The organism is Planosporangium thailandense (genome assembly GCF_011947195.1).
Lineage (GTDB): Bacteria > Actinomycetota > Actinomycetes > Mycobacteriales > Micromonosporaceae > Planosporangium > Planosporangium thailandense.
In genome coordinates this window covers 1-57,671 of record NZ_JAATVY010000018.1, presented here as the reverse complement: position 1 = coordinate 57,671, position 57,671 = coordinate 1, and the positions used below count along the sequence as shown (strand labels likewise).

The following is a 57,671-nucleotide window of genomic DNA, read 5'->3' as shown; positions in this document are numbered from 1 at the left end:
CGCTGGACCGGCTACAACGCGCTCATCTACCTGGCCGGCATGCAGGCGATCCCGTTCGAGCTGTACGAGTCGGCCGCGCTCGACGGCGCGAGCCGGTGGAGACAGTTCCGGACGATCACCGTACCCATGCTGCGCCCGACGATCCTGTTCACCGTCATCGTGTCGACGATCGGCTCGCTGCAACTGTTCGGCGAGCCACTGCTGTTCAACACCAGTCAGACGCCGACAACCGGAGGCTCCCAACACCAGTTCCAGACGCTCGCCCTCTACACCTACGACCAGTTCTGGCAGAAGTTCAAGTACGGGTACGGCGCCGCGATCTCGTGGGCGATGTTCGGCATCATCGCCCTGTTCGTCGCGGTCAACCTGGTCGCCGCCCGCCGGATGCGAGGGGTTGACGCATCATGACGGTGTTGATGACGCCCCGGCGCCGTGGCCGCAACAGCCAGCTGTCCGCCGGCTGGGGAACCTACGCCGTGCTCGGCGTGGTCCTGCTGTTGTCGATGTTTCCGCTGTACTGGACGCTCGTCGCCGCGTCCCACGACACCGGCGACATCAGCCGGACGCCGCCCGTGCTGGTCCCCGGCAGCCGGCTGCTGGACAATCTGCGGGCGGTGTTCACCCGCACCGACATGCGGCTCGCCCTGACCAACTCGCTCGTCGTGTCCACCCTGGTGACGATCTCGGTCGTGTTCACCTCGACGCTCGCCGGGTTCGCCTTCGCGAAGCTGCGTTTCCGCGGCAAGGGTGCCCTGCTCGGCGTCGTCGTGGCCACGATGATGGTGCCGCCGCAGCTGGGCATCATCCCGCTGTACATCATGATGGCCAACTGGCTGCACTGGGCCGGGCACCTCCAGGCGCTCGTCGCGCCGGCGGCGGTCAGCGCCTTCGGCGTGTTCTTCATGCGCCAGTACCTGGCCACCGCCCTGCCGACCGAACTGCTGGAGGCCGGCCGGCTCGACGGCTGCTCCACCTGGCGGCTGTACTGGCACGTCGTGCTGCCGGTCGCCCGGCCGGCAGCCGCCGTACTGGGCATGCTGACCTTCATGGCCACCTGGAACGACTTCTTCTGGCCGCTGGTGGCGATGACCCAGCAGAATCCCACGGTTCAGGTGGCGTTGTCGGCGCTCCAGGGTGGGTACGTTCGGGATTATTCGCTGGTGCTCTGCGGGGCTCTCGTCTCGACGCTGCCGATCCTGGTGGTCTTCGCGCTGATGGGCCGGCAGATCCTTGGAGGAATCATGCAGGGGGCGGTGAAAGGGTGACTTCCTCGTTGAAGACGGAGGCGGCCACCGAGGGCAGGCTGCGGTTCCCACCGGAGTTCATGTGGGGAGCGGCGACCGCGGCGTACCAGATCGAGGGCGCCGCGACCGAGGGCGGGCGTACCCCGTCCATCTGGGACACCTTCTCGGCCACCCCCGGCAAGGTGCTGCACGGCGACACCGGCGCGGTGGCCGCCGACCACTACCACCGCGTCGTCGAGGACGTGGCGATCATGCGGGAGCTGGGGCTCTCCGCGTACCGGTTCTCGGTGAGCTGGCCGCGGGTACGGCCGGCCGGCAGCGGTCCGGTCAACCCCACCGGCATGGCGTTCTACGAACGGCTCGTCGACGACCTGCTCGCCTCGCAGATCCGGCCGGTGCTCACGCTGTACCACTGGGACCTGCCGCAGGAACTCGAGGACGCCGGTGGCTGGACCAACCGGGACACCGCGTACCGGTTCGCCGAGTACGCGAGCCTGGTCGCCGACCGGCTCGGTGACCGGGTCGGCGTGTGGGCCACGCTCAACGAGCCGTGGTGCTCGGCGATGCTGGGGCACGGCTCGGGCGAGCACGCCCCCGGCCGTACCGATCCGGTCGCGGCCCTGACCGCGACGCACCACCTGCTGCTGGCGCACGGTCTCGGCGTACAGGCCCTGCGCGCCTCGCGCCTCGCCGCCGACGCCCAGGTCGGGTTCGTGATCAATCCGACCACGGTACGGCCGGCCAGCGCCGCGGCCGACGACGTCGACGCCGCCCGGCGCATCGACGGCCTGATGAACCGGATCTGGCTCGACCCGGTGCTGCGCGGGCAGTACCCGGCGGACGTGCAGGCCGACACCTCCCACCTGACCGGCTGGGACTTCGTGCGCGACGGTGACCTCGACACCATCGCCAGGCCGATCGACCTGCTGGGCGTCAACTACTACCAGCCGATGCTCGTCGGCGCCGGCGAGCCGCCCGGGCCGGTGCCGGTCGGTTCGCCGGACGCGGTCCCCGCGCCGTCGGCCTGGCCGGGCAGCGAGCACGTCCGGTTCCTCCAGCCGCCGGGCCCGCTCACCGACATGGGCTGGTCGGTCGACCCCACCGGGCTGCGCGAGCTGCTCAGCCGGATCCACCGCGACTACGGCGACGTGCCGCTGGTCATCACCGAGAACGGCGCGGCCTACCCGGACGAGCCGAACCCGGCCGGGCAGGTGCACGACCCGGAGCGGGTGGAGTACCTGCGCGGGCACCTGGCCGCGGCGCACGAGGCGCTGCGCGAAGGCGTGGACCTGCGGGGGTACTTCGTCTGGTCGCTGCTGGACAACTTCGAGTGGGCGTGGGGCTACTCGAAGCGGTTCGGTATCGTGCACGTCGACTACGCCACGCAGCGGCGCACCCTCAAGGACAGCGCGCGCTGGTACCGCGACGTGATCGCGGGTGGTGGGGTACCCGTGGGCTGAGCGCTTCGCGGATCTTGGGGATTTTGACACCGTATTCGATGTCAAACTCCCCAAGATTTCGTGAGCGGACCGGGCACTAGCCTGTCGGCATGACGAAGGTCGCCGGGATCGACTCCTCCACCCAGTCGACGAAGATCGTGGTCTGCGACGCCGAGACGGGCACGGTGCTCGCCGAGGCCAGCGCCGCGCATCCGGACGGCACCGAGGTCCACCCGTCCGCCTGGTGGTCCGCGCTCGAAGCGGCGTCCGCCGGCGGCCTGCTCGACGGCGTCACGGCGATCGGCGTCGGCGCCCAGCAGCACGGGCTCGTCGCCGTGGACGAGACCGGCGAGGTCGTCCGGCCGGCCCTGCTGTGGAACGACACCCGGTCGGCCGTGGCCGCCGAGGATCTCGTCCGCGACCTCGGCGGGCCGGCCGCCTGGGCGGACGCCGTCGGCTCGGTGCCGGTCGCGAGCTTCACCGTCACCAAGCTGCGCTGGCTCGCCGAGCACGAACCGCACCACGCGCAGCGGGTCAGCGACGTCATGCTGCCCCACGACTGGCTGACCTGGCAGTTGCTCGGTCGTGAAGGGTCACCCGTGACCGACCGGGGCGACGCCTCCGGCACCGGCTACTGGTCGCCGGCCACCGGCGAGTACCGCTCGGACATCGTGGAACGTGCGTTCGGCCGGGGGCCCCGGCTGCCCCGGGTGCTCCCGCCCTGGGAGGCGGCCGGCGAGACCCGCTCCGGGGTGCTCGTGTCGGCCGGTACCGGCGACAACATGGCCGCGGCGCTCGGCCTCGACGCCCGGGCCGGGGATGTGGTGGTATCGCTGGGTACGAGCGGCACGGTGTTCGCCGTGCACTCGCATCCCGTCGCCGACCCGTCCGGCACCGTCGCCGGGTTCGCCGACGCCACCGGCCGGTACCTGCCGCTCGTGTGCACGCTCAACGCCGCCCGCGTGCTCGGCGCCGCGGCGCGGCTGCTCGGCACCGACCTGGCCGGCCTCGACCGGCTCGCCCTCGACGCGCCGCCCGGCGCCGAGGGCCTGGTGCTGCTGCCGTACCTGGAGGGGGAGCGCACCCCCAACCTGCCCGACGCCACCGGTACCCTCGCCGGGCTGCGCCGCACCAACATGACGCCGGAGAACCTCGCGCGCGCCGCCGTCGAGGGCATGCTCTGTGGGCTGGCCGACGGGCTGGCCGCGCTCCAGGACCTCGGGGTGCGGGCGCGGCGCATCCTGCTCATCGGCGGCGCCGCGCGCTCGCGGGCGGTACGTGCGATCGCCCCGACCGTGCTGGGCGCGCCGGTCGTCGTACCCGAGCCCGGCGAGTACGTCGCGCTGGGCGCGGCCAGGCAGGCGGCCTGGGCCCTCGCCGGGGCCGCCGAGCCCCCGCACTGGGACGCCTCCCGGGAGGGTACCGAGGTCGGGGAGAGCGGTGATGCGGAGGCGGGGGAGCGGATCCGTGGGGCGTACGCCGCCGCGAGGGTCGCGATGTACGGCCGCTGATCGAAGCTCCATGCCCGGAGACGGCGGCGGAAGGCGCCTCTCCCGAGCTGAAGCCGGCACCGGAGGCATCTGGTCTTCAATCGCCTCGGTGCTTGGTGCGGCAGTCCAATCTCGAAATCGCTTAGCTGAGGGGGAGTCGGGCGAGAACCGTCCACTCGTACATATACCGGTCGCGGTGCATCTCGATCAGGTCGATATGGCTGATTCGGACACGCGCAGGCTCAAGTTTGGCGGCTTGGAGCGCCTCGACGTACGGCGCTGCCGGGCCGTCGGCGGTGAGGTAGGCGACGCTGACGTGCGGCCGGAACCGGTCCGCGTTCTCGGGGACCTGGTCCTCACCGAAAACCCTGCCGATCGCACCGCGGACGGCGGCGCGCAGGTGACGGACCGGCGCGGCCGGCTCGGCGGGCATGACGATGGCCTCGTCGGTGACGATGACCTCGCCGAATTCGACCTCGAACTCCGGAACGTCTGCGAGGATGTCGCGTGCTTCGTCGACGATCGCCGTAACAGTCGCATCGCTGACCTGGTCTGTGAAGCCGATGCCCTGCATGGTCAGGTGTAGCCACTGGTCGGGGATCAGCGTTAGCGCTGGCATGGCGGCCAGGCCGACCCGGTAGTTGTCGGCGAGCCGGTACAGGTCGGGTTGTTCTTCGAAGGTGACGTGGAAGGCGTAGAAGCGGCGACCGATGCGCCAGCCGGGCCGCCACCACCAGTGGTCACGTACCCGGCTGGCGTGTTGTCCGGGTGCCAGGTCGACGAGTGACATTGTCGGTTCCTCCAAGTCAGACCTCGGACGGTGCTGCGGGCTCCGTTGCGGTCGACTCGACCTCGTAGTCGTCGATGACCATGATCCGGTCGGCCGGCCACACTGATTCTGAGACTTCGAGGATGCTGCCGTCCTCGGCGCGAGCCGCGTGGATGACATGCATAACCGGTGCGCCTGTCGGGAGTTCGAGGGCGGCGGCCTCTTCGGCCGTCGGTAGGCGTGCGACCCAGTGATCGCGTGCGGTGGTGTATCGCTTGCCGCTCAGCTCCTCGATGCACAGGAACAGGCCCTTGGGCACGACGGTCGGCTCTTCGAGGAACGTGCCACCAGCGATCTCCAGCGGGATGTAGCTTGCGCCGATCTCCTCGGGCCGGCCGGTTTCCTTGCTGTAAAGGTGACGGCGTCGGACGACCACCTCGGTGCCGGATTCAAGATCCATGACTGCGGCGATCTCCGCCGGAAGGGACGCCCTTCCGGCGAACACGATCTCGTGTCGAAGGTGCGAGGTGAGGAGCTGATGGTCTTTGCGGGCGCGGCCGTAACGATCGCGTGACCTGCGCTGCAACCGCCGGCTTTCGCGGACGAACGTACCGACCCCGTGCCGCGACTCGATCAGGCCCTCGGCTCGCAGTACCGCCATGGCGCTCCGCAACGTAATTGGGCTGACCCGGAAGCGCTCGGCGAGGGCAGTCTCGGCAGGGAGACGGTTGTCGGGCTTGAACTTGCCGTCGCCGATGTCACGGCGGAGTTGCGCCGCGATCTGCAGGTACTTGGGTGCCTTGGCACCGAGGTCGTCACTCATGGCCTGTCCCATCCTGGGCGCTGTCCTATGAAGGACTACTCGTGTTGAACACCGTACCGGTATTCGATGGCGTCATCTGAAACTCAAGTCCTATAGAGGACTTGAGGACCTAGATGGCATCGACATACGGTCCTGTACAGGTCGCAAGGAGCTACCGCTGGAGACCGGGGAGCGGGTGTCGTCGGCGCATCGCGGGTGACGGTCCACGGCGGTAGGGGTACCGATCGCTGGTGCAGCTATGGCATCAGTGCCATTCGAGCTCGTGTCGTAATCGCAACATCGTTGCAGAGCGTCGCCGCAGTGGAGATAGAGCGTCGCCACTGTGGTGACCGAGTCGATCGCGGGGATCAAGGGCTGAGGCGAAACATGGGTTATGGCTTGATCGCAGGGATCATCGCCGCGTTAGCGGTTGGCTTTCTTGCCGGGCTCGTCACGTACCGCCAGTCACGTTGCTGGTGCGTCATATGCGGCGCGACACTCCGGTGCCCCGCCGGATGCGGCCAGGGCAGGAGCCTCCCATGACGACACTGCACGTACCGCTACGTCCGAGCTGGGCTTGTGCCGTTTGTTACCAGTCCTGGCCGTGCCTCAGCCGGCGGCGTCAATTGATTGCCGAGTACGACCGCGCCCCGGCCTCCCTGTCACTGCTCATGTCGTCCTACGTCGTCGAGGCAGCCGACGACCTGCACGACGCGCCGGCCGGGACGCTGCATAACCGATTTCTCGGCTGGCTGTCCCGTCCATCGGAAAGGTGCGAGCGATGACGATGCCGTGCGCCGTTGACCGCCGTGACACCTCGTCGCTCACACCGGCGCAGTTGAGTGCGGCAGCGAGATGAGTTAGTGGGTACAAATCGGTCGGTGTGGAGTCGCAGGGACCATTGCCCGCTTGGCCTGCACCGACACCGGCGCGGCTGGCGCCTTCTCGCGGTCGCGGTTCGGGTCTATGGTCGGCGGATGAGCTGGATTCGGACGCCGCCCGACGATGGTGCCACCGGAGAAGTGGCGGCTGTTTACGACCGCGACCGGGAAACTCTCGGCTACGTCGCCAACTACACGCGGGTCTTCGCCAACCGACCGGCGGTGCTGGAGGCGTGGCGCGCCCTCAATGGCGCAATCAAGGCGTCGATGGATCCGCGCCGTTACGAGTTGGCCACCGTCGCAGCGGCACTCCGGCTGCGGTCGAGCTACTGCTCACTCGCCCACGGCAAGGTGCTCGCCGAGCAGTTCGACGGTCCGGCAGCCGTCTCGACCATCGTCACCGCACCCGCTGCGGCCACATTGGCACCGGTTGATCGGGCGGTCATGGCGCTGGCGGACAAGGTGGCCGCCGGAGCGGCCCACATGACCGAGAACGACCTTGCCGAACTCCGCGACCTCGGTGTGGACGACGGGGACATCCTCGACGTCATCCTCGCCGCAGCGGCCCGCTGCTTCTTCAGCAGCGTGCTCGACGCGGTGGGCGCCGAGCCCGACGCCGCCTTCCACTCCCTGGACCCAACGATCCGCGATGCGCTCACGGTCGGTCGCCCCATAGCCCAAACCTGAACGGCGACCCGCCACTCCCAGAATGCCGCCGATCCGCACGTTCATCGGCATGTATACCCACCACCGCACCGTGCTGCCGTGCTCAGACGCAGCTGTGCGCGGCCCGGCAAGTGGCGGGGGCGCTGGAGCCTTACACGTCGCGGGGACAGCAGGTCTCCGCGACGTGTAGGGCGGCCGTTGCGGGGCTCCCGGCCCTGGCGTCACACGGATCCGGACGCGGTCGACGTTTCGGGCGCCGGCTGGTCCCGTACCACGGACCTGTCCGACATCTCCGCGCGAGGAGAGTCGAACTCACCGGTTACCTGGGGCTGGTCGACCCAGAGGGCGCGCAACTGACCCTGCATGAACGCCGTCAGCCGAGCCCGGTACTCGCGGTCGAACCGCTCCAGAGCCTCGATCTGCTGCTGCAGGGCCTCGCGCCTGAAGGCCAGGCTGCCCACGACGTCGTCGTAGCGCCGCTGGGCCTGCTGCTTCAGCTCCAGCGCGTACTCCTCCGCCTTGGCCGCTATCGTCGCCGCCTGCGCCCGTGCCTTCGCCACGATGGTGTCGGAGTCCCGCTGCGACTCCTCCACGCGCGCCCGGGCCTCCCGCGCCGTTTGCTCGGCGGCCTCGCGCGCCGCGCCGAGCACCTTGTCCGCCTCATGCCGCAATTTGTCAGCGTGCACCTCGGCGTCGTGGACGATCTGCTCGGCGGCCGCCAGCGCATCCGCGCGGATGTTGTCCGCGCGCCGCTGCGCGTTCTGGACATACTCGTCAGCCGTGCGCTGCGCCATGGCCAGCACTTGAACGGCCTGGTTCGGGTGGCCGGGCTCCAGCGCGACCCGTGGAGGCTCCAGGACGGTGATGTCCGGAGTCACCCTTCCGTTGAACATCGCTGTGACACCATCCTTGATCCGGTTGTCTGTCACGGATCGCCTCCGTAAGTTCGGGCACGTACGCGCGGCTTCCCGCCGACGGGACGTCGTTCCCGAGCGAGCAGACGTTGGGCGTTTCCGTTGTCAGCCCTGCGCCACGGAGGGGATACGGCCCAGGATTGGCCGCACGTTACCAAGCTGAGCACGGCAAACGCGGGATTGAGTGCGGTGTGTCGGTGGCAAGGCGATCACCGATCGTCCCGTGTGGTCGTCCCCGCCCGTGACCATCACGCGGGGTGCCCCGTTGTCGCGTGGCCCTCCATTCGCCCACACGGGAGAACCGGGCGCTAACCGGGCGCGAGGCGTGCCCGATCGGGCATGCGGTTCATGTCGTGTTGCCCGCATTGTGGCGATTCGAGCCCTCACCGCGGACTGTCCGAACGGGCAAAAGCAGGCGAGGATGATCTCCCTGTGAGCCCACTCACATCGTCGTACAGATGTTAGACATTTGGTCACCGATCAACGCCGGATGACGGCGCGGCGCCGGAGGGAGGTGCGGGGTGAACACGGAGGAGCGACAGCACCGGATCCTGAGCCAGGCCCGCCGGGACGGCGCCGTCGACGTGGCCAAGCTCGCCGCCGACCTGGCGGTGGCGCCGGAGACCATCCGGCGTGATCTGCGCGTGCTGGAAAAGCACGGGCTGGTCCGGCGCACCCACGGCGGCGCGTACCCGGTGGAGACCGCCAGGTTCGAGACGACCCTCGCCATGCGGACCACGCGTCAGGTACCCGAGAAGCGGCGGATCGCCGCGGCAGCCGCCGAACTGCTCGGGGACGCCGAGACGGTCTTCATCGACGAGGGGTTCACGCCGCAGTTGATCGCCGAGGCGCTGCCGACCGACCGGCAGTTGACGGTGGTCACGGCGTCGCTGAGCACGGCAGCGACGCTGTCGACCTCGACCTCCAACACCGTGCTCCTCCTCGGCGGGCGGGTACGCGGCCGCACCCTCGCCACCGTTGATCACTGGGCCACCAGGATGTTGGCCGGCTTCGTCATCGACCTGGCGTACGTCGGCGCCAACGGAATCTCCCGGGAACACGGACTGACCACCCCCGACCCGGCGGTGGCGGACGTGAAGTCGCAGGTCGTCCGGGTCGCCCGCCGCCGGGTGTTCGCCGGCGTCCACACCAAGTTCGGGGTGAGCACCTTCTGCCGGTTCGCGGAGGTCACCGACTTCGACACGATCGTGACCGACTCCGCGCTGCCCGCTCTGGAGGCGCACCGCTATTCGCTTCTCGGACCCAACGTGATCCGGGTATGACCGCGCCCGGCTGACCGGGCGACACCACCAGTCCGCTCATCGTTCACACCCACCACCGTTCCAACACCCCCACGTGGAGGTCTGCTGTGCGAAAAATGGGGAGAAGAAGGCGCTCCGCGCCCGCCTTAGCGTTCCTGGCCGGCGCGGCCACGGTCGCCCTCGCGCTCAGTGGCTGCTCGGGCGCCGGCGATACCGGTTCGGGCAGCGGTAGCGACAAGACCATCACAGCGCTGATGGTCGGCAACCCGCAGATGGAAGACATCGCCAAGCTCACGGCCGACAACTTCACCAAGCAGACCGGCATCACGGTGAAGTTCACGATCCTGCCCGAGAACGAACTGCGCGACAAGGTGACCCAGGACGTCGCCACCCAGGGCGGGCAGTACGACGTGGCGACGATCGGCGCGTACGAGGTGCCGATCTGGGCCAAGAACGGCTGGCTGCACGAGCTGTCCAGCTACGCCGACTCCGACAGCGGTTACGACAAGGGCGACCTGCTCGATCCGATGGTGAAGTCACTGTCGGGCGAGGACGGCAAGATGTACGCCGCTCCGTTCTACGGCGAGTCGTCGTTCCTCATGTACAACAAGGACATCTTCGCCGCGAAGGGCCTGACGATGCCGGAGCGGCCCACCTGGCAGCAGGTGGCGGACCTGGCCGCCAAGGCCGAGGACAAGACGGCCGGCGTCGCGGGCATCTGCCTGCGCGGCCTGCCCGGCTGGGGCGAGATGTTCGCCCCGCTCACCACGGTGGTCAACACCTTCGGTGGCACCTGGTTCGACAAGGACTGGACCCCGAAGGTCAACGCGCCGGAGTTCACCGACGCGGTGAAGTTCTACGTCGACCTGATCCGCCAGCACGGGGAGTCCGGCGCATCGCAGGCCGGGTTCACCGAGTGCCTCAACACCTTCGGCCAGGGCAAGGCCGCGATGTGGTACGACGCCACCTCGGCCGCCGGTACCCTCGAGGACCCCAACGCGAGCAAGGTCGCCGGCAAGGTCGGCTACGTGTACGCCCCGGTCGTGAAGACCAAGTCCTCGGGCTGGCTGTGGGCGTGGGCCTGGGCGATGCCCAAGACCACCAAGAAGGCCGACGCCGCCTGGAAGTTCATCTCCTGGGCGACGAGCAAGGACTACGAGAAGCTGGTCGGCGAGAAGCTGGGCTGGTCGCGGGTGCCGGCCGGCAAGCGGAAGTCCACGTACGACATCCCGCAGTACACGGACTCGGCCAAGGCGTTCTCCGACGTCACGCTCAAGGCCATCGAGGAGGCTGATCCGGTCAACCCCGGCGTGCAGCCGCGGCCGACGGTCGGCGTGCAGTTCGTCGACATCCCGGAGTTCGCCGACCTCGGTACGAAGGTGTCCCAGGACGTCGCCGCGTGCATCGCGAACGGAACACCGGTCGACCAGGCCCTCGCCAACGGCCAGAAGCTGGCCGAGGACGTCGCGAAGAAGTACCGGAAATAAGGGCAGTGGGCGCGCCGCCGCACGGTGGCGCGCCCCACCACCGGATGGGAGGGCCGGGTACGTGACTCAGGCGATTGCCACCGGCGCCGCGCCGGCCGGTGCCCGCGCGGTGACGCAACCGAAGCGCGCCGACGCGCGGGACCGCTGGGCACGCCGGCTGCCGCTGCTGCCGGCACTGATTTTCGCGATCATCGTGACGCAGGTGCCGTTCCTCGTCACGCTCTATCTGTCCACGCTCGGCTGGAACGCGCTGCGTCCCGGCGAGCGCCACTTCGTGGGTCTCGCCAACTATGCCAGCGTCCTCACCGACGCGCGGCTGCGCGCCGCGCTGGTCAACACGATCGTGCTGACGGCCGGCGCGGTACTCGTGTCACTGCTCCTCGGCCTCGGCCTGGCTGTCCTGCTCGACCGCAGGTTCCCCGGCCGGAGCGTCGTGCGGACGCTGCTCATCACGCCGTTCCTGGTGATGCCGATGGCCGCGGCGCTGCTGTGGAAGCACGCCATCTACAACCCGGCGTACGGTCTGATCAATGGCCTGCTGGGTGGGCATACCGACTGGGTGTCCAGCTACCCGATGGTGGCCGTGGTGGCGACCCTCGTCTGGCAGTGGACCCCGTTCATGATGCTGATCCTGCTGGCCGGGCTGCAGAGCCAGAGCGAGGAGGTCCTCGAGGCGGCCCGGGTGGACGGCGCGTCGGCGCGGCAGGTCTTCACCCACATGACGCTGCCGCACCTGCGGCAGTACCTGGAGCTGGGCGCCCTGCTCGGCTCGATCTACCTGGTGCAGACGTTCGACGCGGTCTTCACCATCACCCAGGGTGGCCCGGGTACGGCGACGACCAACCTGCCGTACGAGATCTACCTGACCACGTTCCGCAAGTTCGAGTACGGCGAGGCGGCCGCGGCCGGGGTCGTGGTGGTCATCGGCACGATCGTCGTGGCCACGTTCGCGCTGCGGGTCATCTCCAGCCTGTTCCGGATGGAGGAGGGGCGATGAGAAAGGCGGCCTGGACGGTCACCGCGTGGGCGGTCGGCATCGTCTTCGTCTTCCCGGTGCTGTGGATGGTGCTGACCGGGTTCAAGCGGGAGCAGGACGCGGCGAGCAACCCGCCGGCCTGGCTGTTCCACCCGACGCTGGACCAGTACCGGCAGATCTTCGGCCGCAACGTCACGCCGTACCTGCTGAACTCACTGATGGCCAGCGGGTTCTCCACGCTGCTGGTGCTGGTGCTGGCCACGCCGGCGGCGTACGCGCTGTCGATGCGGCCGGTCGGCAAGTGGCGCGACGCCCTGTTCTTCTTCATCTCCACGAAGATGCTGCCGGCCGTCGCCGCGCTGCTGCCGATCTATCTCGTGGTCAAGCAGTTGGGGATGCTCGACAACATCTGGACGATGGTCATCCTCTACACCGCGATGAACCTGCCGCTCGCGGTGTGGATGATGCGCTCGTTCCTGTTGGAGGTGCCGCGCTCGGTCGTCGAGGCGGCCGCGGTCGACGGCGCCGGGCTCGGACTGACGATCCGCAAGGTGATCGGGCCGATCGTGTCGCCCGGAATCGCCGCCACGGCGTTGATCTGCTTCATCTTCGCCTGGAACGAGTTCTTCTTCGCCGTCAACCTGACCGCCACCCGATCCGGTACGGCGCCGATCTTCCTGGTCGGGTTCATCTCCTCGGAGGGGCTGTTCCTCGCCCGGCTGTGCGCCGCCGCGACGCTGGTGTCCCTCCCCGTGCTGCTGGCCGGCTGGCTGGCGCAGAACAAGCTGGTACGCGGACTGTCAATGGGAGCCGTCAAATGAAAGCAGCCGTCATCGTCGAGCCCGGTCTAATCGAGATCCAGACCGTTCCGGATCCGACGCCCGGCCCACGGGACGTGGTCGTCCGCGTCGCCGGCTGCGGGATCTGCGGCACCGACCTGCACATCATGGACGGCGAGTTCGCGCCCGCGTACCCGATCGTGCCCGGCCACGAGTTCGCGGGTGAGGTCGTCGAGGTGGGCGCCGACGTCACCGAGGTGCGCGTCGGCGACGCGGTCGCCGTCGACCCGTCGCTGCACTGCGGAGAGTGTTACTACTGCCGCCGGGCCCGCGGCAACCTGTGCGAGAACTGGGGCGGCATCGGCATCAGCGTGCCGGGCGGCGCCGCCGAGTACGCGCTCGCGCCGGTGAAGAACTGCTACCGGCTGCCGGCCGGGGTCGCCGTCGCCGACGCGGCGCTCATCGAGCCGCTGTCGTGCGCGGTACGCGGCTTCGACGTGCTGCCGCGCCGGATGGCCGACCACTACCTCATCTACGGCTCCGGCACGATGGGCCTGATGATGATGGAGCTGGCGAAGCGGGCGGGGGCGGCCAGCGTGTCGATGGTCGACCTCAACCCGGAGCGGCTGGCGACGGCGAAGCTGCTGGGCTGCACCGCCGCGGTGACGAGCGCCGACGAACTGGAGGCGCCGCGCGGCTGGGACGTCGTCATCGACTGCACTGGCGTCGAGGCGGCCATCTCCGACGGGCTGCGGCGTGTCGGCCGGGGCGGCACGTTCCTGCAGTTTGGCGTGGCCGACTACGGAGCGCGGGTGACCGTCGAGCCGTACAAGATCTATAACCAGGAGATCACGATTACGGGCTCGATGGCGGTGCTGCACAGCTACGAGCGGGCCGGCGAGCTGTTCGTCGGCGGCGTGTTGCGGCCCGAGGTCTTCATCAGCCACCGGTTCCCGCTCGAGGCGTACGCCGACGCCCTCGCGCAGTTCCGGGCCGGCGTCGGCCGCAAGGTCCAGGTGGGGCCACCGACCCCGTGACAGCCGTGCTTACTGAGTGTGTCCCTATTGCCGTGGCCAGCCGGGTGGTCACCGTGCGAGGCATGTCACACGAACGGGCTCGTCAGCGCAGAGTCGCGGTCGGGCGTGAGCGCCCGCCCGCCAAGAACCGCGCGGAATGCGGCATGAGAGTACGTCAATGCGTCTCATGCCCCCTTGGATCGTCGTGGCCGAGCCGTTCGGCCAGGAAGGCCAGGATCTCGTCTCGGGCGCGCAGTGTGGGGTGTCCCTGCTGGTCGACGAGATGGGCTGTGACGACGCTGTGGGGGCAGCCGACGACATCACGGAAGAACGGGGGTGGCTCGGGGTTGGCCGTCTCGCCCGGGACGACGCGTCCGTCGAACGCGTCGCCGAGGAGCGCCCGGTAGGCGGCGAACCGTTGGCCGGTGCACCACCGGTCGTTGTCGAAACGGTAGGCGAGCACCGTCAGCCCATCACGCTCGATGCGCTCGCGCACCATCGCGGCGTCCTCGTCGCTGATCTCCAGCCCGGCGGGGTCGTCCAGTGGCAGCGAGGGATGGTTGACCACAGGCGCGATGACGGCCGGTTCGAGTGTCATGGTGAGCGCGAAGTTGCCGGTGAAGCACAGCCCGATCGCTCCCACGCCGGGCCCGCCGCACTCGGCCAGCGCCGTCCTGGCCAACCCGCGAAGCCAGGCCGTGATCGGGCTTGTGCCGCCACCGGCGAACGCGCGGAACTCGGCGCTGACGCAGGCGCGGCGGACGACCTTCTCCCCGTCGGCGGTGCTGGGGAAGGCGCCGTCGATACCGAACAGCGACGGAAGGTAGACCGTGAATCCCGCGTCTCGAATCCAGCGCGCCAGGCGGGCGACGTCCGGGCTGATGCCGGGCATCTCCGGCATCAGCACGACAGCCGGCCCGGACCCGCCGACGTAGACGGTCTTGGTGACGCCCTCGATGTCGATAAGCCGTGTCGAGAAGTCCGCGAGAGCGTCGTCCGCTTGCGGTTCAGTGATCGCCATAGCCGTATCGTCGGGCGGGAGTGTCTGGTTCGGCCAGGGGCGAGATCGCCACATGTCCGGGTAATCTCGCCACCATGGTGACCCCGCTTCGTGTCGGTGTGCTCGCGTATCCAGGATGCTTCGCGTCGGAGGTCTTCGGGGTTCCCGACCTCCTCACGATGGCCTCGCACATCGCCGCGGCCAACGCGACCAGGGATCCGCTGTACGACGTGTCGATCCTGTCGCCGCGGCGGCGCGTGGTCGCCTCCGGCGGTGTGGCGATCACAGTCGTGCCGGTGCGGCAGGTCGATGTCCTCGTCGTACCCGGGTTCGAGCTGTGCCCCGGACTCGACCTGCACGCGACGCTCACGTCGCTCGGTCCGGAGATCGAAACCATCAGGTCCAGCTCGCAATCGGGAGTCGCGCTGGTGTCGATCTGTGTCGGCGCGTTCCTGCTGGCCGACGCCGGCCTGCTTGACGGGCGAGAGTCGACGACCGCGTGGCTGTTTGCCGACCGGCTGGCAGACCGTTGCCCCGGCACCGACGTCAGACCGGAGAAACTCGTCGTCACCGACAGCGGGGTGACCACGACAGGCGCGTTCAGCGCGATGTACGACTTTGCCCTCGGCCTCATCCGCGAGCACAACGGCAACCGCGTCGCCCGCGCCACCGCGCGTGTCGCGCTCGTCGACGACGCGCGGTCGAGCCAGGCTCCGTACGTCGACGCGGAGCTGTTGCCGGCCACCGGCAGCCAGTTCTCGCAAGGCGTCAAACGCTGGCTGGACCAGAACGTGCGCGAGCGCTACGACCTCGGGCTGCTCTCCGCGACGTTCCACGTCAGCACACGAACCCTCCTGCGGCGGTTTCGCGGCGAGACCGGCCAGACCCCGCTCGGATACCTGCAGGCGCAACGGGTGCGCACGGCGAAACACCTGCTCGAGGCCACCGAGCGGACAGTCGCCAGCATCGCCGCCGATGTCGGCTATCGCGACCCCGGGACGTTCAGCGCCGTCTTCACCCGCCTGACCGGGCACCGGCCGCGGGACTACCGCGCGACGTTCGGGGGAAGCGCAGAACCCATCTCCTGACGAACCGAAGCACAACGTCCACCCATCGGCAGATCCGGTCGTCTCCAGCGCGCTGTCAGCGGCTACTTATCTACTGGTGTTACGACCGCAGCCCGGCCAGGCTAGGTCGAGGTGACCGGCGGGATAGCTCTCTCATCGGCTGCCCGCCGTAGGTTGGTGTGGCTCTCTTTTGGCATGCGCCCCGCCGGTCACCGTGGCGCGGAGAGGCTCCAGAGGGGTTTGCCCAGCTCAAAGTAGCGATGCCCTCCTCGCCGACATCAGCTCAGTCTGATCGAGGAGGGCACCGTGCGGCGTGTGATCATCGGGATGGATCCACACAAACGCTCGGCCACCATCGAGGTCATCGACGACCGCGAGAAGGTACTGGCCCAGGGCCGGTTCGGCACCGACACCGTCGGCTACCAGGCGATGCTCAAGGTCGGCCGAACGTATCCGGATCGCACCTGGGCGGTGGAAGGCTGCAACGGCATCGGCCGCCACATCGCCCAGCGCCTGGTCGCCGACGGCGAAACCGTACTCGACGTGCCGGCGAAACTGTCCGCTCGGGCCCGGGTGTTCGCCACCGGCCAGGGCCGCAAAACCGACCCCGTCGACGCCCACTCAGTGGCCGTGGTCGCCTTACGCACCAACGGTTTGCGGCAGGTCGCCGTCGATGACACCACCGTGGCGCTGCGACTATTGGTCGACCGCCGCGACGGCCTCGGCCGGGCCCGCACCGAGACCATCAGCCGGCTGCACCACCTGCTGCTGGAGTTGGTGCCGGGCGGGGCAAAGAAGTACCTGTCCGCACCCCAAGCCCGCGCACTACTCAACACGGTCCGCCCCCGCGACATCGTCGGCCGCACCCGCCGCCAACTGGCCTCCGAGCTCATCACCGAACTCGCCGTCATCGACAAGAAGATCAAAGCGGCCAACGCGCAGCTGACCGAACTCGTCACCACCACCGGCAGCAGCCTGCAAGAACTCAACGGCATCGGCCCGTCCGGTGCCGCCCGGCTACTCGGCGACATCGGTGACATCACCCGCTTCGCCAGCCGCGGCCACTTCGCCTCCTGGAACGGCACCGCACCGCTGGACGCCTCCTCCGGCGACCAGGAACGCCACCGGCTCTCGCGCGCCGGCAACCGGCGCATCAACCGCGTCCTGCACATCATGGCCATCGTCCAACTGCGCAACGACACCGAAGGCCGCGCCTACTACCGGCGCAAACTCGCCGCCGGCAAAACCCCCATGGAAGCCATACGCGCCCTCAAACGCCGACTGTCCGACCTGGTCTACAAGCAGATGATCAGAGATGCCAACGCGGCGAGGACGGGCCCGGGAGGACAAGCGGGAGCGGCTCTTCAATCCAGCGCGGCTGACCCAATTCCCAAGGTCAGCTCTTCGGAACAGTCACTTCCCGGACCCGCCGACACCCACCCTAGAACACTCCTCCTCGCCGCCTCTTGACACAGAGGGGAGCCATGAGCGGATGCTGAGCTTCCACGCCCCGATGCGCCGTGGATCGAGCCTCCATCCGGGGGCACCGCCGTCGGCGTGTCGCTGGGACAAGGTTCCGGATGCGGTGACGACGCATCTGTATCCGGGTTGTGTCCGGCGGTGGCAATCTTCCGTCATACCTTCGCAGCCGATATATTGGCTCGCGTGGAGACCCCGCTGCGAGAACCCACGTTCTTGATCCTCACGGCCCTGGCCGGCGAGCCTTTGCACGGGTACGGCTTGATCGCCGAGGTGGACCGGCTGTCCGGCGGCCACATCTCGCTGCGACCCGGCACGCTGTACGGGGCGCTCGACCGGCTGGTCGACGCCGGCCTGGTGCGCGTTGACCACGAGGAGATCGTCGAAGGCCGGCGGCGCCGCTACTACCAGCTCACCGAGCCCGGCGGCGAGGTGCTGGCCACCGAAACCGAACGCATGCGCCGCAACGTCGATGCCGCAACCGCCCGGTTGCGCGCCATCCAGGCCGCGCCCCGCCTCAGTGGAGGGGTCGCATGAGCCCGGCGGAACGCCGGCGTGACCGCCCGGAAGGGCAAAACCAGGGAGGCTCGACCATGACCGATCTGGAACGCCGCTATGCGCGCTGGACGGCGCTGTTCTATCCGGCCGACTATCGGCGTGAGCGTGGTTCGGAGTTGGTGGACACCTACCTGTCCCTGGCCACGCCCGACCGCAAGAGACCTTCGGCCGCCGACGTCGCGGACCTCGCGGCCGGTGGGCTGCGCCAGCACCTGCGGATCGCGCAAGGCCTCGGTCCCGGTTTCCGGCTCGCCGGCCTGCTCGCGCTGGCCACGCTAGCCGCGTTCGCGACCGGGTGGGCGATCTTCGAGGCGGTGGCGTCCACGGCACCGTGGTTTCCGCAGCGCGGGCCTTTCCTGTCGCTCGGCGTCCCAGCGTGGGCAGCCTGGTTGCTGGCCGTCGTCGTGCACGTTGTCGCGCCCGGCCGGTGGTTCCGGTGGGCGGTCGGCCTCGCCGTGCTGGTGACTGCGGGAAGCGTCGTGCTGGCTGCGATGGTGACCGGAATGCACCGGCCGCCGCTGTTCGTGCTGCTGCCCCAGCTCGTGCTCGGTATCGTCGCGCTCGGCGCGATAGGATGGCAACCCTGGTGGGTTCGGCTGATACCGCTCGCCGCCGCGGCAGCGAGCGTGCCGGTCGCCGCCAGCACCGCGCCGCGCTTCGTCTTCTCCGGCGGCTACTACTACGATGCCGCCGCAACGGCATTGCCGGCGGCTGCGGTGACACTGCTGATCGGCGGGGCGCTGCTCGCGCTCGGCCTGGCCGCCCGGCACGACTACCGCGGCGTCTGGGCGCTGCTGATCCTGCTCACGCCGATCGGAATGCTGGCATTGAACTCGCTCGGTGCGATGCTCGACGACAGCGGCCCCGGCAGGCCCGTCACCCCGGCGTGGTCATCCATGGTGGCCGCGTCCGTGCTGGTATTGGTGGTCGGCCTGCTTTCGATGCCGCTGGCAATCGCGGCGCGGGGCCGACTGTCGTCAGGCGGCCGGGACGGGCCCGGGAGGACACCGGGGACCGGTTCTGCAATCCAGCGCGGCTGACCCAATCCCCACGGTCGGTTCTCTGGAACAGTCACTTCCCGGGCCTGCCGACACCCACCTAGAACACCCCTTCTCGCCGTCTCTTGACGTAGAGGGGAGCCAGATGAGTGCACTTCGGTCCTAACGGGGACACACCAAGTTAGGACTGGTCGAAGAAGTCGCCGCTGGTCGACGGCGCCCGGTCGCCGGACAGGATGCCGGTGCCCAGCGGCGAGAGCAGGAAGACCCCACGGGCGAGGCGGTGGATGCCGCCGCGCCGGCCGAAGATCAGGCCGGCTGCGAAGTCGACGATACGGCGCGCGTCCGGATCCTCGAGCCCGGACAGGTCGATGACCACCGGGATGTCCTGGCGGTAGTACTCCCCGATGGTCCGGGCGTCGCGGAAGCCGCGTGCGTGGATCGTGGCGATCTGGAAACTGTCGGCCTCCGCGTCCCCGGCGCTGTCGCGCTCGGGTGCGCTCCGGGGCGTCCGCGCGTCCCGGGGGTCACGTGCGGTCCGCCGGTCCAGCGCGGGGCGACGCCGGTACCGCTGGCCGGCGGGCCGGCCCGGGTCGTCGGAGTAGTGACTGTCGGCGGAGTAGCGGCCGTCGGCGTAGTCGTCTTCGACGTCGGCGTCCAGGTCGTCGTCGTCCTCGGCAAGGCCGAGCCAGGCGCCGGTCCTACGAAGCGATCCCATGCAACGTCCTCTCGCTCGTGCCGTGCCCGTCCCACTGACGTCGGCGAGTGGCCCGTCCGGTGAGCGCCGGGTGCGCCTGCAGCGAGGTTTTTCGACGACAGCCGATGGGCGGCTCTCTGACGGTACGCCGAAACGGCCCTCTACGTGCGGCAACGCGCCGGTGTCGCAGGCGGTGTTCAGCCGGCCACGGCCGCGAGGTTTCGCCCGGATTGCCAGGGGCAACCAGTCAGATTGCCAGGGGCAAGCAGACAGGTGGTACCCCCGGCGGTAAGAGATCGAGTGTGGTGAGGTGAGCGACGTGGGCGACCCCCAGGACCGGAACTCCGCGCAGCGCGGCGCCGAGGAGGCGCTCGACCAGCGAGGACTGTACGGCCCCGGCTACCTGGACGAGATCACCGAGCCGGAGGACGAGGCACGGCAGGCAAGGGAGGCGGCCGAACGTGACGACGTGGCCGACCACCCGATCGACCCGCAGACCTACCGCGACGGCGGACCGACCGAGACACCGGGCATGGTGACGACGACCGGCGGTAAGGCCGGCCCGGCGAGCGTGCACCGCGCCGCACGGCAGGGGCCCGGCGTGGCCCCGACGACCACGGGCGACGCGACGAGCGGGGGTATGGGCACCCCGGTGGGCGGCGGCACCAGCGACGCCACGACCGCCGGCAGCGTCGGCGGCTCGCTCGTCGGCGGCTCGGACACCGACCCGGACCGCGCGTACAACCCCGAGGAGGGCGCCGGCGCCGACCGGACCGGCGGCGGTGAGTACGGCGGCTGAGGCGAGGACTCCCGGTCGGACGCGCGGCCGGCAATCAATTGCCGTGCATGAATGTCACCGGAGCGCGGTGGACACGCTATCTTTGGTGGTTCGGGCATAAAAAAAGAACGGCGCAAATGCCGTTCTGTCGCCAAAGAATAGTGGACGGGGAGTCAGTTTGTCAAGCGCTGGCGGCGTTCGGGCCGACCATCCGGAGCTGGGCCGGGAGCAGGAATACGTATCGAAGCTGTACCGGCGGCTCGACGAGCTGCGGGCGCAGTCGTCGGAGCGGCTGGACACCGCGCTGCGGGCGACCGGCGGCACTCCGCAGGCGCGCTCGGAGCGCGAGACCGCGATCACCATGTACACCGACCAGCTCGCCCACCTGAGCGCGGTCGAGAACGGCCTGTGCTTCGGCCGGCTGGACTTCGACTCCGACGAGCGCCGGTACATCGGCCGGATCGGCATCTTCGACGACGACGGCGACTACGAGCCGCTCCTGATCGACTGGCGGGCGCCGGCAGCCCGCCCGTTCTACCTGGCGACGGCGGCCTCGCCCGAAGGCGTCACGCGGCGCCGGCACATCCGCAGCCGGAACCGGACCGTGGTCGGCCTGGACGACGAGGTGCTCGACCTCAACGCCGCCCGGCCCGGCGCCCATGAAGAGGTCACCGGCGAGGCGGCGCTGCTCGCCGCGCTCGACGCCCGCCGTACCGGGCGGATGAAGGACATCGTCGAGACCATCCAGGCCGAACAGGACCGCGTGATCCGGTCCGAGCCGGGCGGCGTGCTCGTGGTGCAGGGCGGCCCGGGCACCGGCAAGACCGCCGTCGCGCTGCACCGCGTCGCGTACCTGCTCTACACGTACCGCCAGCAGCTCTCCACGCGGGTGGTGCTGGTGGTGGGACCGAACGAGACGTTCCTGCGCTACATCTCCCAGGTGCTGCCGTCGCTGGCCGAGACGGGCGTGCTGCTGTGCACCCTCGGCGACCTGTACCCGGGCATCACCGCCCGCCGGCTCGAGCCGCCGGAGGTCGCCGAGATCAAGGGCCGGGAGGTCATGACCGAGGTGCTCGCGGCCGCGATCCGCGACCAGCAGCGGGTGCCCGACAAGTGCTTCGACCTCGCCATCGACGGGGACGTGCTCCGGCTGGACCGAGCCGTCTGCGAGGACGCGCGAGCGGTGGCGCGGCGCTCCGGAAAGCTGCACAACCTGGCCCGCCCCATCTTCGACACCGAGATCATTCACGCGCTGTCGCTGCAGCTCGCCGACCGCATCGGCAGCGACCCGTACGCCGACGACCCGCTCGGCGGCGACGACGCGCCCGGCGACCCGCAGATCCTGGCCGAGGCCGACCTGGCCGAGATCCGGCGCGAACTGCGGGAGGAGCCGGAGATCCAGGCCGCGCTGGACTGGATGTGGCCGATCCTCACCCCGCGGCAACTGCTCCGCGGCCTGTACGCCTCCGACGACCGGCTCGCCACGGCGGCGCCGCAGCTGACCGAGGCCGAGCGGGCGCTGCTGCGGCGCGAGCCCGGCGGTGGCTGGTCCCCGGCGGACGTGCCGCTGCTCGACGAGGCGGCCGAGCTGCTCGGCGAGGACAACCGGCCGGTCGACGCCCTCGCGGAGAAGCGGCGGCGGGCCCGGATCGCGTACGCCGAGGGCGCATTGGAGATCATGTCCGGCTCGGCCTCGCTCGACTTCGAAGACGAGGCCGAGTCGGAGATCCTGGCCGCCACCGACCTGATCGAAGCCGAGCGGCTGGCCGACCGGCACGCCGAGGAGGCCCGGCTGACCCCGGCCGAGCGCGCCGCCGCCGACCGCAAATGGGCCTTCGGGCACATCGTCGTCGACGAGGCGCAGGAGCTGTCGCCGATGGCGTGGCGGCTGCTGATGCGCCGCTGCCCGAGCCGCTCGATGACCGTGGTCGGTGACGTGGCACAGACCGGTGAGCTGGCCGGCACCACATCCTGGCAGCGTGCGCTCGAGCCGTACGTGGACCACCGCTGGCGGCTGGCGGAGCTGAGCGTCAACTACCGCACCCCGGCCGAGATCATGGCGGTCGGCGCCGAGGTGCTCGCCGGCATCGACCCGTCGCTGCGGCCGCCGCGCTCGGTACGGCACAGCGGGGTCGAGCCGTGGCGCCTGCGGGTGGAGCCGACCCGGCTCGACGAGTGCCTGGTCGACGTCGTCTCGCGGGAGGTCGCCGAGGTGGCCGACGGCAGGATCGGGGTGATCGTGCCCGCCGGACGCGAGTACGAGCTCGGCCGGTCGGTCACGAAGGCGCTGCCCGAGGCGGCCGTGGGCGACCAGCCCGACCTGGAGCGCCGGGTCGTCGTGCTGACCGTACGGCAGGCCAAGGGCCTGGAGTTCGACTCCGTCATCGTCGTCGAGCCGGGGCTGATCGCGGCCGAGTCCCGGCGCGGACGCAGCGACCTGTACGTGGCGCTGACCCGGGCGACGCAGCGCCTCGGCGTGCTGCACACCCGCCCGCTGCCCGCCGCGCTGGAGGGGCTGCGGCCGCTGGCCGCCGGCGAGCCGAGTCGGGCCGGCTGAGGGACGGGGCCTGGTGGCCGGCCTACTTCGTCAGCCCGGCCACCAGGTTGATCGTCAACGCGATGATGACCGTGCCGAACAGGTACGACAGCAGCGCGTGCCGCAGGATCGTGGCGCGGATGGCGGAGGCGTTGACCTCGGTGTCGGAGACCTGGAAGGTCATGCCGACGGTGAAGGCCAGGTAGGCGAAGTCGGAGTACCGGGGCTTGGCCCGGTCGTGGAAGTCGATCCCGCCGTCGCCACCCTCGTAGTACATCCGCGCGTACCGCAGCGTGAACACGGTGTGGATCACCGACCAGGAAAGCACGACGCTCGCGATGCCGAAGCCGATCTGAACGCCGCGCTGCAGACCGCCGCCCGACCCGCTCTGCACGATCACGAAGCCGATCGCGGCGAGGCTGACCACGGCCGCCGAGAGCAGGACGGCGTCCGAGGCGGCCCGGGTCGGGTCCTCCCGCTCGGCGTGCCGGGCGGTCTGCTGGCCGTCCAGGCGCCAGATGCTCAGCCAGACCCAGAGCACGAACGTCACCGCCGCGACGTCCCACCCGGTCAACGGGGCCAGCGCCACCGGCAGGACCAGCGGTGACAGCGCGGCCACGACGACGCCGACCGCGCCCGCGACGGCCACCCGCCGCCGGGCGGACACACCGTGCCCGGTGCGCCCGCCGCTGTCGCGGCTCTCTCCGGCTTCGCGCAACATCGTGACGGTCTCCAACGGTGATCGACGTACGGCCACGACCCATGTGCCCGGTAACCCGGGCGCATCAAACACTGTCGGTTGGCGGCCCGCGGGTGGTTTCCGGTCGACCGGTTCGGTGAGTTGTTCCCGACGGGGGCGCGCCGACGCGTCCGCCGGGGCCGGAACCTGGAGTGTCCGACATGGCCGACGTGCTCTTCGTGCTGTTGACGGTCGCCGTCTTCGCCGTAGCGGCGCTGGTGCTGCGCGCGGTGGAGCGGCTGTGAAGACAGGTGGAGCGGCGGTGAAGACAGGAGGCGAGATGAACGCCGAGAACCTGGCGGGTCTGATTGTCGCCGTGGCGCTGCTGGGGTACCTGGTCGTGGCGCTGCTGTTTCCGGAGCGGTTCTAGGTGGGCTCGACGGGCGCGGGTGCGCTGTTGATCGTCTCCCTGGTGGTCGCGCTGGCGGCGGCGTACCGCCCGGTCGGCGACTGGCTGTACCGGGTGTTCACCGGGCGGCGGCACTGGCGGGTGGAGCGCGTCATCTACCGGCTGGTCGGGGTCGACCCCGACGGCGAGCAGAACTGGGGCGGGTACGCGCGGAGCGTGCTGGCCTTCTCGGCGGTGTCGGTCCTGTTCCTGTACGCGTTCCTGCGGCTGCAGAACCGCCTGTGGTTGTCGCTCGGCCGGCCCCCGGTAAAGCCTGACCAGGCCTGGAACACGGCGGCCAGCTTCGTGACCAACACCAACTGGCAGTCGTACTCCGGTGAGTCCACGATGGGTCACCTGGTGCAGATGGCCGGCCTGACGGTGCAGAACTTCTCGTCGGCGGCGGTCGGCATCGCGGTGGCGGTGGCGCTGGTGCGCGGCTTCGCCCGGGGCCGCACGGGGCGGCTGGGCAACTTCTGGGTCGACCTGGTCCGCGTCTGCCTGCGGGTCCTGCTTCCGGTCGCGGTGGTCGGCGCGCTGGTGTTCGTCGCTGCGGGCGCGGTGGACAACCTGTCGGCCGGCCACGACGCGCACACCCCCGCCGGCGCGGCGCAGCGCCTCCCCGGTGGGCCGGTGGCCAGCCAGGAGATCATCAAGGAGTTCGGTACGAACGGCGGCGGCTTCTACAACGCCAACAGCGCCCACCCGTTCGAGAACCCGACCTCCTGGACCAACTGGCTGCAGATCTTCCTGCTGCTGGTCATCGGGTTCTCGCTGCCCCGGGCGTTCGGCCGCATGGTCGGCGACAAGCGGCAGGGGCTCGCGATCGCGCTCGTCATGGCCGTCCTGGCGCTCGGCAGTGTCATCGCGATCAACGGTTTCCAGCTCGCCCACCGGGGCACCGTGCCGCAGGCGGTGGGCGCGGCGACCGAGGGGGTCGAGGCCCGGTTCGGCGTACCGCAGTCGGCGACGTTCGCGGCCGCCACCACGCTGACCTCGACCGGCGCGGTGGATTCCGTGCACGACTCGTACACCGCGCTCGGCGGCGGGGTGGCGATGGCCAACATGATGCTGGGTGAGGTCGCGCCGGGTGGGACGGGCTCGGGGCTGTACGGCATCCTCGTGCTCGCCGTGATCACGGTGTTCGTGGCCGGCCTGATGGTGGGGCGGACCCCGGAGTACCTCGGTAAGAAGATCAGCGCGCGTGAGATCAAGTTCGCGTCGCTGTACTTCCTGACCACGCCGGGGCTGGTCCTCGTTGGTGCGGCGGCGGCGATGGCGCTGAAGGCGGCGCGGGTGTCGATGCTCAACACCGGCCCGCACGGACTGTCCGAGGTGCTCTACGCGTACACCTCGGCGGCCAACAACAACGGCTCGGCGTTCGCCGGTCTGAACGCCGACACCGCCTGGTACAACACGACCCTCGGCGTGACGATGCTCCTCGGCCGTTTCGTACCGATGATCTTCGTCCTGGGCCTCGCCGGGGCGCTCGCGGCGCAGCGGCCCGTACCGGTGTCGGCCGGCACGCTGCGGACCCACCAGCCCCTGTTCGCCGGCATGGTCGTCGGCGTCGTCCTGATCGCCGTCGCGCTGACCTACCTGCCTGCCCTCGCGCTCGGCCCCCTCGCCGAAGGCCTGTGACCGATGGAGTGCGGTTGACCATGTCCATTGCCGCTCAGCAGTCGCCACGGGTGGCCCAGCCGCCACCGCCGCACGGCCCCACCCGGGTGCGCGGCGGCCTGCTCGACCCGAAACAGCTCATCAGGTCGTTCCCGGACGCGCTGCGCAAGCTCAACCCGGCCGCGCTGTGGCGCAACCCGGTCATGTTCATCGTCGAGATCGGATCGGCGTTCACCACCGTTCTCGCGATCGTGCACCCGACAGTGTTCGCGTGGCTGACCACGTGCTGGCTGTGGCTGACGGTGGTGTTCGCCAACCTCGCCGAGGCGGTCGCCGAGGGCCGTGGCAAGGCGCAGGCGGAGACGCTGCGCCGGGCGAAGAAGGAGACCGTGGCCCGACGGCTGCGGGACTGGACGCCCGGTGCCGAGCGCCCCGACGAGGAGGCCGTACCGGCGCAGTTGCTGCGCCTCGGCGACATCGTCGTGATCGAGGCGGGCCAGACCATCCCGGGCGACGGGGACGTGGTGGAGGGCATCGCCAGCGTCGACGAGTCGGCGATCACGGGTGAGTCGGCGCCGGTGATCCGGGAGTCCGGTGGGGACCGGTCGGCGGTGACCGGCGGCACGAAGGTGCTGAGTGACCGGATCGTCGTGCGGATCACGCAGCGGCCGGGGGAGAGCTTCATCGACCGGATGATCGCCCTCGTCGAGGGCGCCAACCGGCAGAAGACGCCCAACGAGATCGCGTTGAACATCCTGCTCGCGGCGTTGACGATCATCTTTCTGCTCGCGGTCGCGACGCTCCAGCCGCTGGCGGTCTACTCGAAGGCACAGACCCCGGCCGCGCCCGACAACGCGGCGCTGACCAGCCACGGGGTGACCGGCGTCGTGCTGGTGTCGCTGCTGGTGTGCCTGATACCGACCACGATCGGGGCGCTGCTGTCCGCGATCGGCATCGCGGGCATGGACCGGCTCGTGCAGCGCAACGTGTTGGCGATGTCCGGTCGCGCCGTGGAGGCCGCCGGCGACGTCAACACGCTGCTGCTGGACAAGACCGGCACCATCACCCTGGGCAACCGGCAGGCGCGTGAGTTCACGCCGGTGGACGGGGTGGACGAGAAGGCGCTGGCCGACGCCGCGCAGTTGGCCAGCCTGGCCGACGAGACGCCGGAGGGGCGCTCCATCGTCGTGCACGCCAAGCAGCGGTACGGGCTGCGCGAACGGCAGGTCAACTGCGCGACGTGGGTGCCGTTCACCGCGCAGACCAGGATGTCGGGCGTCGACCTGACCGAGGGCGCCGGGGTGGTGCGCCGCATCCGCAAGGGCGCCTCCAGCGCGGTCCTGAAGTGGGTCCGCGACCACGGCGGGCACACCAGCGACCACGTCGCGATGGTCGTCGACGGGGTCAGCGCCAGCGGCGGCACGCCGCTGGTGGTGGCCGAGGCGCGCAGCGGCGAGCCGGCCCGCGCCCTGGGAGTCATCGATCTCAAGGACGTGGTGAAGGCGGGGATGCGGGAGCGGTTCGACGCGATGCGGCGGATGGGGATCCGCACGGTGATGATCACCGGTGACAATCCGCTGACCGCGCGGGCGATCGCGGCCGAAGCGGGGGTGGACGACTTCCTGGCCGAGGCCAAGCCCGAGGACAAGATGGACCTGATCCGCCGGGAGCAGGAGGGCGGCAAGCTGGTCGCGATGACCGGTGACGGCACCAACGACGCCCCGGCCCTGGCGCAGGCCGACGTCGGGGTGGCGATGAACACCGGCACGTCGGCGGCCAAGGAGGCCGGCAACATGGTCGACCTGGACTCCGATCCGACCAAGCTGATCGAGATCGTGCAGATCGGCAAGCAGTTGCTGATCACCCGGGGGGCGCTGACGACGTTTTCGATCGCCAACGACATCGCCAAGTACTTCGCGATCATCCCGGCCATGTTCGCCGCGGTGTATCCCGGCCTGGACCGGCTCAACGTCATGCGGCTGGCCAGCCCCAGCTCGGCGATCCTGTCCGCGGTGATCTTCAACGCGCTGGTCATCGTCGCGTTGATCCCCCTCGCCCTGCGCGGGGTGCGGTACCGGCCCAGCAGCGCCGCGGCGCTGCTGCGGCGCAACCTGCTCGTCTACGGCGTGGGCGGGATCGTCACGCCGTTCGTCGGCATCAAGCTCATCGACCTGGCCGTCCACTTCCTGCCCGGGGTCTGACCATGCGCCTACCGCACTGGCTGTCGCGGCACGTGGCCGCGCTGCGGGTACTGCTCGTGCTCACCGTGCTCACCGGTATCGCCTACCCGCTCGTCATCGTCGCCGTCGCCCGGCTGCCCGGCCTGTCGTACCACGCCGACGGGTCGCTGGTACGCGCGCGCGACGGCAGGGTCGCCGGCAGCCGGCTGATCGGGCAGTCGTTCGCCGCTGCCGGTGGTGCACCCCTCGCGCAGTACTTCCAGTCGCGGCCGTCGGCGGCCGGCACCGGCAACGGCTACGACCCGACCGCGAGCGGCGGCTCCAACCTCGGTCCCAACGACGTCGTCGACCACGGCCCGGGCAGACCGAGCCTGCTCACGCAGGTCTGCGCGCGCAGCCGCGCCGTCGGTGAACTGGAGGGCGTCGACGGCCGCCGGCCGTACTGCACGCCGGACGGGGTCGGCGCCGTGCTGGCCGTGTTCCGCGGGGAGCACCGTGTGGTCAGCCTCAACCAGCCCTGCCCCACGGAACCGTTCATCGCGACCTACGCCCACGTGCCCGTCGAGTGCGCCCGGACCGGCGAGGACTACGCCCGGGGCGTCGTCACGCCGGTGCGCGGCGACGCGCCCGCCCACCCGGCCGTACCCCCCGACGCGGTCACCGCCAGCGGCAGCGGCCTCGACCCGGACATCAGTCCGGCGTACGCGAGGCTGCAGGTCGCCCGGATCGCCAGGATCCGTGGCACTACCGTGGACAACGTGGTGAGACTGGTGGACCGGAACACCACCGGACGGGTGCTCGGCTTCCTGGGGGAGCCGGCCGTCAACGTCGTCGGCCTCAACCTCGATCTCGACCGGGCGTACCCGTACCGCGGATAGGGGGCGTCATGGCGCGCGGACAGCTTCGCGTCTACCTCGGGGCGGCGCCCGGCGTCGGCAAGACGTACCGGATGCTCGAGGAGGGCCAGCGCCGGCGCAGCCGGGGCACCGACGTCGTCATCGGGCTGGTCGAGTCCCACGGCCGGCGGGTCATCGAAGGGCTCCTCGCGGACGGCCTGGAGATCGTGCCCCGCAAGACGGTGACCTACCGGGGCGCGGAGTTCACCGAGATGGACCTCGACGCCGTCCTCGCGCGCCGCCCGCAGGTCGCCCTGATCGACGAGCTCGCCCACACCAACGTGCCGGGCAGCGGCAACGCCAAGCGCTGGCAGGACGTCGAGCAGCTCCTCGAAGCCGGCATCACCGTGGTGACCACGCTCAACATCCAGCATCTGGAGTCGCTCAACGACGTCGTCGAGCAGATCACCGGCGTGGTGCAGCGGGAGACCATCCCCGACGAGGTCGTCCGCCGCGCCGAGCAGATCGAGCTGGTCGACATGACCCCGGAGGCGCTGCGCCGCCGTATGGTGCACGGCAACGTGTACAAGGCCGACCGCGTCGGAGCCGCGCTGAGCAACTACTTCCGGGTCGGCAACCTCACCGCGCTGCGCGAGCTCGCGCTGCTGTGGGTGGTGGACAAGGTCGACGACCAGCTCGACCGCTACCGGGCCGGCCACCACATCGACACCACCTGGGAGACGCGGGAGCGGGTGGTCGTCGCCCTCACCGGCGGCCCGGAAGGCGACACCGTCATCCGGCGCGCCGGCCGGATCGCCGCGCGAACCAAGGGCGCCGACCTGATGGCCGTACACGTCGCCCGCAGCGACGGCCTCGCCGGCGCCGACCCGGCGCACCTGGCCCGGCAGCGGGTGCTCGTCGAGGAGCTGGGCGGCACCTACCACCAGGTCGTCGGCTCGGACATCCCGACCGCGCTGCTGGACTTCGCCCGCGGCGTCAACGCCACCCAGCTCGTGCTCGGCGCCAGCCGGCGCGGCCGGCTCGCGCAGATGCTCTCGCCGGGCGTCGGCACCACCACCACGGCCGAATCCGGGCACATCGACGTGCACCTGGTCACCCACGAGGAGGCCAAGCGGGGTCGTCGCCCGGTCCGCATCACCGCCGGGCTGACCATGAGGCGCCGTCTCGCGGGCTTCGCGCTGGCCGTCGTCGGTCCGCTGCTGCTGGCCATGGTGCTGCTCCGGCTGCCGGTCCGGTACTCGCTCGCGACCGACGTCCTGTCGTTCCTGCTCGCCGTCCTCGCGGTCGCGCTCGTGGGTGGCCTCTACCCGGCGCTGCTCGCCACGGCCGCGGGGCTCCTCCTGCTCGACTGGTACTTCACGGCACCCGTCCGTTCGCTCGCGATCGACGACCGCGAGCACATGTACGCGCTGCTGGCGTTCGTGGTGGTCGCCGGCGCGGTCAGCACCGTCGTCCAGCTGGCCGCGCGCCGTACCGGTGAGGCGATCCACGCCCGCACCGAGGCCGAAACACTGTCCACGGTCGCCGGCAGCGTCCTGCGCGGTGAGCAACCGCTGCAGGCGCTGCTCAACCAGGTACGGGAGACCTTCTCCCTGGACAACGTCACGCTGCTGGAGCTGCGGCCGGACGCCCCGCTGACGCCGGAGCGGCACCACGATCCGGCCGCGTGGCGGGTCGTGGCCTCCGCCGGCGGGCCGCCGTGCACCGCACCCGGCGAAGGCGACGCCGAGGTGCCGATCGGCGCGGACCTGTCGCTCGCGCTGTGCGGCCGGGGGCTCGACGCGGCGGACCGTAGGGTCGTGGAGGCGTTCGCCGCGCAGGCCGCGCTCGCGCTGCGGCAGCAGCGGCTGGCCGAACAGGCCGCCGCCGTCGGGCCGCTCGAAGAGGTGGACCGGGTGCGCACCTCGCTGGTCAGCGCCGTCAGTCATGAGCTGCGTTCCCCGCTGGAGTCGGCCCGGGCGGCGGTACGGAGGCTGCGTGGCCGCGACGCCGAGCGCGACGCGCCGGACCGCGCCGTTCTGCTCGCCACCGCCGAGGAGTCCCTGGAACGGCTCGCCCGCCTGGTCGACAACCTGCTGGACATGAGCCGGCTGCAGGCCGGGGCGCTCGGCATGCACCCGCAGCTCGTCAGCGTCGCCGAGGTGCTGCCCCGCGCCGTCGACGACCTCGGCGAGGCCGGACACCGGCTGCGCATCGAGATCCCGGACGAGGTGCCGGACGTGTACGCCGACCCGGCCCTGCTCGAGCGGGTCCTGGTGAACCTCGTCGCCAACGCGCAGCGGTTCAGCCCGGCCGACCGGCCGCCGGTCCTCACCGTCGGTGAACACGGCGGGCAGGTCGAGGTACGGGTGACCGACCACGGGTCGGGTGTCCAGGTGGCCGACCGGGAACAGTTCTCCCCGCCGATCCAGCCGCCGGGGGAGTACGACGACGGGTCCGGCGTCGGTCTCGGGCTCGCGCTGTCGCGGGGCCTCGCGGAGGCCATGGGCGGCGACCTCAACCCCGACGTAACGCCGGGCGGCGGGATGACGATGACGTTGACCCTGCCCACGGCCGACCTCCTCGACGGTGCCGAGCCGCCGTCGGACGTGGAGATCCAGCCGGCCGACCCCGCCATCCTCGACCGGCTCGACAGCTGGTCCCGGCACGAGGCGGCGGACCGGTCGTGAGTCCGGCACCCGGTTACCCGACCCGGAGCCGGGTATCGAGCCCGCTGTAACCGGCACGACGAGCGGATCCCGCAATGGAACAGATGGTTGTCGAGGCGAAGCCGGCCGAACACCGGGCAGGCCTGCGGGGCTGGCTGCTCGACGACCTCAACGAGGGCAAGTCACCGGTCGAGGGACCGCACGCCGCCGAGGAGCCGGCGCACCGGCGCCCGTGGTGGCAGGTGATGTGCCTGACCGGCCTGGACTACTTCTCCACGCTCGGCTACCAGCCCGGCATCGCGGCGCTGGCCGCCGGCGCGCTGGCCCCGATCGCGACGCTCGTGCTCGTGGCGCTGACCCTGTTCGGTGCGCTGCCGGTGTACCGGTGGGTGGCCCGCGAGAGCCCGCACGGCCAGGGCTCCATCGTGATGCTGGAGCGGGTGCTGCCGAAATGGACCGGCAAGCTGTTCGTCCTGGCGCTGCTGGGCTTCGCGGCCACCGACTTCATCATCACGATCACCCTTTCGGCCGCGGACGCGACCGCGCACATCCTGGAGAACCCGTTCACGCCGCAGGCGCTGCGCGGCCACCAGATGGTCGTGACGCTGGTGCTGCTCGCGCTGCTCGGGGCGGTGTTCCTGCGGGGCTTCCGGGAGGCCATCACGATCGCGGTCGTGCTGGTCGGGGTCTATCTGAGCCTCAACCTCATCGTGGTCGCCGCCGCGCTGCAGGCCGTCGCCGCCCACCCGCACGTGGTGGTGGCCTGGCGGGGCCTGCTGTTCAGCGAGTACCCGACCCCGCTCGCCATGGCGGCGGTGGCGCTGCTGGTGTTTCCGAAGCTCGCGCTGGGCCTGTCCGGCTTCGAGACCGGCGTCGCGGTGATGCCGCTGATCCGCATCCGCCGCCCCGGCGACCTCGACGGCCGGATCAGAGGCGCGCACAAGCTGCTGACCACTGCGGCGGTCATCATGAGCGGGTACCTGATCGCCAGCAGCATCGTGACCACGCTGCTGATCCCACCGCGCGAGTTCGAGCCGGGCGGCCGGGCCTACGGTCGGGCCCTGGCGTACCTGGCCCACGAGCACCTGGGCAACATCTTCGGGACCGCGTACGACATCAGCACGGTGCTCATCCTGTGGTTCGCGGGCGCGTCGGCGATGGCCGGCCTGCTCAACCTCATCCCCCAGTACCTGCCCCGCTACGGCATGGCGCCGGCGTGGACCCGGGCGGTCCGGCCGCTCGTGCTGGTGCTCACGATCATCGCGTTCGCGGTGACGGCGTTCTTCGACGCCGACGTCAACCGGCAGGGCGGCGCCTACGCCACCGGTGTCCTCGTAGTGATCACGTCTGCGGCGTTCGCGGTCACCCTGTCCGTCCGCCGGCGCCGTTGGCGCAGGCTGACCATCGGGTTCGCGGTCGTGACGGTCATTCTCGTGTACACCGCGATCGCCAACATCATCCAGCGCCCCGACGGCGTGAAGATCGCGTCGCTGTTCATCGCCGGGATCATCTTCTTCTCCGTGCTGTCGCGGCTCGTGCGCGCCATGGAGCTACGGGCGACGGGTGTCGAGATGGACGACGTCGCCCGCCAGTTCATCGAGGACGCCGCGGCGTACGGCGACATCCACGTCGTCGCCAACGAACCCGACACGCGTGACGAGCGCGAGTACCGGGAGAAGGAGGCCGAGCAGCGCCGCGACAACCACATTCCCGACGACGCTCCGGTGCTGTTCGTCGAGGTCAAGGTGACCGACCCGTCGGACTTCGAGACGCCGCTGCGGGTGTACGGGGAGGAGCGGTACGGTTTCCGGATCCTGCGGCTCGAGGGACCATCGATCTCCAATGCCATCGCCGCGCTGCTGCTGTGCATACGCAACCTGACCGGGCGCAAGCCGCACGTCTACTTCAGCTGGACCGAGGGGAACCCGGTCGTCGACCTGCTGCGCTACCTGGTGTTCGGAGCTGGCGAGATCGCGCCGCTGACCCGCGAGGTGCTGCGCGAGGCCGAACACGACGTCCGGCGCCGGCCCATGGTCCACGTCGGTTGAACCGCGCGGTCACCGCCGCACTCGACGTTTGGGGCCGCCGGATTCGGTGATTGGCGAAAAGGAACTGGCCAGGCACGCTCTGCTGTCGGCAGGGGGATGCACGTGTACGAGGCCGCAGCCGACGAACTCATCGAGGCGAGACCCTTCACCCGCCGCGAAGCCGGGCTGCAGTCACCGTTCCCGCCGATCGCGGACTACGGGTTCCTGTCGGACTGCGAGACCCAGGCGCTCGTCGCGCCGAGCGGCAACGTCGAGTGGCTGTGTCTGCCCCGGATGGACTCGCCGAGCGTGTTCGCCGCGATCCTGGACCGGGACGCCGGCGGGTTCCGGCTGGGTCCGGCGGACGTGCTCGTGCCGGCCGACCGGCGGTACCTTCCGGGCACGATGGTGCTCGAGACGAGCTGGGGCACCGCCACCGGCTGGATCGTCGTGCGGGACGTGCTGCTCATCGGACCGTGGCATCACGAGCACGAGCTGTCCAAGAGTCATCGCCGGGCGCCCACCGACTACGACGCCGACCACGTGCTGCTGCGGACGGTGCGGTGCGTGTCCGGCGAGGTGCAGGTGACCATGGACTGCGAGCCGGTGTTCGACTACGGCGCGCGGCAGGTGCGCTGGTCGTACACCGATCGCGTCTACCACGAGGGCGTGGCCCGCGCCGAGGGGTCCGACCTGGAGCTGGTGCTCACCACGGACATGCGCATCGGCTTCGAGGGCGGCCGCGCCACCGCGCGGACGCTGCTCAAGGAGGGCGAAACCCGGTTCTGTGCGCTGACCTGGACCGAACACCCGCCGCCCCGCACCTACGAGGAGGCGCAGACGCGCCTGACCTGGACCGCGCACCACTGGCAGCACTGGCTGGCCCGCGGGCGCTTCCCCGACCACCGCTTCCGCAGCTACCTGGAGCGCAGTGCGCTCACCCTCAAGGGCCTCACGTTCGCCCCCACCGGAGCGCTCGCCGCCGCGGCGACCACCTCGCTTCCGGAGGAGCCCGGCGGCGAGCGCAACTGGGACTACCGGTACAGCTGGATCCGCGACGCCACGTTCGCCCTGTGGGGCCTGTACACGCTGGGCTTCGACTGGGAGGCCAACGACTTCTTCTACTTCATCGCCGACGTCGCCGAGCGCGACCAGGACCTCCAGGTCATGTACGGCGTCGGCGGCGAGCGGGAACTGACCGAGCGGGTGCTGGACTGGCTGCACGGGTACGAGGGCGCCCGTCCGGTGCGGGTCGGCAACGGCGCGTACGAGCACCGCCAGAACGACGTGTGGGGCGCGGTGCTCGACGCGGTTTACCTGCACACCAAGTCGCGCGACCGGCTCGACGAGCGGATCTGGCGGATCCTCAAACGGCAGGTGGAGAACGCGATCGTGCACTGGAAGGAGCCCGACCGGGGTATCTGGGAGGTGCGCGGCGAGCCCAAGCACTTCACCTCGTCGAAGGTGATGTGCTGGGTGGCGGTCGACCGGGGGGCCAGGCTGGCGCGCATCCGTGAGGACCACCCGCTCGCCGACCGCTGGCGGAAGATCGCCAATGAGATCCACGCCGACGTGTGCGCCCACGCCGTCGACGGTCGAGGCGTGTTCACCGCACACTACGACACCGATGCCCTGGACGCCTCGGTCCTGCTCATCCCGCTGATGGGGTTCCTGCCGCCGACCGACCCCCGGGTGCGGGCCACCGTCTTCGCCATCGCCGACGAGCTGACCGTCGACGAGATGGTGCTGCGCTACCAGCCGGGGAAGACCGACGAGGGGCTCGACGACGTGGGGGCGGAGGGTACGTTCGCGATCTGCTCGTTCTGGCTGGTGTCGGCGTTCACCATGATCGGTGAGCATCTGCGGGCGCGTAAGCTCTGCCAGAAGCTGCTGTCGTTCGCGGGCCCACTCGGCCTGTACGCCGAGGAGATCGACCCGCGCAGCGGCCGGCACCTCGGGAACTTCCCGCAGGCGTTCACCCACCTGGCTCTGATCAACGCGGTGTTCCATGTGATCGACGTCGAGCAGCGTGAGGGCGCCCCGCTGTTCCCGTGAGGATGATCCGCGGCGCGCTTTCTGCCGTACGTGTGGTTGACGTGACCGGCAACCTGGGTATCAGAGGCGGGAATTGGGTAGCCCTGTGCCAGGTGCGACGTTTCCCTGGAGATAGCCATGTCGCTGGCTGGCGGAACTTTGCGGCGGATCGGTCTCGACCACAACCCGTTGCGCCGACCCATCGACCGGGTCGAAGCCTGGATCGTGGTCGCGATCGTGCTGTCCTTCCTGTTGATCGTGCCGGCCACGGTCTGGCTGGCCGGGCGGACGGCGTACACCACCGGGCTGCACAACGAACAGGTCGAACGGCTGCACCGGTACCGGGTCCACGCCGTGCTGCTGGCCGACGCGGGCTCCGACACCGTCACCGACGCGCCGGTCCGCGGCGCGGCGCCGACCAGGACCGGGACCACCACCGGCGTACGGACCCCCGCGCGTTGGACGAGTCCGGACGGCAGCGAGCACCGGGGCGTCGTACTGGCTGACGAGCGGGCACGGGCCGGCCAGTGGGTCGCGGTGTGGGCCGACACCCACGGCGACCTCACCGATCCGCCGCAGCAGCGGGTGCAGACCTGGGTCAACAGCATCGCCGCCGGGGCCCTGGCCGGGGTCGGCGCGCTCTGCCTGGCCGGGGTGATCCGGCTGGTCGTACGCAGGACGCTCGACGCCCGCCGGATGGCGCAGTGGGAAGAGGCATGGTGGCGGTTCGAGCCACGCTGGACGGGGCGATCGTAGCCCGGCCCAAGATCCGCGCCGCAAGATCCGCGCCGCAAGATCCGCGCAAAGTGTGACTTCTTGCTGCTATGACGAGCCACGAGGCCGCAATATGTGACACCTTGTGGGCATCGTGGAGTGGGTCTATGTGGCGACCCGATCGCGGCCGCCGCGCTTGGCGCGGTAGAGGTTGGCGTCAGCGGCGTTGAACAGGTCGTGTGCGGTCACACCGGTGCGCAGGGCGGCGGCCCCGATGCTGACGCTGACGCGCAGTCCCGCGGCGAGGTGACGCAGGTCGGCGTCCCGGACGGCGGCGCGGATGCGCTCGGCGGTGCGGCGGGCGCCGTTGACGTCGGTGTGCAGGAAGACGACGAACTCGTCGCCGGCGTAGCGAACCGGGATGTCGTCGCCGCGGCAGTTGGCCCGCAGGATCGTGGCGATCTCGCGCAGGACCTGGTCGCCGACGCTGTGCGAGTACGTGTCGTTGATGGCCTTGAACTGGTCGACGTCGACGATCAACAGGACCGTCGGCACGGCGCGCTCGCCGGTGTCGAGCTCGGTCATGACCTGGTCGAAGCGGCGGCGGTTGGCGAGGCCGGTGAGCGGGTCGTGCAGCGACGCGACCTCCGCGCGCTGGCGGGCCTGTTCCTGTTCTTCGCGTTGACGGGCCTGGCGGAGCATGGCGACGCGCTGCAACCGTCGCCGCCAGAGCTGCCGGGCCTGATCGTGGATCATGGCTCGGAGGTCGCGGGTGGCGTCCTCGCCGACCTCCTGGGCGTTGAGTTCGGCCAGCTCGAACCCGACCGTGAGCCCCCAGCCGGCACTGCTGTCCGGGCCCAGCTGCTTGGCGGCGACCATCTCCCGGCGCGCGGCCGGGAGATCGCCAGTGGCCCGCAGGGCGATCCCGAGCGCCAGATGCGCCTGCCGGGCGTGGTACCAGTCGCCCGCCGCGCGCAGCGGTACCACGATGCTCGCGGCGAGGTCGAGCGTCCAGTCGACCTCGCCGAGCTTGGCCAGCGTCATCGCGTACGGGGCGCTGACCGACAGTGTCTCGGCGGTGATATCGCGGCCGGTGGGAACGTCGCACCAGCGCGCGAAGAGCTCGGCGGCGGTGCGCAGCCTTGCCCGCGCCGCCGCGTGGTCGCCGAGCTGATCCAGCCGTAGCCCCCACTCCAGCAGCATTTCCGCGTGGATCAGGTCATAGATGGCGAACGACTCCGGCCGGTCGGTCGCGGTCCACAGCTCCAAGATCTGATGGTAGGCGGCATGGGATGTCTCGTAGAGTTCGGCGTTGATGGCCGACCCCATCAGCGAGCCCAGCGAAGCCACGTACCGCTCGTTGCGCACGCTGGTCTCCTCCAGCAGCAGACCGGCCCGGGCCAGGCACTGCATCGCCTCGCTGATCTGGTCGGCGAACAGGTGCGCCCGGGCCAGGTCGGCCAGCGCCTTCGCCACGCCGATGACGGAGCCGGCGGACTCGTTGTGCCGCAACAGCCGCTCGCCGGCCGCCACCGCCTCCTGCAACCGGCCGAGATTGACATAGGCGAACATCCGGGCCTGCAGCAGGAAACCGACGGTCTTATCGTCGCCGAAGGCGCGGGCCAGCGGCTCGTAGACCTCCAGCACCGCCAGCGCCTCCTGGGCGCGGCTGGTCTGCGTCAGCGCGTGTACCTGTTCCGCCAGGGCATCCAGCGGCCCGTACGGCGACACCGGGACGGGCAGCCGGACGTCGGTCTCCGCGCCGTTGTCCACCGCCACCCCCTGCCAGCCCTGGTACGGGCGCACACTGCGCCAAACCCTTGATCGGCCGGCGGCGGCGGTACCTTAGGCCCGTCGGCTCAGGAGACCGGGACGCCGTCGAGCGGGCGCGCGCCGATGAAAGGGGTGGACCGGCGTACCCGGAAGCCCAGCGACGCGTACAGGCGGATCGCCGTGGTGTTGTCCGCGGCGGCGTGCAGGAAGGGCGTCTCGCCCCGGGCCCGGATCCCGGCCGCGATCGCGTGGATCAGCCGGGTCGCCAGGCCCTGGCCGCGGTAGGCCGGATCGGTGCAGACCGCGCTGATCTCGGTCCAGCCCGCCGGCCGCAACCGCTCGCCGGCCATGGCCGCCAGCGCTCCGTCGCGCCGGATACCGAGGTACGTGCCCATCTCGACGGTGCGGGGCAGGAACGGGCCGGGCTTCGTGCGCGCGACGAGATCCAGCATCTCCGGCACGTCCCCGGGACCGAGTTGTACGGCTTCCTCGTCGGGGGCGGCCGCTACCCCTTCGTCCACCATCTGGACCCCGTCGACGCTGAACATGGTCTGCCAGCCCGGAGGTGGCGCGGCGACCGCGCCGGTGGTCAGCGGCACCGTGTCGGGGCCGAGGAGCGCGGCGAGGTCCGCCCAGTCGGCGGCGTCCGGCACGTCCGGCACCGCCGCGAACGGTGACACATCGGACCGGTAGCGCAGGGCTCTGCCCTGTCGCTCGGCGAGGTGGGCGTGCGCGCCGGCCAGGGACCACCAGACGGGATTGTCCAGGGGGTGCGAGGTGCTCATGCTATCGGCTCCGTGATCCAACCGCGGTAATCGGTCGCACCACTGTACGTAAGGGTCAGGCGGTACTCCCGCCCCCCTCGACGAGCTGGGCCAGCCGGGCCAGCGCCATCCGCGTACCCAGCTCGTTGTCCGCGGCGGGCACGCCGTCGGGAATCCCCTCATGGACGACAGCGACGTCGGTCCCGCCGTCCGCGTCGGTGAGGGTGGTCGTCATCGTCATCGTGCCGCGGAGGGCGGGGTCCGCCGTCTCGAACTCCAGCACCTCGACCACCTGCTCGTTCGGCACGAGCCTGGCGAAGTGGCCGTGGTACGTGTCGGTGTGCGGCGAGGACTTGCCGCCGCCGGTCGGCGCGTCGTAGGTGAGCGACACGCGGAAAGCGCCACCTTCGCGCCCGTCGAATTCATGTACGTGGCTGGTCATGCCGTCCGGCACCCGCCAGTTCGCGATCGCTGCCGCGTCCAGAAGCGCCCGGTACACAGCGGGACGTGCGGCGTTCACGTGCTGAGAGACTCGCATCGAATACATCAGCGGAACCTAAATCCTGTCGGGAGCGATGTCGAACCAGTGTGCGGTCAGCGGAGTACGCGGTAGCTGATGTGGGTGACGAGCGACGCGCCCCGCCTGGCGAGGATCTGCGGCCGTAGCGGCGATCACCGCGGCGGACGCGCCGACGCTCGGCAGGCACGGTCCTGACCGGATCAGACTATGGTGTGCGGATGGAGACGCTGCCGCTCACCCCTCCGTACGGTCCGGAACTGGTCGGCACCGCTGGCGAGCGCGACGTGCTCGAGCGCTTCCTCGACTTCTACCGCAGAGTGACGGTCAGCAAGGTCTACGGCCTGCCGGACGAGGACACCAAGCGCCGGCTCGTCCCCTCGCTGACCACCCTGGCCGGCCTGCTCCGGCACCTGACCATCGTCGAACGAAACTGGTTCCAGCATGTCCTGGCGGGACGGCCGGCCACCGCGGACGGCGGGGACGGCGGCTGGTCCGTCGACGACGTGACCGTCGATGAGCTGGTCGTCGAGTACGAACAGGAGTGCGAACGCTCGCGTGCGGTCGCCGCGGGGCTGACCCTGGAGGACGTGGGCTCACACCCGGAGCTGGGCGTGGTCTCGCTGCGCTGGGTCTACGTACACATGATCGACGAGACCGCCCGCCATGCCGGTCACGCGGACATTCTCCGCGAGCTGACCGACGGGGTGACCGGCGCGGTGTGACGCACTCCGGACGGCCCGGTCAACCCGGCTCCTCCTCGAACAGGCACACGGCGGCGGTGGCGTCGTCGTGGCGCTTGTAGCGGGGCCGCACGCGGCCGTCGTGGTCGGCGGCCTCGGCCTCGCGGACCCGGCGGATCAGCTCGTGGGGCCCCTGGTCGGTGAGGACGTCGAGCAGGGCCGCCCAGTCCATCAGCGCGAACTGTTCGACGGCGGCGGACGCGCCGTCGGTGAGCAGCGCCGCTCGTCGTACCCGATCCGGGCCGTGCAAGGGCGCGGTGCCGGTGACCGCGTGGTGCGCGGCGGCCGGATCGGCGGCGGCGATCCAGTACCCGCCGGGGCGGTTGGTCAACTGCTGCCGCTTCGTGATGAACGGGCGTAGGCGCGCGGAGTACCCCGCGCTGTCGAACGAGCCGCCGCCGGCCAGCGCCTCGGCGCGTAGCGTCGCGACCGCCCGGTCGAGCCGGTCGTCGGTGAGGACCTGGACGTCGCCCCGGTCGAGGACGAGCGGGCTGTCGCACAGGAGGAGGTACTCGACGTGGTTGCCCCGGTCGGCGAGCAGGCAGACCGTGCTGGCCGGGGTGCCGGGATGCGCAAGGTCACACGTCCCGCCGTGGTCGGCGGCGACCGTGCGGATAGCGTCGGCGAGCAGGTGGGCCAGCGGTGCATCGGGCGAGCGGTCGTGGCCGCGTACGAGGTGGGCGGCCAGTTGCCGGACGTACCATGCGGGCCCGTGCGAACAGCCGCTGTCGACGTCCTCCGGTGCGGTCACCCCGTCGAGCACACCGACGAGACCGGAGACGGCGAAAGCGGTGTCCTCGTTGACCGGACGGCCGGGGGCGGGTTCGGAGCTCAGTCGAATGTGCATCGTCACCATTGTGCCGCGATGGCGGTACCGTACGCTGCCGCGGCGACCGGTCCAGGTCCGTGCCGTCGGTGGGTTTGGCCGCCTGCGATGCGGCTAGTGATGCGGTGTCCTCCGGGATGGAGGTTCCGCGTCCGAGCCGATGGGAGAGCCGATGTCGACGGGAGAGCCGATGTCGACGAATCCTTCGGGCTGGCGATCGCCGCGGGTTCCCCCGTGGCGGCCGTCGGGCGCTCCTGAAGGCCGACAGGGCTTCCCGGAGGGCGGGCCGGCACGTGCCGAGTCGCCGGCTGGCGGGCCGGCCGGGGTGGTGTACCGGTCGCGCAACGCCCGCAAGTGGAGCCGCAAGCGTCCACTGTGGGTCAGGGCGACCCTCACGTTCGGCGTCATCCTCCTGGTGCTGAGCGCCGTCACGGTGGTGGGCGGCACGTACCTGCTGGGCCGTGCCTCGCGCGGGCTGCACCTGGTGAGTCTGCTGGGGGACGCGGCGGCCAGGGACGAACACCGGCACGCCTCGATCGCCGGGCCCATCAACGTGCTGCTGCTCGGGCTCGACGAGCGGCCGGGCGGCAACACCGACGGCGTTCGCGCCGATTCGATCATCATCGTCCACATCCCGGCCGGCCACGCCAAGGCGTACCTGGTGTCGGTGCCGCGCGACGCGCTGGTCGACATCCCGGCCGACCCGAAGACCGGCTATCCCGGCGGGCGGAACAAGGTGAACGCGGCGTTCCAGTACGGCTCCCAGAACGGCGGCGGACGCGCGGGCGGCTTCGAACTGCTGGCCAGGACCGTCAAGCGGTTCACCGGTATCTCCTTCAACGGGGGAGCGATCGCCAACTTCGCCGGCTTCGAATCGCTCGTGAAGGCCCTGGGCGGGGTCGACATGTGCGTCGACGAGACGGTGACCTCCGTGCACATCGGCAGGGACGCCGAGGGCGCGTTCCGGACCCCGTACGACATCACCGACAGCGGCCCGGTACCCGTGGCCGGCGTCACGCCCCAGGTCTACCCGGTGGGCTGCCAGCATATGGCCCCCTGGCAGGCGCTGGACTACGTACGCCAGCGCGAGCTAATCCCCGACGGCGACTACGGCCGGCAACGCCACCAGCAGCAGTTCCTGCAGGCGGTCCTGAAGCAGGCGACCCGGTCGGGGCTCATCTACAACCCGGTCAAGCTCAACGCCGTACTGCGCGCCACCGGCCCGGCGCTGACGTTCGACCCGGGCGGGGTGTCGGTGGCGGAGTGGCTGTTCACGCTCAAGGGCCTGCGGTCGGACCGGACCGTGCTGGTTCGCACCAACGGCGGTGCGTTCCATACGCGGGAGGTGGACGGCCAGTCCACAGAGGTCCTGAGCGACGAGAGCCTGGACCTGTTCGACCAGGTACGGCGCGACAAGGTGGGTGCGTTCCTGGCCGCCCATCCCGACTGGGTCGCCACCGGCGCCCGGGGTGACGGACGGCGGTCGCAGGCTACGTCGTGACGGCCGGCTCGCCTGATGCGCTGTCCGGCAGGCCCGCCCGCTACCCGGCTGTGGCGTCGAGCGGGTCGGTCAGCAGCGGCTCGAACGCGACCTCGGCCGCGCCGAGCAGCGCCGCGTCGTCTCCGAGCATGGGTGTACGCAGCCGTACGTGCTCCCGGCAGACGGGCAGGGCGTTCCGGTTGAGCCTGCTGCGCACCTGCGCGGCGGCGGCGAGGTACACCTCGCGGAGGCCACCGCCGAAGATGACCATCTCCGGGTTGAAGATGTTGACCAGGTTGGCGACGCCGAACCCGAGCCAGTCGCCGACCTGGCGGATCGCGTTCTGCGCGACGGCGTCGCCCCGGGCCGCCGCGTCCACGACGGCCGTGACCAGTTCCCGGCCGTACCCGTCGCGCCCGGCGGCCCGCAGCAGGGCCGCCTCACCGACCTCGGTCTCCCAGCAGCCGCGCGCCCCGCACCCGCACTGCTTGCCGGCCGGGTTGACGACCATGTGGCCGACCTCGCCGCCGTAGCCGCCGTGCCCGGTCACCGGCCGGCCGCCGGCGATGATGCCGCCGCCGAGGCCGGCGTCGCCGTGCAGATAGACGACGTTGTCACAGCCGACCGCGGTGCCGCGGGTGTACTCGGCGAGGGCCCGCAGGTCGGCGGCGTTGCGGATGGTGACCGGGCGGTCCGGACCGAGCACCTTGGCGAGGATCTCGCCCAGCGGCTCGTCCACCCAGCCGATGTGCGGAGCGAGCCGTACGAGCCCGTCCTCGCGACGCACCATTGCTGAGACGGCCGCGCCGCTGCCGATGTAGCGGGCGCTCGCCGGCACCGACCCCTGCATGGCACGGACGGCGTCGGCGAGCGGCGCGACGACCTCGGCGGGCGGCAGCTCACCGCGGGGACGTGGGAGGTCCCGGCGGTCCAGGATCTCCCCGCCGAGCCCGACGCGCGCCGCGGTGACCCGGTCGGCCTCGATGGTGAACGCGAACACGTACGCGTTCGGCTCGGGCCGGACGACCAGTGACGGTCGCCCGGCCCGGCCGTGGTCGCGGGGCAGTTCCTCGCGCACCAGCCCGGCGGCCACCAGGTCCGCGGTGAGCGCCCCGATGGTGCTGCGGTTGAGGCCGAGGTTGGCGGTGAGCTCGGCCCGCGAGGTGGGACCGTGGAGGTGGACATAGCGCAGGAGCGCGCCCAGGTTGAGCCGCCGGATCTCGTCCTGGCTCGGTCCGGTGCGCATGATGCTCTCTGTTCCCCGCGCCACTTATCGCAGGCCGGCCGCGGCGGCCCGGCGACGGGAAAGCGCGTCCACACCGGCGGCGAGCAACAATACGGCACCGGTGAAGGCGTACTTGATCCCGGCGCTGACCCCCATCAGGCCCATGCCGTTCTCGATGACCGCCATCAGCGCGCCGCCGAGCACCGCGTCGATGACGCGTCCCTTGCCGCCGAAGAGGCTGGTGCCGCCGATGACGGCCGCGCCGACCGCGTACAGCAGCACGTTGCTGCCGCCGGTGTTCGGGTCGACCGAGTTGGCCCGGGACACGGCGATGATGCCGCCGACGGCGGCCATCGTCGAACCGATGACGAACACCGAGATCCGGATCCGGTCGACGTTGATGCCCGCGCGGCGGGCCGCTTCCCGGTTGCCGCCGACGGCGTAGATGTGCCGGCCGTACGCGGTGCGGCTCAGCACGAACGTCCAGAGCACCGCGATGACGGCGAGGATGAGCACGACGAGCGGGACCCCGCGCAGCGAGACCACGGCGGGGTTGCGACTGCGCTCCAGGTTCAGCACGTACACCGCCACGCCGCCGATCACGGCGAGCGCGCCGACCCGGAGGATGATCACCGACAGCGGCTCCGCGACGAGACCGCGCTTGATGCGGCCCGCGCGCCGGGTGAGTCGCACGGCGGCGAAGGCGACGACCGTGAGGATCAGCAGCACCCAGCTCACGGCCGGCGGGAGCTGGCCGTCGCTGTCGATGGCCTTGATGGTCGGGTCGGTGACCGAGATGTTGGTGCCGTTGTTGACCAGCAGCAGCAGGACGCCCTGGAAGGCGAGGAACCCGGCGAGGGTGACGACGAACGACGGGATGCCGACCTTGGCGACGAGCAGCCCGATGATCGTTCCGATCACCACGCCGGTGACGAGGGCGGCCAGGACGGCGACGTACCAGGGCAGGTGGTGCTCGGTGAGCAGCACCGCGAGGACGGCTCCGCAGACGCCGCTGGCGAAGCCGGCCGACAGGTCGATCTCGCCGAGCAGCAGGACGAAGACCAGGCCCATCGCGATGGCGACGACCGCGGCGCCCTGGGTGAACAGGTTGGCGAAGTTGGTCGCGCTGAAGAAGACCGGCCGGGCGATGCCGAAGCCGACACAGAGCACGACGAGCCCGAGGAGTGCCGGCAGCGCGCCCATGTCGCCGCCGCGTACCCGGGCGCCGTAGTTGCGCGCGTACGCGGCCAGCCCGGCCGGGGGCCGCTGCCCGGCGTCGACCGGCGGCTGTTCGGACGTGACGACGATGTTGCTCATGCCGCCACCTCGCTGCGCTCGGCGGCGGCATGAGGCTCACACGCGCTGAGTCTGATGATTCGCTCGCTTCGCTCGCTCATGACTGCACTCCGTTCACGGTCTCGGCGCCGGTCGGCGCCAGCCCCAGGTCACCGCTGCGGCCGGCGGTGATCAGCTCCACGACCTGGGCGTGGGTGACGTCGGTCGCCTTCACCTGGGCGGCCATCCGGCCCAGGTAGAGCGCGGCGATGCGGTCGGAGACGGCGAAGACGTCGTTCATGTTGTGTGAGATCAGGACGACCGCGTGGCCGGTGTCGGCCAGGCGGCGGACCAGTTCGAGCACCTGGGCCGTCTGCGCGACGCCGAGCGCCGCGGTGGGCTCGTCGAGGATGACGACCCGGCTGTTCCACAGCACGGCCTTGGCGATGGCGACGGTCTGGCGCTGCCCACCGGAGAGGCTGGCCACCAGTTGGCGCACCGACTTGACGGTGCGGACCGAGAGCGAGGCGAGGGTGTTGGTGGCCAACTGCTCCATCGTGATCTCGTCGAGCACGAGGCCGTTGCGGCGCTCCCGGCCGAGGAACATGTTCTGGACGATGTCGAGGTTGTCGCAGAGGGCGAGGTCCTGGTAGACGATCTCCACCCCGAGCTGCGCGGCGTCGCGCGGGGAGTGGACGGTGACCGGCTGGCCTTCGACGTAGTACTCGCCGGAGTCGATCGGGTGGATCCCGCCGATGCATTTCACCAATGTGGACTTGCCGGCGCCGTTGTCGCCGACGAGCGCGGTGACCTCGCCCGGGTAGATGGCGAAGTCGACGTCGCGCAGAACCTGCACGGGACCGAAGCTTTTGTTGATCCCGCGCACTTCCAACAGGGGGGTGGCCGCCACGCCGGTTCCCTTCCGTGAGGCGGCGCAGTGGCGGTGCCGGAGGGAGGCACCGCCACTGCGCCGAGCCGAATCGATGCGTACTGACAGGGTCGGGCTCGGCTGCGGCTACTTGATGCCGGCCGCGGTGCACTTGGCGGCGAAGTCGCCGGTGCACAGGTCGGCGGCGCTGACGTAGCCGTCGTCGACGACGTCCTTGACGTTGTCCTTGGTGATGGCGACCGGGGTCAGCAGCACCGACGGCACGTCCTTCTTGGTGGTCGGGTCGGTGACCTTGCCGTCAACGGCCTTCTTCTGGCCCTTGGCGAGCGAGATGGCCAGGTCGGCGGCGGCCTGGGCCTCCTTCTTGACGGCCTTGTAGACGGTCATGCACTGGTCGCCGGCGAGGATGTTCTGCAGGCCCTGGACGGTGGCGTCCTGACCGGTCACCGGCACCTGCCCGTTGAGCTTCTGCTTCTTGAGCACCGTGATGGCGGCGTTGCCGAGGCCGTCGTTGGCGGCCAGTACGCCCTTGATGTCGGGCTTCTGGGTCAGCATCTGCTCGAAGATGGTGGCGGCCTGGGCGTTGTCCCAGTCGGGCACGGCCACGTCGGGGCCCTTGACGTACTCGCCCGAGTCGTACTTGGGCTTGAGGACCGAGTCGTAGCCGTTCTTGAACAGCGTGGCGTTGTTGTCGGTCGGCGAGCCGTTGAGCTCCGCGACGACGGGCTTCTGCGCGCCCTTGTCGGCCAGGCACTTCACCAGGCCCTGACCCTGCAGTTCGCCGACCTTGGTGTTGTCGAAGCTGACGTAGTACTGCGCGCCGCCGCCGAGGGTCAGCCGGTCGTAGTCGATCGTCGCCACGCCCTGGGACTTGGCCTTGTCGAGGACGGCCTTGCCGGTGCCGCTGTCCAGGTTGACGATCATCAGGACGGTCGCGCCGTTGGTGATCATCTGGTCGGCGATGGTCTGGAACGCGGTCTTGTCACCCTGCGCGTTCTGGATGTCGGCCTTGACACCGGCCGCGTCGAACGCCTGCTGGAGGAACTTGCGGTCCGCAGTCTCCCAACGGGCCGACGTCTTGCTGTCAGGCAGGATGACACCGATCTTCGGCGTCTTGGTCTCGGAACTGCCGTTGCCGCTCGACGACTTGTTGCTGTTGCCGCAGGCGGCCATGCCGCCGGCCGCGACGACCGCGACGGCGAGGGCAAGAATGCCTCTGCGCATGGGCACGGATCCTTTCGGGTGGGCTGCCGCGGAAGCGGCGGTTCGGGGGGTGCGGTGTGCTGCTTGGTGTCCGGATCCGGGTCGACGCAGCGTGGCGCCGTGCGACCCGTCGGCCGGGACCGGGGGAGACCGGGCCACCGAAGCAGGTCCTGGCCTCGGCAAACCCGGTCGTTGCGGTTTGTTGTGCCCGGCAACGTATTCCGATCCATCGCTCTTGCGCAATGGTCTGGCGGGACGAGTTTGTTGCCGCCGATAACAATTTGGCGACCCCGCCTTCATTCGGTGGACATATAACGACCGGTTGATCCGGTAAGTCCGACTTGTACGGTCGGGATCGCCGTGATCGTCGGCCTTGACGGCGGGATCGGGCCGTACCTACGGTCACCGCACACCGTCAGCCACCCCGGGGAGTGACGAAATGACCACCGGTCCGAGCAAGGTAGACAAGTTCTCGTTCGGCCTGTGGACCGTGGGTTGGCAGGGGCGCGACCCGTTCGGCGACGCCACCCGCCCGCCGCTCGACCCGGTGGAGACCGTGCACCGGCTCGCCGAGCTCGGCGCGTACGGCGTGACCTTCCACGACGACGACCTCGTCCCGTACGGCAGCGACGACGCCGCGCGCGACAAGCAGATCTTCCGCTTCCAGGCTGCGCTGGCTGAGACGGGCCTGGTCGTGCCGATGGCCACCACCAACCTGTTCACCCACCCGGTGTTCAAGGACGGCGCGTTCACCAGCAACGACCGCGACATCCGCCGGTACGCCCTCCGCAAGGTGATGCGCAACCTCGACCTCGCCGCGGCGCTGGGCGCGCAGACGTACGTGTTCTGGGGCGGGCGGGAGGGCGCGGAGTCCGACGCGGCCAAGGACATCCGGGCCGCGCTCGACCGCTACCGCGAGGCCATCGACCTGCTGGCCCAGTACGTCGTCGACCGCGGGTACGGGATCCGCTTCGCCATCGAGCCCAAGCCCAACGAGCCGCGAGGTGACATCCTGCTGCCGACCGTCGGCCACGCGCTCGCGTTCATCTCCGAGTTGGAGCACCGTGAGCTCGTCGGCGTCAACCCGGAGGTCGGCCACGAGCAGATGGCCGGGCTCAACGTCGCCGCCGGCATCGCGCAGGCGCTGTGGCAGGGCAAGCTGTTCCACATCGACCTCAACGGCCAGCGCGGCATCAAGTTCGACCAGGATCTCGTGTTCGGTCACGGCGATCTGCTCAACGCCTTCTTCCTGGTGGACCTGATCGAGCACGGGTCCGACGGCGGCCCGGCCTACGACGGACCCCGGCACTTCGACTACAAGCCCGCGCGTACCGAGAACGCCGCCGGCGTATGGGCCTCGGCGGCGGCGAACATGCGCACGTACCTGCTGCTCAAGGAGCGCGCGGCGGCGTTCCGCGCCGATCCCGAGGTGCAGGCCGCCCGCGCGGCGAGCCGGGTCGCGGCGCTGTCGGCACCGACCCTCGCCGCCGGGGAGACGTACGCCGACCTGCTCGCCGATCGCAGCGCGTACGAGGACTTCGACGCCGATGCGGCGGGCGAGCGCGGGCTCGGGGCGGTCCACCTCACCCAGCTCGCGGTGGAGCACCTGCTCGGTGCCCGCTGAGGCGATGCTCGGAACGCGCCTGAGCCGGAGTTTTGCCGTTATGGCAAAGGGTGACCGGATCGCCCGGCGGAGGAGGGCTTCGGGGTAACTTTGGGAACTGCGAGGAGCACCCGCACTGTCGTCCCCAGGGAGGCGTCGACATGCCAGGGACCACCGCTACCGATCTTCCGTCGTTCCCCTTCCCGGAGCTCAACGACAACCCCTTCGATCCGCTGGCCTACCAGGAGCGGCTGCCGGAACAGGGACCGATCACCCGCGTCGCGCTGCCGACGGGCGGGTGGGCCTGGCTGCTCACACAGCTCGCCGACGTGCGTGAGGTGCTGCGCAGCCCGGCGTTCAGCGCCGACATCATGAAGCCGGGCTTTCCGCTGCTGCGGCCGCTGCCGGCGCAGCGCGACGCGCGCGACCGGGCGGGCGTCTTCATCCGGATGGACCCGCCCGAGCACGGCCGCTACCGCCGCATGCTCACCCCCGAATTCATGATCAAGAGCGTGCGTCGCCTCGAACCACTGATCCAGCGCACGGTCGAAGGCTTCCTCGACGACATGATCGCCGCCGGACCGCCGGCCGATCTGGTCGCGTCGTTCGCGCTCCCGGTCCCGTCCCTGGTCATCTGCCACCTGCTCGGCGTGCCCTACGACGACCACGACTTCTTCCAGAGCCGCAGCAGGGTGCTGCTGAGCAACACCACCTCGGTGGCCGACGCGCAGGCCGCCGCCGACGAGCTGCAGGACTACCTCAGCCGGCTCGTCACCGCCAAGGAGCGCGACGGCGGCGACGACCTGCTGGGCCGGCTCGTCGCCCACCGCCTGCGCGACGGCCAGCTCACCCACGACGAGGCCATCGGCATGGCCCTGCTCCTGCTGGTTGCCGGGCACGAGACGACCGCGAACATGATCGGCCTGAGCACGCTCGTCCTGCTCCGGCACCGCGAGCAGTTCGAGGCGCTGGGCGTCGATCCCGGTCGCGCCCCGGCACTGGTGGAGGAGCTGCTGCGGTACCTCACGATCGTGCGCAGCGGGCTGCCGCGGATCGCGGTCGAGGACGCCGTGGTCGGCGGCCAGCAGATCAGGGCCGGGGAAGGGGTCATCGCGCTCCTGCCGGCAGCCAACCGCGACGAGGCGGTCTTCGTCGACGCCGACCGGTTCGACGTCGACCGCGGCGGTCAGCACCACGTCGCGTTCGGATTCGGCGTACACCAGTGCATCGGCCAGCCCCTGGCCCGCACCGAGCTGCGCATCGCCCTGGCCGCGCTGGCGCAGCGGCTGCCCACGCTGCGGCTGGCCGTACCACCCGACGAGGTCGCGGTGCGCCCCTCGTTCATCCACGGCCTGCAGAAGCTGCCGGTGACCTGGTGACAGCGCTGGAGAGGGGGGCCTCATGCGGGTGCGCGCCGACCGGGACCGCTGCTGCGGCTCGGGAAACTGTGTCATGACCGTCCCGGACGTGTTCGACCAGGACGACGCGGAAGGGTTGGTGCTCGTGCGGCTTGCTGAAGTACCGGCTGCGCTGCGGGAAGGGGTGCGGCAGGCGGCGGAGCTGTGCCCGGCCGCGGCCATCGAGGTCGAGGAGGACCAGGCATAGGTACTACGTGTCGCGCGCTGGGGTGGCGTCGTCGTCGAGGGCCCACTCGCTGAAGTGGTCGACCATGTGCCTGCCGTGAACCACTTGTTCACACGGCCAGACCCGGCCGCAGTGCCGGCAGCAGCCGGTACCGTCGGCCCGGTGCAGCGCGAGGACTTGCCGGTGGTGGGCGACCTGGCTGGTCGCGTACTGCGCGAACGCGACGACCTGTGACCGGTACACGCCCACCGGCGTCACCACCGGCCGGACTGCCGGCGCCGGCGTACGAAGATCGCCCAGCCGCCCCGGCCGGCCGGTACACCGCAGGCGTACGCCAGCCCCGCGAGCGCCAGCCGCGACAGCGGGCACGGGTAGAGCTGGTTGGCCCGTCCGCACTGCTGGCAGAAGCCGTCGGCGGCCGGCTGGTGCGCCTGCCAGAGAGCGCGGGCCAGCCGCCATACCAACGGGCGTGGACAACCGGCCGGGGGATCGACCGGTGGCTTGCTCGAGTCGAAAAGTGGCGGTGAAACCATGGTCTGGCTCCGGCAGATAACGGGGTAAACGGGCGGTCGGAAATCTGGCACTCGATACTCGAGCGGGCGGACACCGGTGGACCGTGCGGAGATGGCCCAAGACTGTCGTATCGGCCTGTCTCGCCGCATTACCGGCTTTGTCTCATCCCGAACATCTCGCCCCTATGCCGTCTCGTCTTGGTCTCGTCAGGCGATACGGTCAGCTCTCCTTATCTCCGAGGAGGGCTGGCGACTTGACCGCCAAGCTGCCAAGACTCAAAGCGCTGTTGGTGGATCGGCATTGGCAGACGTATCGGACGTTCTGCCAGGAGTACGACCGTGTGGCACGGTGTATCGATTCGTCTCTCGTTGGCATGTGGCCGAGTCGGGCGCAGTTCCATCGGTGGCTGTCGGGCGAGCTCAAAGGGCTTCCGTACCCGGACGCCTGTCGGATCCTTGAAGCGATGTTCCCCGGTTGGCGAGCCGAAGAGCTTTTCGCCGTGGGGCCGATCGACCTACCTGCGAGGCACGAGCCAACCGGGCAGGCTTTCGCCGCCAGAAGCCCGGACGCGCCAACCATCCACCCGGACCTGGCCGAGGAGGACAATCGTGCGGTCGCGCGGCGAATCCGCAGTGCTGATGAGATCTTCTTTGCCGCGCACACCGGCTACGCCGCGATGGTTTCGCAGTACCAGTCAGCAGTGCGATGCGCGATCGCCAACGGGGCGCGACTGCGGGTCGTCGTGTCGGACCCGGACGGTCCACTGATGGCTGAGCCGGAGCTGACGACGCGTTTGTGCCCGAGCATTCGTCAGGCCGGTGAGATCGAAGACGTCCTCTTCACCTGCGGGCGGCACCGAGCTACCGCTGTTGATGCGGGCTACCCCGAGGAGAATGTCCAGGCACGGGTCTACATGGGTCCGCCGAGCATGAACATACTTCTCGTCGACGGATGGCTGCGCCTGATCCCGTATCTGCCACTGGTCGACGCTGCCGACTCCCCGGTGTACGAGTTCGCGCTCGACTCAGGCGGACGCACGCCGCTGATCGCCAAGTACTTCATTGCCGTCGAGCGGCTCTGGGCAGGATCGCGGACTGTCGACTTGGCCGCGATCGCGGTGTGACCGGACGTCCGCGCCTAGGATGGCTCGATGGACAAGGTCAGGATCCGGCGCCTGCCAGTGGTGTCGCCACCTGTTCCCGACGGCGGAGGCCGCGTCGTGTCGTCGGCCGGTGAGCTGGCACAGATCGTCAATGGTGTGGCGTACCGGTTCTTGGCGTACGTCGAGTTCCGTCCGGATGCCCCAAGGCTGCGCGGCAACCATTTTCACGAGCGTAAGACCGAGATCATGTATCTGATCCAGGGCCGTCTCCTGGCGCTGTACGAAGACGTGGATACCGGCGAACGGTCCTCGGTCGAATTGACAGCGGGGGATCTGGTGACAATCGAGCCCCGGTGCGCCCATGTCTACCGGGTCCTGGAGCACGCGCACGCGGTTGAACTTTCGACCACCGAGTACGACCCCGATGACACGCAGCGGTACCAGCTTGCAGCCATTGTCGACGGCTGAACCGATGCCCTCCACCCGGACCGCGACTGGCGATCTTGGACACTTGCGCGGCCTATAGCCCGCGCAAGTGTCCAAGATCCGCGCGAAGTGCGCTACGCGCCCTGGCGGGCGCTGGCCAGGCCGGGCGGGGCGCTGGCCAGCGCCGCCCGGATGGCGTCGGCGAGGGCCAGCGCCGCCTCCTCGGTCAGCTCGACGGCCACCCGCGCGGACGGGCCGGCCGCCGGGTTGAGGAAGTCGATGTTGAGGGTGTGTTCCTGCGGCGCGTGTACCGGGTGGTCGACGTACACGGTCGCGTGGCTGAGCGCGAACCAGCCCTGTGGGCCCTTGCCGCTGCCCTCGATCTCGATCTTCTCGGTCAGGTAGGTGCACATGGTGGCGCTCCTTACGCGCTCAGGTGGCGGCCGAAGAAGTCGAAGACCTTGTTCCAGCCGTCGACGGCCGCCTCCGGCCGGTAGTTCGGCCGGTTGACGGCGAAGAACGCGTGCCCGGCGTCGTCGTACGTGTGGAACTCGTGCTCCTTGCCGAGCTTGGTGAGCAGCTGGTCCAGTTCGGCGGTCTGCTCCGGCGACGGGTACTTGTCCTCGCCGCCGAACAGCCCCAGCAGCGGGCAGGACAGCCGGTCGGCGATGTCGTTCAGGGGCTTGACCTGGAGCGGGTAGCCCTCCGGTGGGGTGCCGACGACGAACGCGCCGTAGCAGTCGACGGCAGCGTCCAGGTCGAGGTTGCAGGCGGCCAGGAACGACTGACGGCCGCCGGAGCAGTACCCGATGACGCCGACCTTGCCGTTCGAGGAGTTCAGGCCGCGCAGGTAGGCCGCGGCCCCGCCGACGTCACCGACGAGCCGCTCGTCGGGTACCCCGCCGTTGGCCCGGGCCGTGGCGGCGGCGTCATCGGGGCTCGCGCCGGGCGCCTCCCGGCTGTACAGGTTGGGGCAGATCGCCAGGTACCCGTGGGCGGCGAACTTGCGGGTGATCTCCTTGGTCGCGGCGTCGTAGCCGGGCATGTGGTGGATGACCACCACCGCGCCGTAGGGGCCGGGGCCCAGGGGACGGGCGAGGTACGCCTCGATCTCGTCCCCGCCGTGGCCGCTGATGGTGACGGTCTCCGCCAGCATCGCGTCGTACATCGTGATCGCTGCCTCCGTGAGGTGGGTACGTGGCGGGATGGCCACCCGCCAGGCATATCCTTAGCTTAAGCTAACTATTTTCGGGAGTGTCATGCCCACCGCCAAGACCGAAGCCCTGCCGGCGACCCGGGCCGGCGGCCGGGTGCCCTACAAATGGTCCGTACTGTCCAACACGACGCTGGGCATGCTTCTGGCCACCGTTAACGCCTCCATTCTGATCATCTCGTTACCGGCGATCTTCAACGGGATCCACCTCAACCCGCTGGCGCCCGGCAACGTCGGCTACCTGCTGTGGATGCTCATGGGGTACATGCTGGTCACGGCGGTGCTCGTGGTGAGCCTGGGCCGGCTGGGCGACATGTACGGGCGAGTGCGCATCTACAGCGCGGGGTTCGCGGTGTTCACCGCGTCGTCGGTGGCCCTCGCGCTGACCCCGGCCGGCGGCCAGGCCGGCGCGCTCTGGCTGATCGGGTGGCGGCTGGTCCAGGGCGTCGGCGGCGCGATGATGATGGCCAACTCGACGGCGATCCTCACCGACGCCTTCCCGGCCCGGCAGCGCGGTACGGCGCTCGGGGTCAACCAGGTGGCGGGCCTCGCCGGCAGCTTCATCGGGCTGGTCCTCGGCGGCATCCTGTCGGCGTGGCACTGGCGGGCCATCTTCTGGGTCAGCGTCGTCGTCGGCGCCGTGGGGACCTGGTGGGCCTACCGCAACCTGCGCGAGACGGCGGCACGGCGGGCCGGCGTACGCGTCGACTGGTGGGGCAACCTCACCCTGGCGGCCGGACTGACCGCCGTGCTCGCCGCGATCACGTACGGCATCCAGCCGTACGGCGGCCACACCGAGGGCTGGACCAACCCCTGGGTGGTCGCCGGCCTCGCCGGCGGGCTGGTACTCCTGGTCGTCTTCTGCGTGATCGAGACCAGGGTCGCGCAGCCGATGTTCCATCTCGGCCTGTTCCGCATCCAGGCGTTCTGGGCCGGCAACGCGGCCGCCCTGTTCAACGCGATCGCCCGCGGTGGCCTGCAGTTCATGCTCATCATCTGGCTGCAGGGCATCTGGCTGCCCCTGCACGGTTACAACTTCGAGGACACGCCGCTGTGGGCCGGCATCTACCTGCTGCCGCTCACGATCGGCTTCGTCGCCGCCGGGCCGGTGTCCGGCTACCTGTCCGACCGGTACGGCGCCAAGATCTTCGCCACCGGTGGTCTGATCATGATGGCCGTGACGTTCATCGGGCTGCTGCTGATCCCGGTCGACTTCAGCTACCCGGAGTTCGCGGTGCTGCTGTTCTTCAACGGCGTCGGTTCCGGGCTGTTCTCCGCTCCCAACACCACAGCCGTGATGAACGCGGTGCCCGCCGGGCAGCGCGGCGTGGCCTCCGGCATCCGGGCCACGTTCCAGAACGCCGGCATGGTGCTGTCCATGGGGGTCTTCTTCTCGCTGCTGGTCGCGGGGCTGTCGAGCTCGCTACCGGGCGCGCTGCGCTCCGGGCTCGCCGCCCAGGGCGTACCGGGTCCGGCGGTGGCCGCCGTCGCCGCCGTGCCGCCGGTCGGGCTGATGTTCGCGGCGTTCCTCGGCAGCAACCCGATCGCCTCGCTGCTGAACTCCGCCGGCGTGCTGCACCGGCTGCCGGCCTCAACGGTGGCGACTCTGACCAGCAAGAAGTTCTTCCCCGCGCTGCTGTCGGGGCCGTTTCACGACGGCCTGGTCGTAGTCTTCGTCCTCGCCGCGGTCCTGGCGGGGGCGGGCGCCGTCGTCTCGCTCTTCCGTGGTGGCGTCTACATCCACGACGAGTAGACGTAGCCCCGATGGCTGGGCGCGTCCCAGACTGAGACTCACCGTGACCCTGACACTGATCCTCACCGTGACCTCACCGTGATCCGAGCGACCAGGCCGGCCAGCGGCCCGCCGGCCGCGTCGACGCGGACCGGCCGGAGCCGTACCCGGGCGCGAAGGCCGCCGCCAGGTGCGGCACCCGCGGGCGTCCATCGGTGGACGGCGGCCAGGACGGGTACCGGCCGGCAGGGGCCGTCGTCGACGCCGCCGACGCCGCCGCCGCCCAGGGCAGCAGGTCCGACCACTGCCACCGTTTCGGGGCCCGCACCCGCTGCGCCGTGCCGCCGAAGATGGTCGCCTGGTCCGAGTTGGTGCGCAGCCCGTTGACCCCGGTGAGGAACCGCACCCCCCAGGGCGTACGGAGGCTCGGGTTGAAGTTCTTCACCATGTCCAGATAGGCCGCCTCGGTGTTGCCGCTCCACGACCAGCCCAGGAAGCCGATGCGATACGCCTGGCAGTACTGCATCACCGCGTCGACGGCGGGCCTGCCGTAGGGGTGGTTGGCCGAGAACTCACCCACGACGATCGGCAGCCGGCGCTTGATGAACGACTGGAGATAGTCGCGGACCTTCGCGGGCGTGTTGAACATCCCGTACATGTGGACGTCGAAGACGGTGTTGCGGGCAGGGTCGGCGGCCTCCACCTTCGCGGCGTTGTCGCGCATCGTGAACGAGTCGTCCTGCCCCCAGTCGGGCCCGCCGACCATCAGGGTGTGCTGGAAGCCCGCCGCGCGCAGCCGGCCGATGGCCCGTATCGTGTCCTGGGTCCAGGTCGCGTCGCGGTGGTAGCCGAACGGTTCGTCGGCGACGTTGACGATGACGTAGTTCTCCTGCCCGACGAGCGCGCTGCGGACACTGATCCAGTAGTCGACGGCCTGGTCGATCGTTGCGGCGCCGTCCTGCTGGCCCTGGCCCATCGTGTCCTGTGCCTCGAAGATGCAGATGAGCCGGCTCCGCTTGCACAGCGCGATGGCCGCGGACAGGTCGGCCGCCGTGGTGGCCGGTTTCCAGCGCTGGCCGATGATCAGCGAGAGCCGGATCGCGTTTGCGCCGGCCGCCTTGACCTCGGCGAAGACGCCGGTCTGGCTGGGGTACCAGGCGTACGAATGGTTGATGCCGCGCAGGACCAGGTCGTGGCCGTTGGCTTCGACGAGGCGGCCGTCGCGTACCCGCATCCCGGTGTCGGCCCGTGCGGGTGGTGTGAAGACGATGCCCGAGGCGAGGAGCGCGAGAACCGTGGCTCCCACCGCCGCAAATCCTCTTCTCATAAGCACCTCGACGTTGCGCCTCGGCAGGTGAACTCGACGGGGTGAACTCGACTCGGTGGACCTCGCCGGCAGCTACCCGGCTGTGTTCTGCTTACCCGCGCCGGCGGGGGCCGGATACCGTGGCTCACCCCCGGGCGGCGTACTCCTAAATGCCGTGCCCGGCCTGCCGATGGGGGTGGTATGAGTCTCCGATCCGGTTGGTCGGCGTGGTCGCGGTGGACGGTCGTCGGCGCCCTCGCCATCGGCGTGTTCCTGCTCGTCCCGCGGCCCAGCCTGGCCAACGCCGCGCTGAACGAGGGGATCGGGGCGGCGACCGTCGTCGCGATCCTCGTCGGCGTCCGGATGCACCGCCCCTCCCGGCCCGCGTTGTGGTACTTCCTGGCGGCGGGCCAGGCTGCGCTGGTGATCGGGGACACGCTGTTCGACTACTACGAGCTGGTACGGCACGACACTCCGTACCCGTCGGTCGCGGACGTGTTCTATCTGCTGCAGTTCCCCCTGACCGCGGTCGGCCTGTTCGTTCTGATCAAGGGCCGGACGTCCGGACGGGACCGGGCGGGCCTGCTCGACGCCGCGATCATCTCCACCGGCCTGGGCCTGCTGTCCTGGGTGTTCCTGATGGAGCCGCTGGCGACCGACTCGTCACAGGGCATCGCGGCCCGGATCATCTCCGTGGCGTACCCCGCCGGCGACGTCCTGCTCCTGGCGATGCTGGCGCGGGTGCTGACCACGCCCGGCGCCCGTACGCCCAGCTACTGGCTGCTGGCGGCGGCCCAGGGGATGACGATGTTCGCCGACGTGGGCTTCAGCGTGCTCAACACCGCGACCGGATACGAGACCGGGGCGTTCGACGCCACCTGGCTCGTCGCGTACCTGCTGCTCGGCGCCAGTGCCCTGCACCCGTCCATGCGGTCGCTGTCGGAGGTCGCGCCCGACCGGGCGCCGCGCATCAGCCGGGTCCGTCTGATGGTGCTCGCGGGCACCTCTCTGTTCGCCCCCGCGATCCTCTTCTGGCAGGGCGCCACCCACCACCGCATCGACTGGCTGGCGGTCAGTGCCGGTTCGGTCGCGCTGTTCCTGCTGGTGGTGGCGCGTATCTCGGGTCTGGTGTCGCGGGTGCAGGATCAGGCGACCCAGTTGGCGGCGTTGGCGCACAACGACGGGTTGACCGGGGTGCCGAACCGGCGCGCGTGGGAGCTGGAGCTGCCGCGGGAGCTGGCCAAGGCGCGCCGGGGTCGTACGCCGGTCAGTGTCGCGCTGTTGGACATCGACCACTTCAAGCGCTACAACGACCGGTTCGGTCATCAGGCCGGCGACGAGCTGCTGAAGGCGGCCGTCGCGGCGTGGGGTTCGCAGCTTCGCCCCGGTGACCTGCTCGCCCGCTACGGCGGGGAGGAGTTCGGCGTGGTCCTGCCGGGGCTGACCGTCGAG

At 70.3% G+C, this 57,671-nt stretch carries 51 protein-coding genes and 1 pseudogene (1 of these 52 running past the window's edge); 33 read left to right on the top strand and 19 right to left on the bottom strand.

Annotation, left to right across the window (positions count from 1 at the left end; genetic code table 11):
• From HC031_RS22130 to xylB, 4 genes are all read left to right on the top strand, one after another.
• Positions 1-408, top strand: partial view of a carbohydrate ABC transporter permease gene (locus HC031_RS22130; RefSeq protein ID WP_205863075.1) — the 3' portion only. The gene continues 546 nt to the left of window position 1, outside the view; 408 of the gene's 954 nt are visible here — the last part of the coding sequence; its start codon lies off the left edge, out of view; it ends in the stop codon at positions 406-408.
• An 8-nt stretch (positions 409-416) separates the two neighbouring features.
• Complete coding sequence (locus tag HC031_RS22125; protein ID WP_205863088.1) at positions 417-1,265, top strand: carbohydrate ABC transporter permease; 849 nt, start codon at positions 417-419, stop codon at positions 1,263-1,265.
• Entirely contained in the window at positions 1,262-2,704 is a 1,443-nt protein-coding gene (locus HC031_RS22120; protein WP_338090773.1) for a GH1 family beta-glucosidase, read from the top strand. The genes HC031_RS22125 and HC031_RS22120 overlap by 4 nt, the downstream gene beginning before the upstream one ends.
• An 89-nt stretch (positions 2,705-2,793) precedes the next feature.
• Positions 2,794-4,194: a xylulokinase gene (gene xylB, locus HC031_RS22115; RefSeq protein ID WP_167927300.1), complete on the top strand. Its 1,401-nt coding sequence runs from the start codon at positions 2,794-2,796 to the stop codon at positions 4,192-4,194.
• Between the two features lie 121 nt (positions 4,195-4,315).
• Here xylB and HC031_RS22110 read toward each other — a convergent pair whose 3' ends face one another.
• Complete coding sequence (locus HC031_RS22110) at positions 4,316-4,963, bottom strand: 2'-5' RNA ligase family protein (protein ID WP_167927299.1); 648 nt, start codon at positions 4,961-4,963, stop codon at positions 4,316-4,318.
• Between the two features lie 16 nt (positions 4,964-4,979).
• Positions 4,980-5,765 carry a GntR family transcriptional regulator gene (locus tag HC031_RS22105; protein ID WP_167927298.1) on the bottom strand — a complete coding sequence of 262 codons (786 nt, stop codon included), beginning with the start codon at positions 5,763-5,765 and terminating at the stop codon, positions 4,980-4,982.
• A 956-nt stretch (positions 5,766-6,721) separates the two neighbouring features.
• Here HC031_RS22105 and HC031_RS22095 point away from each other — a divergent pair.
• Complete coding sequence (locus HC031_RS22095; protein WP_167927296.1) at positions 6,722-7,312, top strand: carboxymuconolactone decarboxylase family protein; 591 nt, start codon at positions 6,722-6,724, stop codon at positions 7,310-7,312.
• 200 nt (positions 7,313-7,512) lie between these two features.
• Here the strand turns inward: HC031_RS22095 and HC031_RS22090 are convergent, their stop codons facing one another.
• On the bottom strand, positions 7,513-8,220 hold the full coding sequence (locus HC031_RS22090) for a DivIVA domain-containing protein (RefSeq protein ID WP_167927295.1): 708 nt from the start codon (positions 8,218-8,220) through the stop codon (positions 7,513-7,515).
• Positions 8,221-8,726: 506 nt separating this feature from the next.
• Between HC031_RS22090 and HC031_RS22085 the strand changes: the two genes are divergently transcribed.
• From HC031_RS22085 to HC031_RS22065, 5 genes are all read left to right on the top strand, one after another.
• Entirely contained in the window at positions 8,727-9,488 is a 762-nt protein-coding gene (locus HC031_RS22085; protein WP_167927294.1) for a DeoR family transcriptional regulator, read from the top strand.
• 95 nt (positions 9,489-9,583) lie between these two features.
• The gene (locus HC031_RS22080) at positions 9,584-10,954 is read left to right on the top strand and encodes an ABC transporter substrate-binding protein (RefSeq protein ID WP_167927293.1); all 1,371 of its coding nucleotides are present in this window, start codon (positions 9,584-9,586) and stop codon (positions 10,952-10,954) included.
• Positions 10,955-11,015: 61 nt separating this feature from the next.
• On the top strand, positions 11,016-11,951 hold the full coding sequence (locus HC031_RS22075; protein WP_338090772.1) for a carbohydrate ABC transporter permease: 936 nt from the start codon (positions 11,016-11,018) through the stop codon (positions 11,949-11,951).
• On the top strand, positions 11,948-12,751 hold the full coding sequence (locus HC031_RS22070; protein ID WP_167927292.1) for a carbohydrate ABC transporter permease: 804 nt from the start codon (positions 11,948-11,950) through the stop codon (positions 12,749-12,751). Before HC031_RS22075 ends, HC031_RS22070 begins: the two co-directional genes overlap by 4 nt.
• Positions 12,748-13,746, top strand: coding sequence for a zinc-dependent alcohol dehydrogenase family protein (locus HC031_RS22065; RefSeq protein WP_167927291.1), 999 nt, complete (start codon positions 12,748-12,750; stop codon positions 13,744-13,746). Before HC031_RS22070 ends, HC031_RS22065 begins: the two co-directional genes overlap by 4 nt.
• A 154-nt stretch (positions 13,747-13,900) precedes the next feature.
• On the opposite strand, the gene HC031_RS22060 is transcribed toward HC031_RS22065, so the two are convergent.
• Entirely contained in the window at positions 13,901-14,746 is an 846-nt protein-coding gene (locus tag HC031_RS22060) for a dienelactone hydrolase family protein (RefSeq protein ID WP_167927290.1), read from the bottom strand.
• A gap of 74 nt (positions 14,747-14,820) precedes the next feature.
• Between HC031_RS22060 and HC031_RS22055 the strand changes: the two genes are divergently transcribed.
• The 4 genes from HC031_RS22055 (at position 14,821) to HC031_RS22040 (ending at position 18,869) form a co-directional block, all read left to right on the top strand.
• Entirely contained in the window at positions 14,821-15,813 is a 993-nt protein-coding gene (locus HC031_RS22055) for a GlxA family transcriptional regulator (protein WP_167927289.1), read from the top strand.
• A gap of 285 nt (positions 15,814-16,098) precedes the next feature.
• Positions 16,099-17,262, top strand: a complete 1,164-nt coding sequence (locus HC031_RS22050) for an IS110 family RNA-guided transposase (protein WP_338090771.1) — start codon at positions 16,099-16,101, stop codon at positions 17,260-17,262.
• A gap of 195 nt (positions 17,263-17,457) precedes the next feature.
• Positions 17,458-17,808 carry a helix-turn-helix transcriptional regulator gene (locus tag HC031_RS22045; protein WP_167927288.1) on the top strand — a complete coding sequence of 117 codons (351 nt, stop codon included), beginning with the start codon at positions 17,458-17,460 and terminating at the stop codon, positions 17,806-17,808.
• Between the two features lie 56 nt (positions 17,809-17,864).
• Positions 17,865-18,869: a hypothetical protein gene (locus HC031_RS22040; RefSeq protein ID WP_167927287.1), complete on the top strand. Its 1,005-nt coding sequence runs from the start codon at positions 17,865-17,867 to the stop codon at positions 18,867-18,869.
• A gap of 139 nt (positions 18,870-19,008) precedes the next feature.
• Here HC031_RS22040 and HC031_RS22035 read toward each other — a convergent pair whose 3' ends face one another.
• Entirely contained in the window at positions 19,009-19,545 is a 537-nt protein-coding gene (locus HC031_RS22035) for a cell division protein SepF (RefSeq protein ID WP_167927286.1), read from the bottom strand.
• Between the two features lie 298 nt (positions 19,546-19,843).
• On the opposite strand from HC031_RS22035, the pseudogene HC031_RS22030 reads away from it, so the two are divergent.
• Both HC031_RS22030 and HC031_RS22025 read left to right on the top strand, forming a co-directional pair.
• Positions 19,844-20,212: pseudogene (locus HC031_RS22030) on the top strand (hypothetical protein); the annotation flags it as partial.
• A 268-nt stretch (positions 20,213-20,480) separates the two neighbouring features.
• On the top strand, positions 20,481-22,859 hold the full coding sequence (locus tag HC031_RS22025; RefSeq protein ID WP_167927285.1) for a HelD family protein: 2,379 nt from the start codon (positions 20,481-20,483) through the stop codon (positions 22,857-22,859).
• 22 nt (positions 22,860-22,881) lie between these two features.
• Here the strand turns inward: HC031_RS22025 and HC031_RS22020 are convergent, their stop codons facing one another.
• Positions 22,882-23,559 (bottom strand): DUF1345 domain-containing protein, encoded by a 678-nt coding sequence (locus tag HC031_RS22020; protein WP_167927284.1) that lies wholly within the window; start codon positions 23,557-23,559, stop codon positions 22,882-22,884.
• A 259-nt stretch (positions 23,560-23,818) separates the two neighbouring features.
• Here HC031_RS22020 and kdpF point away from each other — a divergent pair, with 259 nt between their 5' ends.
• From kdpF to HC031_RS21975, 8 genes are all read left to right on the top strand, one after another.
• Positions 23,819-23,947, top strand: a complete 129-nt coding sequence (kdpF, locus tag HC031_RS22010) for a K(+)-transporting ATPase subunit F (protein WP_338090770.1) — start codon at positions 23,819-23,821, stop codon at positions 23,945-23,947.
• Positions 23,948-25,606, top strand: a complete 1,659-nt coding sequence (gene kdpA, locus HC031_RS22005) for a potassium-transporting ATPase subunit KdpA (protein ID WP_167927282.1) — start codon at positions 23,948-23,950, stop codon at positions 25,604-25,606.
• Positions 25,607-25,626: 20 nt separating this feature from the next.
• The gene (kdpB, locus tag HC031_RS22000; RefSeq protein WP_167927374.1) at positions 25,627-27,786 is read left to right on the top strand and encodes a potassium-transporting ATPase subunit KdpB; all 2,160 of its coding nucleotides are present in this window, start codon (positions 25,627-25,629) and stop codon (positions 27,784-27,786) included.
• A gap of 2 nt (positions 27,787-27,788) precedes the next feature.
• Entirely contained in the window at positions 27,789-28,643 is an 855-nt protein-coding gene (locus tag HC031_RS21995; RefSeq protein ID WP_167927281.1) for a potassium-transporting ATPase subunit C, read from the top strand.
• Positions 28,644-28,651: 8 nt separating this feature from the next.
• Entirely contained in the window at positions 28,652-31,291 is a 2,640-nt protein-coding gene (locus tag HC031_RS21990) for a sensor histidine kinase (protein ID WP_167927280.1), read from the top strand.
• Positions 31,292-31,365: 74 nt separating this feature from the next.
• Complete coding sequence (locus tag HC031_RS21985; protein ID WP_205863074.1) at positions 31,366-33,318, top strand: amino acid transporter; 1,953 nt, start codon at positions 31,366-31,368, stop codon at positions 33,316-33,318.
• Between the two features lie 102 nt (positions 33,319-33,420).
• A complete protein-coding gene (locus HC031_RS21980) occupies positions 33,421-35,352 on the top strand; it encodes a glycoside hydrolase family 15 protein (RefSeq protein WP_338090769.1) in 1,932 nt (643 codons plus the stop codon).
• A gap of 117 nt (positions 35,353-35,469) precedes the next feature.
• Positions 35,470-36,087 (top strand): Rv1733c family protein, encoded by a 618-nt coding sequence (locus HC031_RS21975; protein ID WP_167927278.1) that lies wholly within the window; start codon positions 35,470-35,472, stop codon positions 36,085-36,087.
• Positions 36,088-36,210: 123 nt separating this feature from the next.
• On the opposite strand, the gene HC031_RS34470 is transcribed toward HC031_RS21975, so the two are convergent.
• Genes HC031_RS34470 through HC031_RS21960 form a run of 3 tightly spaced genes read right to left on the bottom strand, consistent with a single transcriptional unit; the run spans position 36,211 to position 39,102 of the window.
• The gene (locus HC031_RS34470; RefSeq protein ID WP_167927277.1) at positions 36,211-37,851 is read right to left on the bottom strand and encodes a diguanylate cyclase; all 1,641 of its coding nucleotides are present in this window, start codon (positions 37,849-37,851) and stop codon (positions 36,211-36,213) included.
• Positions 37,852-37,904: 53 nt separating this feature from the next.
• Entirely contained in the window at positions 37,905-38,603 is a 699-nt protein-coding gene (locus HC031_RS21965) for a GNAT family N-acetyltransferase (RefSeq protein WP_167927276.1), read from the bottom strand.
• A gap of 55 nt (positions 38,604-38,658) precedes the next feature.
• Complete coding sequence (locus HC031_RS21960; RefSeq protein WP_205863073.1) at positions 38,659-39,102, bottom strand: SRPBCC domain-containing protein; 444 nt, start codon at positions 39,100-39,102, stop codon at positions 38,659-38,661.
• 218 nt (positions 39,103-39,320) lie between these two features.
• Here HC031_RS21960 and HC031_RS21955 point away from each other — a divergent pair, with 218 nt between their 5' ends.
• Positions 39,321-39,824 carry a DinB family protein gene (locus HC031_RS21955; protein WP_167927274.1) on the top strand — a complete coding sequence of 168 codons (504 nt, stop codon included), beginning with the start codon at positions 39,321-39,323 and terminating at the stop codon, positions 39,822-39,824.
• A 19-nt stretch (positions 39,825-39,843) separates the two neighbouring features.
• On the opposite strand, the gene HC031_RS21950 is transcribed toward HC031_RS21955, so the two are convergent.
• Positions 39,844-40,689: a hypothetical protein gene (locus HC031_RS21950; protein WP_167927273.1), complete on the bottom strand. Its 846-nt coding sequence runs from the start codon at positions 40,687-40,689 to the stop codon at positions 39,844-39,846.
• 169 nt (positions 40,690-40,858) lie between these two features.
• On the opposite strand from HC031_RS21950, the gene HC031_RS21945 reads away from it, so the two are divergent.
• A complete protein-coding gene (locus HC031_RS21945) occupies positions 40,859-42,169 on the top strand; it encodes an LCP family protein (protein WP_167927272.1) in 1,311 nt (436 codons plus the stop codon).
• A 40-nt stretch (positions 42,170-42,209) separates the two neighbouring features.
• Here the strand turns inward: HC031_RS21945 and HC031_RS21940 are convergent, their stop codons facing one another.
• The 4 genes from HC031_RS21940 to HC031_RS21925 form a co-directional block, all read right to left on the bottom strand.
• A complete protein-coding gene (locus HC031_RS21940) occupies positions 42,210-43,394 on the bottom strand; it encodes an ROK family transcriptional regulator (RefSeq protein ID WP_167927271.1) in 1,185 nt (394 codons plus the stop codon).
• 24 nt (positions 43,395-43,418) lie between these two features.
• Complete coding sequence (locus HC031_RS21935) at positions 43,419-44,690, bottom strand: sugar ABC transporter permease (RefSeq protein ID WP_167927270.1); 1,272 nt, start codon at positions 44,688-44,690, stop codon at positions 43,419-43,421.
• A gap of 76 nt (positions 44,691-44,766) precedes the next feature.
• Positions 44,767-45,558: an ATP-binding cassette domain-containing protein gene (locus tag HC031_RS21930; RefSeq protein WP_167927269.1), complete on the bottom strand. Its 792-nt coding sequence runs from the start codon at positions 45,556-45,558 to the stop codon at positions 44,767-44,769.
• A gap of 105 nt (positions 45,559-45,663) precedes the next feature.
• Positions 45,664-46,761, bottom strand: a complete 1,098-nt coding sequence (locus HC031_RS21925) for a sugar ABC transporter substrate-binding protein (RefSeq protein ID WP_167927268.1) — start codon at positions 46,759-46,761, stop codon at positions 45,664-45,666.
• A gap of 418 nt (positions 46,762-47,179) precedes the next feature.
• Between HC031_RS21925 and xylA the strand changes: the two genes are divergently transcribed.
• The 3 genes from xylA to HC031_RS21910 all read left to right on the top strand — a co-directional run bounded on the left by xylA (position 47,180) and on the right by HC031_RS21910 (position 49,948).
• Positions 47,180-48,364, top strand: coding sequence for a xylose isomerase (xylA, locus tag HC031_RS21920; RefSeq protein WP_167927267.1), 1,185 nt, complete (start codon positions 47,180-47,182; stop codon positions 48,362-48,364).
• Between the two features lie 140 nt (positions 48,365-48,504).
• On the top strand, positions 48,505-49,722 hold the full coding sequence (locus HC031_RS21915; RefSeq protein ID WP_167927266.1) for a cytochrome P450: 1,218 nt from the start codon (positions 48,505-48,507) through the stop codon (positions 49,720-49,722).
• A 22-nt stretch (positions 49,723-49,744) separates the two neighbouring features.
• Complete coding sequence (locus tag HC031_RS21910; protein ID WP_167927265.1) at positions 49,745-49,948, top strand: ferredoxin; 204 nt, start codon at positions 49,745-49,747, stop codon at positions 49,946-49,948.
• Between the two features lie 3 nt (positions 49,949-49,951).
• Here HC031_RS21910 and HC031_RS21905 read toward each other — a convergent pair whose 3' ends face one another.
• Positions 49,952-50,188 carry a hypothetical protein gene (locus HC031_RS21905; protein WP_167927264.1) on the bottom strand — a complete coding sequence of 79 codons (237 nt, stop codon included), beginning with the start codon at positions 50,186-50,188 and terminating at the stop codon, positions 49,952-49,954.
• Positions 50,182-50,460 carry a hypothetical protein gene (locus HC031_RS21900; protein WP_167927263.1) on the bottom strand — a complete coding sequence of 93 codons (279 nt, stop codon included), beginning with the start codon at positions 50,458-50,460 and terminating at the stop codon, positions 50,182-50,184. The genes HC031_RS21905 and HC031_RS21900 overlap by 7 nt, the downstream gene beginning before the upstream one ends.
• Positions 50,461-50,693: 233 nt before the next feature.
• On the opposite strand from HC031_RS21900, the gene HC031_RS21895 reads away from it, so the two are divergent.
• Positions 50,694-51,563 carry a hypothetical protein gene (locus HC031_RS21895; RefSeq protein ID WP_167927262.1) on the top strand — a complete coding sequence of 290 codons (870 nt, stop codon included), beginning with the start codon at positions 50,694-50,696 and terminating at the stop codon, positions 51,561-51,563.
• A gap of 27 nt (positions 51,564-51,590) precedes the next feature.
• The gene (locus HC031_RS21890) at positions 51,591-52,010 is read left to right on the top strand and encodes a cupin domain-containing protein (RefSeq protein WP_167927261.1); all 420 of its coding nucleotides are present in this window, start codon (positions 51,591-51,593) and stop codon (positions 52,008-52,010) included.
• Between the two features lie 92 nt (positions 52,011-52,102).
• Here HC031_RS21890 and HC031_RS21885 read toward each other — a convergent pair whose 3' ends face one another.
• Both HC031_RS21885 and HC031_RS21880 read right to left on the bottom strand, forming a co-directional pair.
• A complete protein-coding gene (locus HC031_RS21885) occupies positions 52,103-52,381 on the bottom strand; it encodes a DUF6295 family protein (protein ID WP_167927260.1) in 279 nt (92 codons plus the stop codon).
• Positions 52,382-52,392: 11 nt separating this feature from the next.
• A complete protein-coding gene (locus tag HC031_RS21880) occupies positions 52,393-53,181 on the bottom strand; it encodes a dienelactone hydrolase family protein (protein ID WP_205863072.1) in 789 nt (262 codons plus the stop codon).
• A 46-nt stretch (positions 53,182-53,227) separates the two neighbouring features.
• Between HC031_RS21880 and HC031_RS21875 the strand changes: the two genes are divergently transcribed.
• On the top strand, positions 53,228-54,934 hold the full coding sequence (locus tag HC031_RS21875) for an MFS transporter (protein WP_167927259.1): 1,707 nt from the start codon (positions 53,228-53,230) through the stop codon (positions 54,932-54,934).
• A gap of 73 nt (positions 54,935-55,007) precedes the next feature.
• Here the strand turns inward: HC031_RS21875 and HC031_RS21870 are convergent, their stop codons facing one another.
• Positions 55,008-56,219 (bottom strand): cellulase family glycosylhydrolase, encoded by a 1,212-nt coding sequence (locus HC031_RS21870; protein WP_167927258.1) that lies wholly within the window; start codon positions 56,217-56,219, stop codon positions 55,008-55,010.
• 201 nt (positions 56,220-56,420) lie between these two features.
• Here HC031_RS21870 and HC031_RS34005 point away from each other — a divergent pair.
• A partial coding sequence (locus HC031_RS34005) for a GGDEF domain-containing protein (RefSeq protein WP_167927257.1) occupies positions 56,421-57,671 on the top strand: 1,251 nt, incomplete at its 3' end.

Excerpts from the sequence above, each read along its gene's own strand:
- HC031_RS22125 (WP_205863088.1), top strand. The coding sequence starts at position 417 with ATGACGCCCCGGCGCCGTGGCCGCAACAGCCAGCTGTCCGCCGGCTGG.
- xylB (WP_167927300.1), top strand. The coding sequence starts at position 2,794 with ATGACGAAGGTCGCCGGGATCGACTCCTCCACCCAGTCGACGAAGATC.
- HC031_RS22110 (WP_167927299.1), bottom strand. The coding sequence starts at position 4,963 with ATGTCACTCGTCGACCTGGCACCCGGACAACACGCCAGCCGGGTACGT.
- HC031_RS22105 (WP_167927298.1), bottom strand. The coding sequence starts at position 5,765 with ATGAGTGACGACCTCGGTGCCAAGGCACCCAAGTACCTGCAGATCGCG.
- HC031_RS22095 (WP_167927296.1), top strand. The coding sequence starts at position 6,722 with ATGAGCTGGATTCGGACGCCGCCCGACGATGGTGCCACCGGAGAAGTG.
- HC031_RS22080 (WP_167927293.1), top strand. The coding sequence starts at position 9,584 with ATGGGGAGAAGAAGGCGCTCCGCGCCCGCCTTAGCGTTCCTGGCCGGC.
- HC031_RS22070 (WP_167927292.1), top strand. The coding sequence starts at position 11,948 with ATGAGAAAGGCGGCCTGGACGGTCACCGCGTGGGCGGTCGGCATCGTC.
- HC031_RS22065 (WP_167927291.1), top strand. The coding sequence starts at position 12,748 with ATGAAAGCAGCCGTCATCGTCGAGCCCGGTCTAATCGAGATCCAGACC.
- HC031_RS22060 (WP_167927290.1), bottom strand. The coding sequence starts at position 14,746 with ATGGCGATCACTGAACCGCAAGCGGACGACGCTCTCGCGGACTTCTCG.
- HC031_RS22055 (WP_167927289.1), top strand. The coding sequence starts at position 14,821 with ATGGTGACCCCGCTTCGTGTCGGTGTGCTCGCGTATCCAGGATGCTTC.
- HC031_RS22040 (WP_167927287.1), top strand. The coding sequence starts at position 17,865 with ATGACCGATCTGGAACGCCGCTATGCGCGCTGGACGGCGCTGTTCTAT.
- HC031_RS22035 (WP_167927286.1), bottom strand. The coding sequence starts at position 19,545 with ATGGGATCGCTTCGTAGGACCGGCGCCTGGCTCGGCCTTGCCGAGGAC.
- HC031_RS22020 (WP_167927284.1), bottom strand. The coding sequence starts at position 23,559 with ATGTTGCGCGAAGCCGGAGAGAGCCGCGACAGCGGCGGGCGCACCGGG.
- kdpB (WP_167927374.1), top strand. The coding sequence starts at position 25,627 with ATGTCCATTGCCGCTCAGCAGTCGCCACGGGTGGCCCAGCCGCCACCG.
- HC031_RS21995 (WP_167927281.1), top strand. The coding sequence starts at position 27,789 with ATGCGCCTACCGCACTGGCTGTCGCGGCACGTGGCCGCGCTGCGGGTA.
- HC031_RS21990 (WP_167927280.1), top strand. The coding sequence starts at position 28,652 with ATGGCGCGCGGACAGCTTCGCGTCTACCTCGGGGCGGCGCCCGGCGTC.
- HC031_RS21985 (WP_205863074.1), top strand. The coding sequence starts at position 31,366 with ATGGAACAGATGGTTGTCGAGGCGAAGCCGGCCGAACACCGGGCAGGC.
- HC031_RS21975 (WP_167927278.1), top strand. The coding sequence starts at position 35,470 with ATGTCGCTGGCTGGCGGAACTTTGCGGCGGATCGGTCTCGACCACAAC.
- HC031_RS21965 (WP_167927276.1), bottom strand. The coding sequence starts at position 38,603 with ATGAGCACCTCGCACCCCCTGGACAATCCCGTCTGGTGGTCCCTGGCC.
- HC031_RS21955 (WP_167927274.1), top strand. The coding sequence starts at position 39,321 with ATGGAGACGCTGCCGCTCACCCCTCCGTACGGTCCGGAACTGGTCGGC.
- HC031_RS21950 (WP_167927273.1), bottom strand. The coding sequence starts at position 40,689 with ATGCACATTCGACTGAGCTCCGAACCCGCCCCCGGCCGTCCGGTCAAC.
- HC031_RS21945 (WP_167927272.1), top strand. The coding sequence starts at position 40,859 with ATGTCGACGAATCCTTCGGGCTGGCGATCGCCGCGGGTTCCCCCGTGG.
- HC031_RS21940 (WP_167927271.1), bottom strand. The coding sequence starts at position 43,394 with ATGCGCACCGGACCGAGCCAGGACGAGATCCGGCGGCTCAACCTGGGC.
- HC031_RS21935 (WP_167927270.1), bottom strand. The coding sequence starts at position 44,690 with ATGAGCAACATCGTCGTCACGTCCGAACAGCCGCCGGTCGACGCCGGG.
- HC031_RS21925 (WP_167927268.1), bottom strand. The coding sequence starts at position 46,761 with ATGCGCAGAGGCATTCTTGCCCTCGCCGTCGCGGTCGTCGCGGCCGGC.
- xylA (WP_167927267.1), top strand. The coding sequence starts at position 47,180 with ATGACCACCGGTCCGAGCAAGGTAGACAAGTTCTCGTTCGGCCTGTGG.
- HC031_RS21915 (WP_167927266.1), top strand. The coding sequence starts at position 48,505 with ATGCCAGGGACCACCGCTACCGATCTTCCGTCGTTCCCCTTCCCGGAG.
- HC031_RS21910 (WP_167927265.1), top strand. The coding sequence starts at position 49,745 with ATGCGGGTGCGCGCCGACCGGGACCGCTGCTGCGGCTCGGGAAACTGT.
- HC031_RS21900 (WP_167927263.1), bottom strand. The coding sequence starts at position 50,460 with ATGGTTTCACCGCCACTTTTCGACTCGAGCAAGCCACCGGTCGATCCC.
- HC031_RS21890 (WP_167927261.1), top strand. The coding sequence starts at position 51,591 with ATGGACAAGGTCAGGATCCGGCGCCTGCCAGTGGTGTCGCCACCTGTT.
- HC031_RS21885 (WP_167927260.1), bottom strand. The coding sequence starts at position 52,381 with ATGTGCACCTACCTGACCGAGAAGATCGAGATCGAGGGCAGCGGCAAG.
- HC031_RS21875 (WP_167927259.1), top strand. The coding sequence starts at position 53,228 with ATGCCCACCGCCAAGACCGAAGCCCTGCCGGCGACCCGGGCCGGCGGC.